The sequence below is a fragment of the Klebsiella electrica genome (assembly GCF_006711645.1).
GTDB classification, from domain to species: domain Bacteria; phylum Pseudomonadota; class Gammaproteobacteria; order Enterobacterales; family Enterobacteriaceae; genus Klebsiella; species Klebsiella electrica.
In genome coordinates this window covers 1-57,671 of record NZ_CP041247.1, presented here as the reverse complement: position 1 = coordinate 57,671, position 57,671 = coordinate 1, and the positions used below count along the sequence as shown (strand labels likewise).

The following is a 57,671-nucleotide window of genomic DNA, read 5'->3' as shown; positions in this document are numbered from 1 at the left end:
AGCGGGTTACAGCGGCGAGCAAATCCATGCCCTGCGTCGCGGCGAATATGCGGAAGATGCCCGTCTCGATGCGCTGGCGAAGTTTGTCCAGACCCTGGTGCGCACCCGCGGCACGCTCCCGGAAGCCGAGGTCAGCGCACTGCGTAACGCTGGCTTCAGCGACCAGCAGGTGATTGAGATGATCAGCGCGGTGAGCGCCATTCTGTTCACCAATATGGTGAACCGGGTGAATGATACGGTCGTCGACTTCCCGAAAGCCGATTAACCCGCCACGTCGCCTGTTTACAGCCCCAGCTTGCTCAGCCCCGGATGGTCATCGGGGCGGCGCCCCTGGGGCCAGTGGAACAGGCGATCCCGCTCGGCAATCGGCAGATCGTTAATGCAGGCGTAGCGGGTATGCATCAGGCCATGCTCATCAAACTCCCAGTTCTCATTGCCATATGAGCGAAACCAGTTGCCGCTGTCGTCACACCATTCATAGGCGAAACGCACCGCAATGCGGTTATCGTTCCACGCCCACAGCTCCTTAATCAGCCGGTAGTGCTGCTCTTTTTGCCATTTTCGCGTCAGGAAGGCGATGATTTCCGCGCGTCCATGAACAAACTCGCTGCGGTTGCGCCACCGGCTGTCGGCCGTATAGGCCAGCGCCACTTTTTGTGGGTCGCGGCTGTTCCAGCCATCTTCGGCGGCGCGAACTTTTTGCTGCGCGCTTTCTCGTGTAAACGGCGGCAGCGGCGGGCGAACGTCGGTCATGGTCATTCTCCTTTGAGGGTTAACTGTTGTTGTAGCCGCAGGTTTTCCTGCTCCAGCGCCTGGATACGCTGCTGCAGCGTCTGGCTATACTCCGCCACCTGGCGGGCGCTGTAGCGCGGCGTTATGTGCTGCGGGCAGTTCCAGTCAAACGCCTGGAGATGAAAGCGAAACAGGCGCTCCACCTGGACGTGGTCATTGTCCGGTGTGACCCGAGCCAGCAGCCCCGGATCATCGTCCTTCGCCAGCACCTCGACGGTGGCATAGATTTTCAGCCTGGCGCGGCGCGGGTAATCCATCAAAAACAGGCAGGCACGGTTGCTGCCGCGCAGGTTGCCGGTGGTGATGTACTGCCGGTTACCGCCAAAATCCGCCATCGCCAGCGTGGCGTCATCCAGCAGATGGAGAAATCCCGACGGCCCGCCGCGATGCTGGATATAGGGCCAGCCGGTTTGCGATAGCGTTGCCAGATAAAAACTGTCGCGGGTGACGATCATCTCCTCTTCGCTGGCGCCGAAACGTTCTCCCCTGCGCGGGCGATACGGCGACTGCCACAGCTTATCGCTCCCCATTTCATGTTGAACGTCCATCACATCAGGCGTGATGGCAATATCGAGAAAGTCCCCCGGCATAGCTCCTCCGAACGCGCGGTTACTGCGCTCATCATGGACTCTGCCGCCATAAATGATAATACTGCGATACTGACAATCATCTTTCCGGAAAACGGGATAATCATGGATCGCTTGAGCGCGATGGCGCTACTGGTAAAAGTGACTGAACTGGGCAGCATGTCGGCGGCGGCGCGGGCGCTGAATATGCCGTTGACCACCGTCAGCCGCCATATTGCCGAGCTGGAAAGCACGCTCGGCGTGCGCCTGCTGCTGCGCACCACCCGCAAGCTGACGCTGACCGATGCCGGTATCGATTATGTCGCCGCCGCGCGGCGCATTCTCGAAGAGGTGGACCAGGCCGAACGCCAGGCGGCGGGAGAATATCAGCAGCCGAAGGGCGAACTGACGATCGCGGCGCCGACGATGTTTGGCCGTCAGCATGTTTTACCGGTTGTGACCGCTTTTCTCGCACGTTACCCGCAAATTCGCGTCCGTTTACTGCTCAGCGATCGCAATGCCGACCTGGTCGACGAGCATATCGATCTCGCGGTGCGCATTGGTACGCTACCGGATAGCGCCATGGTTGCCACCCGTCTGGGCGAGATGCGTATCGTGACCTGCGCCCACCCGGCGCTGCTGGAGAAACACGGATCCCCGCAGTGCCCGCGTGAGCTGAGTACGCTGCCAGTCATTCGTATTGAATCACCGATGCCCTATCGCGGCTGGCGGTTTAAGGCGACGATGGCGGAAGACCGGCACGTGACGCTGCAACCGGTACTGTGTGTGACTACCCCGGAGAGCGCCGCCGACGCCGCGCGACTGGGGGCTGGCGTGGCGCGCCTGCTGCACTACCAGGCCATTGATGGCCTGACGAGCGGCGAGCTGACGCTGATACTGGAGGCGATGGAACCGGAACCTGCGCCGGTACATCTGCTGTATACCGCGCGCGGGCTGGCGCCTCTTAAGCTGCGGAAATTTCTCGATTTCGCTACTCCCATGCTGCGCCAGGCGCTGGCAGGCATCGCGGCAACCCGCTAGCTGGCGACGTCTTTCCGCCACCATCGGCAAAGGTGGTGGTGAAACGACGGTGAAAATGAGCCTCGCCATAGCCATCAGCTATCCGTTGGCCCTGTTTGTCAGCGAGTAAAAAAACCGTCCGACCCGTTAACAACGAATCAGTAATAAAATATTCCAGTTTTGTTACTGCTTCGCTTCCCGACCTGCCTGCAAATCTCTTCTTATCTGTTCAGCGTTAATCGTGATAACCTTCACATGATTGGAATAATTAATTCCTTAGAATCTGTCTCCACTGTGATTGATGAGGTTTTCGTATGAGTATCGACCTGAGCGCGCTGCTGACCGAGCGCCGCAATGCCAATAGCGCCAATATAGACACCCTGTCCACCGTCGAGATGCTGACGGTCATTAACCAGGAAGACCAGCAGGTGGCCCACGCGATCGCCCCCTACTTACCGCAAATCGCTCAGGTCGTGGATAAAGTGGCCGCGGCGTTACAAGCTGGCGGGCGCCTGATTTACATTGGCGCCGGCACCTCCGGCCGCCTGGGGATCCTCGATGCCAGCGAATGTCCGCCGACTTTCGGTACCCGCCCCGAGCAGGTGGTCGGGGTTATCGCCGGCGGCCATAAAGCCATTCTGAGCGCGGTGGAAAATGTGGAAGATAACAAAGCGCAGGGCGCTATGGATCTGCAAAATCTTAACTTCAGCAATCGCGATGTGCTGGTTGGCCTCGCCGCCAGCGGACGCACGCCGTACGTCATTGGCGCCATGGAGTATGCCCACAGCCAGAACGCCTTCGTCGCCATCGTCAGCTGTAACCCGCACGGTGAAATGGCCCGTCTGGCCGATGTAGCCATCACCCCGGTGGTGGGCCCGGAAGTGGTCACCGGTTCTACCCGCCTGAAGGCGGGAACCGCGCAAAAGCTGGTGCTGAACATGATCTCCACCGGCGCCATGATCCGCGTCGGTAAGGTGTACAGCAATCTGATGGTTGACGTTGAAGCGACCAACGCGAAGCTGATTGAGCGCCAGGTATCGATCGTGATGGAAGCCACCGACTGCGATCGCGCCCGCGCGCAGGCCGCGCTGGATGCCTGCGGTCGCCACTGTAAAACCGCCATTATCATGGTACTGGCGAATCTGAGCGCCGCAGAAGCAACATCCCTGCTGGCGAAAAATAACGGTTTTATCCGCAAAGCGCTGAGCAATACCTAAGCGCCGACAACCAGGTAGCGTGCCATGGCAAAAATAAATAAAGAGATGATAGCGCAGATCCTTACCCATGTTGGCGGGGCCGGAAACGTCGCCCTGGCGGGGAACTGCATGACCCGTCTGCGTTTAACCCTCCGTGATGAACAGCTCGCCGATAGCGCCGCCATCCGTCAGATTGAAGGGGTGATGGGGGTTATCGTCAGCGATGAGCAGTTTCAGGTGGTGCTCGGTCCCGGTAAAGCGCAAACCGCCGCGGAAATGATGAACGCACTGCTGGAAGAGGCGCCGGCCGACGCGCCGTCTCTGGCGCAGGTGGCGGCAGAGAAAAAACAGGCGCTGAAAAGCAAGCAAACCAGCGGCGTGCAGAAGTTTCTCGCCAGATTCGCCACTATTTTTACCCCGCTGATTCCCGGTTTTATCGCCGTCGGCCTGCTGCTCGGCTTCGCAACGCTGGCAGAACAGATGTTCGTGCTGGAGAATGCCCATCCCAACGTCTCGCTGGTGGCGCTGATCGGCTACATGAAAGTCTTCAGCAAGGGGATGTTCACCTTCCTGAGCATCCTGATTGGCTATAATGCGCAGAAGGCGTTTGGCGGCTCCGGAGTCAACGGCGCCATTATCGCGTCGCTGTTCGTCCTCGGCTACAACCCCGAAGCCACCAGCGGATTCTTCTCCGGGATCAGCACCTTCTTCGGTCACGGCATCGACCCGCGCGGCAACATTATCGGCGTACTGATTGCCTCGATTCTCGGCGCGTGGGTAGAAAAACAGGTCCGCCGCGTGATGCCAGCCAACCTCGATATGATTCTGACCTCGGCAGTCACTCTGCTGATTATGGGCGCGGTGACCTTTACGGTGATTATGCCCATCGGCGGCTGGCTGTTTACCGGGATGTCGTGGCTGTTCCTCCATCTCAACGGCAACCCGTTTGGCTCCGCGGTGCTCGCCGGTCTGTTCCTGCTGGCGGTAATGTTCGGCGTCCATCAGGGCTTCGTGCCGGTCTATTTTGCGCTGGTCGATGCGCAAGGATTTAACTCGCTGTTTCCGATTCTGGCGATGGCGGGAGCCGGGCAGGTCGGCGCCGCGCTGGCGCTGTACTGGCGGGCAAAGCACGGCTCGATGCTGCGGACCCAGATTAAAGGGGCGATTATTCCCGGCTTTCTCGGTATCGGCGAACCGCTGATTTACGGCGTCACTCTGCCGCGGATGAAGCCGTTTATCACCGCCTGTATCGGCGGTGCCTGCGGCGGCTTTTTCCTCGGTCTGGTCGCGTGGCTGGGCCTGCCGGTGGGGCTGAATACGGTCTTTGGCCCTTCCGGCCTCGTGGCGCTGCCGCTGATGACCTCTGCGAGCGGGATCTACGCCGGCATGGCGGTTTACGCCGCGGGCCTGGCCGTTTCCTATCTATGCGGTTTCGTCTTTACCTGGCTGTTCGGCAGTAAAAACGTCGATTTGAGCTAGCATCGAATCGACCCAGGGCCCGGCCATCGCCACCGCGCCGGGCCCCACCATTTCCTGCCCGCCTCTGCGCATCAGCTCATGCTATGATGCGCCTTTTGCGATATTTCATTCGAGGATAAGATGGGCTCCAGCAAAAAAGGGATGCTGAACGTACTGATAGCCGCGGTGCTATGGGGCAGCTCCGGCGTTTGCGCGCAGTACATTATGCAGCAAAGCCAGATGTCATCGCCGTTTCTGACCATGACGCGTCTGCTGTTCGCTGGCCTGATTCTTCTGATGCTCTCTTTTGTCCACGGCGACAAAATTTTCCGCGTCCTGCAAAAGCGCCAGGATGCCTTAAGCCTGCTGTTCTTCTCGTTGTTCGGCGCGCTGACCGTGCAGTACACCTTCCTGATGACCATCGAGAAATCGAACGCCGCGACCGCGACGGTACTCCAGTTCCTGTCGCCGACCATTATCGTCGCCTGGTTTGCGCTGGCCCGCAAAACACGTCCGGGGCCGCTGGTGCTGGCGGCCATCGGGACCTCGCTGGCAGGAACGTTCCTGCTGGTCACCCACGGCAACCCCACCACGTTGTCCATTTCGCCGTCGGCGCTGCTGTGGGGGGTGGCGTCGGCATTTGCCGCCGCGTTTTACACCACCTGGCCGTCAACGCTCATCGCCCGGTACGGCACCCTGCCGATCGTCGGCTGGAGCATGCTGCTGGGTGGGGCAATGCTGCTGCCGTTCTACGGCGGCCAGGGCGCCCACTTTGTCGTCAATGGCGGTCTGCTGCTGGCTTTCTTCTATCTGGTGGTGATCGGTACGTCGCTGACCTTCAGCCTCTATTTAAACGGGGCACAAAAAATTGGCGGCGCGAAAGCGGGGATTCTCAGCTGCGCCGAGCCGCTGAGCAGCGCGCTGCTGTCGCTCATGCTACTGGGCATCACCTTTACGCTCCCGGACTGGCTCGGTACGCTGCTGATTCTTTCCTCCGTGGTGCTGATAGCCGTGGATTCCCGACGCCGGGTTCAGTTAACGTAGAAAGCGATCATCGGCTTTTAAACAACTTAACTGCCTGATAATTTGCGTGTTTCGCATCCTGCGCATATACATATAGTTGACTGAAGCGACTTTTTGAGGAGAAGCGTCATGAAAGCGTGTTGGATATTGTGCGTGGTTACGACCCTCAGCGCGACGGCGGCCTGGGCCGAATCACCGCTGAAAAGCCTGCAGTTCGAGCAACAAAAGCAACTGGTGTTAAAAGCGGTGAAGGCAAAATGCGCCCCGCAGGCCACCCTGAGCGATACCGATTTTGCCAATAAAATCCTCGCCTCTCAGCAAAATCAGGAATATGTCCGGCAGGCCACGCTGGCGAAAGAGCGGAATAATCAGAAGGGTTATCAGGCAGCTATCGATAAAATCAGCTGCCCGAAAACATCATCGCTTTAGCGTCGCCGCCAACGCTTCCCGCCGAATGTCACCAGCGCAGCGGCGACGCTGAAGCCGTGCGCCCGACAGGGTTCAGCAGGCGCTCAGCGTTGCGGAATAATTAAATCGCCGCGCAACATGCTGTCGCTGAGCATCTGGGTTTTTTCCGTCAGCCAGCTGACGATGCGCGCCGCCATGGCGTCCATCGAATACTCAATGGCCGGAATGGTCGGAATACCGGGCAGCTGTAACGATCCAGCCAGACTGAACACCATGACTTTTTCCGGCACCGCCCGGTTGAACGCCAGCAGCTGCGGCACAATGTGCTGAGCCTGTTGCTCATCAGCAACCAGTAACGCATTGAAATTTAAGGTTGTCGCATTGTTGACCAGCTCTTGTACCGCCACCGACGGCGACGTACTGTCGAGGAATACCAGGTTGCGATTAAACGGCAGGAAATTTTTTTCCAGCGCATGTTTGTAGCCCAGCAAAACCTGGTCGGCAAAGCCGCTTCCTTCAGGATGAATTAACGCAATCTGCCGGCGCCCCTGGCTAATCAGGTAGTTACAGGCCGTTTCCGCCGCAAATGCGTGGTCAAACTGAATATTGTTCACCCCATCGCTTTCCAGGCAGTCAATCAGCGCCACATCCGGCCGGTCGATGTTTAATGGAAAGCGCGCGCCGATGATCAACACATCATCGCACAGGCCGCAGCTGAGCTCTTCGAGGGCGCTCATCACGCCAGCGCGGGTGTTGGCAAAACGCAGCAGCAGATGCTTCTGATGCAGACTCAGCTGTTTTTCCAGGGCATACAGATAGCTGGTCGTTTGATTAATATTGTCCTGGGCACAAATCACGCCGATACAGCCGGTGCTCTGGCTAAGCAGCGACTGGGCTATCATATTGGGCCGGTAGTTGAGTTCTTCTGCCGCCTGCAGTACCGCCTGACGGCTGGCCTCTTTGACTCCGCGCGAACCGCTCAACACCCGAGAGACGGTGGCTTTGGACACCCCTGCTAAACGTGATACATCATTGATTGTAGACATCATTATCCCCTGACAGAGCCCGTCCGATCCCTGTACATCCCCGGCCCTGAATCGCTTCAATTATAACCTTCGCCAGTATATCCGTTTCCATTTTCATTTGGAAACCGATTTTCCATTTCATGGAAAAACATCGCCAAACTGGCCGAAATCTGTGAGCAGAATCCAATTAATTAGCGCCATAAGGGGAAGATCTTGACAGTCATCACAGTTCTGTTTTTTATGAATGGAAACCGGTTTCCGCCTGATATCAAATCATCCACGCAATAACTTTTTACATTTTGAGGATGAGTGTCGATGTACAAGATCATGCTGTGCTGCTCTGCCGGGATGTCCACAAGTTTACTGGTCAGGAAGATGGTCGACGTGGCGAAAGAACGTAACCTGCCGGTGCAGATTGACGCCTACGGCGTTTCCGAATTTGACATGCAGTTTCCGCGCTACCAGGTAGTGCTGCTCGGTCCGCAGGTGAAATACATGTTGAAAACGTTGTCAGAAAAAGCCGCCTCCCTGAATATTCCGGTCCAGCCCATTAATACCATGGACTACGGGATGCAACGGGGAGATAACGTCCTGGATTATGCGCTGTCGCTGATTCATCCGGCGCAATAAGAGGTGTGCAAATGAGCTCTCCGTATCAGTCCATGATTGCCGTGATCGAGCAATCTATTACTCCGCTGGCAGGACGCCTTGGGCAGCAGAAGTATGTTATCGCCATTCGCGATGGCTTCACTGCCGCATTGCCGTTTATGATCATCGGCTCTTTCATGCTGGTATTTATCTTTCCTCCGTTTTCACCGGACACCACCAACGGGTTTGCCCGCGGCTGGCTGGATTTCTCGCAGCAGTACCGCGAACAGCTGATGCTGCCGTTCAATCTGAGCATGGGGGTGATGACCTTTTTTATCTCCGTCGGTATTGGCGCCAGTCTGGGGCGCCAGTTTCAAATCGACCCGGTGATGTCCGGCCTGCTGGCATTTATGGCCTTTTTACTGGTAGCGGCCCCTTATGCCGACGGTAAAATCTCAACGCAGTACCTGTCAGGCCAGGGGATCTTCACCGCGCTGATTACCGCCATTTACTCCACCCGCGTCTATGCGTGGCTGAAACAGAACAACATCACCATTCGCCTGCCAAAAGAGGTGCCCACCGGCGTCGCCCGTTCGTTCGAAATCCTGATCCCGGTACTGGTGGTGATTGGCACCCTGCATCCGCTGAATCTGTTTATTGAAGCCCAGACCGGTATGATTCTGCCGCAGGCGATTATGCACCTGCTGGAACCGCTGGTATCGGCTTCCGACTCCCTGCCCGCGATTCTGCTTTCCGTGCTGATGTGCCAGATTTTCTGGTTTGCCGGGATCCACGGCTCGCTGATTGTCACCGGGATTATGAACCCGTTCTGGATGGCGAACCTGTCGGCCAACCAGGCGGCTCTGGCAGCCGGCGCCGCACTGCCGCACGTTTATTTGCAAGGCTTCTGGGACCACTATCTGCTGATTGGCGGCGTTGGCTCGACCTTACCGCTGGCGTTCCTGCTGCTGCGTAGCCGCGTGGCGCACCTGCGTACCATCGGCAAAATGGGTATCGTGCCGAGCTTCTTCAATATTAATGAGCCAATCCTGTTTGGCGCGCCAATTATCATGAACCCGATGATGTTTATCCCGTTCGTTTTCGTTCCGATGATCAACGCCATCCTGGCCTATGGCGCAACCCGTCTTGGCTGGCTGACCCAGGTTGTCTCGCTGACGCCCTGGACCACGCCCGCTCCTGTCGGCGCCTCGTGGGCGGCTAACTGGACATTAAGTCCGGTCATCATGTGCCTTATTTGCATGACGATGTCAGCCGTTATCTACCTGCCGTTCCTGCGCGCCTATGAGCGCTCCTTAATGAAAACTGAAGTAGAAAAAGCAAAAAATACCGTACCGGTTGCCGAAACTGTCAGCCAGTAATCAGGGGAAATACCGCGGACGCTGTATTTTCCGCAAAATTTAAATAATACAATACTATTATCTTCGAATAATGCGAAAAAGGAACTTTCGCTATATTCTTTAATAAAAACCAATCACCTCAGGTAATATTATGATTATTCAAGAAGATGCGCTAATGGAAATTAGCGTAAATGCCGGTGAGGCGCGCCAGCCAATGACGTTAATTATGGTGCATGCTCAGGATCATTTAATGAATTCACTGCTGGCGCGTGAATTTTCAGAGGAATTAATTCATTTGTACCAGCGTTAATTTATATAAACCTTAAACAACTGTACCCGAAACAAACACACCCGCTGACTCTGGCGGAATGGCTATTATCTGAATATATCCGTCATATTTCAAGCTGCATGTGCGTTGGCTGCGCTCGCTTACCGAATCACTTACCAAAGTAAGCTCATCGGGATTCACTCCCTTGCCGCGTTACTCGGCCTAAGGCCTCGCCCCTTACGGGGCCAGCGCAAGCGCTGTTCAAAACGGTTAACCGTTTTGTCCTGCAACTCGAACTATTTAGGATAGATGAATTATTAAAAGCGAGATAATTATGAAAACTGTAACCATGCTGCCATTAGCAATGGCGGTCATCGCCGCGCTGTGCCCAATTTCCGTACTCGGCCAGGAGTTTACTCAGGAACAAATTGACGCCATTGTGGCGAAAGCCGTCGATAAGGCGCTGGCGGATCGCCAGGCGAAAATTGATGCCGCCGCCAATAAGAAAGTGGACGTCATGACCAACCCGCAAACTACCGCCGCATCGCCGGATATGGCGATTCCGTTCGGCCTGAAGTTTAGCGGCTACGCGCGCTACGGCGCCCAGTTCCAGACCGGCGATCAGAAGTTCGTTGGCGTCGATGGCTCCTATAACGGCGCCTCGGCCATCGGCCGTCTGGGCAACGAAGGCAACGGCGGCGAGTTCCAGATAACCAAAGCCTTTAAGAGCAGCCAGGGGGCTATCTGGGATCTCAACGTCATGTTCGACCACTGGAGCGACGAAGTTAACCTGAAAAAAGCCTACGTTGGCGTCACCAACGTGCTGGAATCCAATCCGAACGCCTACATCTGGGCCGGTCGTGACTTCCATCAACGTCCGCAACAGGGCATCAACGACTACTTCTGGATGAACCACGACGGCCAGGGCGCCGGGGTGAAAAACTTCGATATCGGCGGCGTGCAGTTCGACGTGGCGGCGGTGTCGCAGGTGAAATCCTGTAGCCCGGAAGTGATGGGGGATGAATCTAACCCCTCGCGCATTACCTGTACCGGCGGGTCTGATACCGGCGACAGCGGCCACTACGCGCTGACCTCGAAAATTCACAATATGAAAGCCGGCCCGATCGATGTCGAGGTCTATGCTAACTACGGTTTTGATTCCAAAGCGGTGGATAACGATGCCCGCCTTAACGCCTGGCAGGGCGGCCTGGTGTTGAGCCATACCAACGACAGCGGCGTGAACAAAGTGATTCTGCGCTACTCGGATAACTCAGATAACAGCGTCTATAACAAAACAGACGACCTGACGACGGTTTACGCCAGCTTCGAAGGGCTGCACAAGTTTACTCAGCAGGCGCAGGTCGAGTACCTGCTGGCCTTCCACGACTATGACAACAGCAAGGACAACACCGACAACCGGAAGAACTACGGCGCCATCGTGCGTCCGATGTACTTCTGGAACGACGTGCATTCGACCTGGCTGGAAGCGGGCTATCAGCGCGTTGACTACGATCGGGGCGGGGATAACCACGGCTGGAAACTGACGCTGTCGCAGAACATCGCCATCGGCATGGGGCCGGAGTTCCGTCCGATGCTGCGTTTCTACGTCACCGGTGGTCAGGTCGACAACAAACGCACGGCGAAGGTGAACGGCACCCAGGACAACCAGCTGGATTCGCTGAACGTCGGCGGCATGTTTGAGGCGTGGTTCTAAAATCAGCGCCCGGGTCACCGCCTGACCCGGGCGACTTGCTGGGGATTAACGCCCGTAGGTTCGCTCTCCTGCCCCGGTCAGCGTCATGCGGCCGGGGTTTTGAGCGCCCCGACTACACCCGGACTTTGACAGCCACCAGCAGGCCGGTCAACAGCATCAAGGCGCCGGAAATCACCAGCGGCGATAGCAGGCCAAGATGATCCAGCGCCACGCCACCTACCGCCGCGCCGCAGGTATTGGCCAGCTGAATGACCGCCACCTGGATCGAGCCGGCTTTTTCCGCCTGGTCGGAGAGCGAGCGGGTAATCCACGTTGACCACCCAACCGGAATCAATGCAAACGCAAAGCCCCAGATGACCACCACCGCCGACGCCACCACCTGACTTTCCCCCCATAGCACCAGCACCGTCGCGCTTGTCGCCAGGACCAGCGGAGCAGCCGTTAAGGCCGCCTTCACCGAGCGCTTGAGGATCACCGACGACAGCGAGGTGCCGATAAAGCTGGCAATGCCGAAGCTCAGCAAGACTAACGTCAGGCCATCAACATCAAAACCGGCCAGAGTCATATAGACCGGGCGGATATAGGTAAAAAAGGCAAACTGTCCGGCAAAGGCCATAAAAATGGCGCACATCCCGGCCATCACGCCGGGGCGTTTCAGCAGACTGAACATATTTTGCTGTTGATGCGGCGCTTCGCCGGGTAAAGAGGGCAGCACCTTCAACACCCACAGCGTACAGAACACGCCCATCACCGCCGCCGCATTAAAGACGTTACGCCAGCCGATAACGCCCCCCAGAAAGCTACCCAACGGCGCGGCAATAACCAGCGCAATCGACACCGCACCAAAGATAACCGACAGCGCTTTTGGCACCACCCGCGTCGGAACAAGGCGCATCGTCAGCGAGGTGGACATCGCCCAGAAGCCACCCAGCGCCAGTCCGAGACAGGCCCGGCCCAGCAGCAGCAGCGCAAAACTATTGGCGAAAGAGACCAGCAGACAGGATACCGTCAGCAGCACAGGGAAGAGGATCACCACATAGCGGCGATCGGTACTGCGAATCATCGAGGTGATAAACAGGCTGGCGAACATCGCCACAAACGCCGTGGTCGTGACCGACTGACCGGCCAGTCCTTCAGAGATCCCCAGATCCTGGGCCATTGGCGTAAGCAAACTCACCGGTAAAAACTCAACGGTAATCAGACAGGCTACGCAGAAGGCCACCGCGAAGACCGCCGACCAGTTTGGCCGCGCGAGCTCGCTGGCGTGTTGTTTGGCTTCATTCAGAGGGGTCATCAGTTACCTGCAAGGTTAAATAGCGTAAAAGCTGTGCAGTGTAACATTTTGTGTGTGACTAATTTAACGCTTTGCCAGTTCCAGGCTTAATTATTGTCGGCGCGGGGATGGCGAGCCGGTCAGACGATGGCGCGTCGTCGCATTGGCTGCGCCCTGAAAAACCTCGTAACCATTTGATTTAACTAGGTCAGTCATCCGTTCGGGCGAGCGGGATATCAATCTAATGACCATCGTTGATGGTCATTAGCACGTGCCGCGATATCAATGCAGCCAGTGCACGCCGTCTTCGGGTAAAAACAGCGCGTTATAGCGCTGCTGCAGGGTGACAATTTCGCTCAGCTCCGGGTCCAGCTCGCGCAGAAACCCTTGTGCCAGACGGATCTGCGCATCGGTAATCGGCGCAGCCAGGCGGGCTTTTTGCATCTGGCGATACCAGTAGTGCAGGTTCTGTTCACTGCTATCCACAATCCCCACCTGCCAGATCAGCAGGACCTGGGCGGCGTTTTGCAGATGTGCCTCATTGGGGCGCTCAAGGTAATGAAGGTACTCATTTCCGGCGGTTTTTCCCAGCTGATCGATCATTGACTCCAGCGGCACCGGGGTAATGGCTAACCGTTCGCTCAGGCGGCGAATAGCACGGCGTGAATCAGAGGTAAGCACCCGAAAACCGACAACAAATACAACCACCAGCGTGGCTAATCCTAACCAGATCATGCTTCCTCACAGTCTACCGCAGCCCCACTATCATAATGGGAATTTGCGCGCTGTCGACTCCCCGGCACACCATAATGTGACTTATCGCGGCGGCAGACCGCCATCATGATATCTGATATCAGAAACCTCGATCTGAATCTGCCGAAAGCGCTGGATGCCCTGCTCGATGAGCGTAGCGTCACCCATGCGGCGGCACGACTTTTTCTGACCCTGACGGTGGTCAGCGACATGGTAGCTGTGGTACTGAGTCGGCCAGGGAAGATGGCTGACGGAATGCGCATCGCCGCGCCACCGCGAGCCATGTCCGGTTTTACCAAAAGTATGGTTGGCATGAACGTAACCATCGCGATCCGGCCCAACAACAGCGAAGGGAATTACTGTTTAAGACTAATCCGCGAAAGTAAATAAACCTATTAAAAAGAAACAAAACAATCCACAAATAAGTACATAAATTCATATTATTTAACACAGCTTCTGCTGCAGCGGCTTTAATCCTCCCCAGGCAGTACACGTTTATTATAAAAGAAAAGCACAAATAGTTTAAATAAAAGGTGACAGAGTCAATTGTGATGCAATTGAACAAATAAACATCAAATCTTCAGTGTTCAATAATCTACTTAATACTCATTTTTGACCCTCATCACAAAAAAACACCTCCTCGTTGATAAAAATACCCCCGCATTCAGCACGAACTTTCACTTATTCTAAAATTCAAATTAACAGGAAACCATTATGGGAACAGTTAGCTCAGGCTCTGCTCATAAAATGGGAGTCATTGCCCTGACATTAGTGACCGCATCGAACATGATGGGATCAGGTGTATTTATGTTACCAACTAACCTGGCAGGCATTGGTTCTATCTCAATATGGGGATGGGTATTTACCATTATCGGGGTTATCGCCCTCGCATTAGTTTTTGCTAAAACCAGCCTGATTACACCGCGAACGGGAGGGATTGTTGCCTATGCCAGCGATGCTTTTGGACCATTTATCGGCTTTCAAACTACCATCTGTTATTGGATAAGTGCCTGGGTTGGTAATGTTGCCTTACTGGTTGCAGGCGTTGGATATCTAAGTTTCTTTTTCCCTGAATTAAAAAACCCAGCCTATGGCTGTATCGCCGCCATTATTATTTTGTGGGCCTTTGTGTTCCTTGCTAGTTTCGGTGCGAAGGTCGCCGGTCGGGCACAGTCCTTTACCGCAACCTGTGGCCTTATCGTTATTTTAGGTGTAGGATTGATTGGTTGGTTCTGGTTTAACCCAGAAATGTATTCCGAAGTTTATAACGCAACCGGCCGCAGTAATTCCTCGGCAATTATTTCTGCATCCTCTATTGCACTCTGGGGATTCTTAGGAATTGAGTCAGCGGTCGTCTCAACAGGGCAAGTTGAAAATCCGGAGCGCACTGTACCTCGTGCGACGGTGATGGGCCTGCTTATTGCCTCTGTGTGCTATGTCGGTAGCTGCACCGTCATAATGGGCCTCGTTCCGCATCATGTTCTGATCTCCTCGGCTGCACCATTCGCAGACGCCGCTCGCTACATGTTCGGCAATATGGCGGGTAATGTTGCCTCCGCCCTGAGTATCATTGCTTGCTTTGGTTCTATCTCAGGTTGGCTCATTTTGCAGTCAGAAGGACCACGTGCCGGTGCTCAACAAGGACTGTTTCCGAAATTTTTCTCTGACACCAATAAGCAGGATGTACCGATGAAAAGCCTTATTTTCACCGGCATTCTGATGAGCATTGTATTATTGCTTACTGCCTCACCAAACCTCGCTAAGCAGTTTGAAGTCATTATCTTAATGTCAGTATTCGCTTCTTTGCTCCCATATATGTATGCATTGATTTCCTTACCTATTATTCTTGTATCAAAGAAAATAAATCGCGGCAGCACTTTTATGTTTTACTGCACGCTGGTGGTCATTGGCATTATCTACTGTATTTTCGCCTTACTGGGATCAGGTAGCGACTCCATGTTCTGGGGAATACTCATGATGATGGTGACCATTCCTTTATTTTCTTTCGTGGCTGCAGGAAAAAGTAAAAAAGGCCAAACCATTCTCTATTTAGACAAGTAAACCCAGATATATAAATAAGAACACCAAGGAGTTTAAAATGACATTATCTATTAGCGATCAAAATAAACTTGATTCTTTCTGGTCATATTGTGTAAAAAACCAATATTTTAATATCGGATACCCTGAATCTGCAGATTTTGATTACACCATCCTTGAACGCTTCATGCGCTTCTCAATCAACAACTGTGGCGACTGGGGAGAATACTGCAACTATTTATTAAACTCATTTGATTTCGAAAAAGAGGTTATGGAGTACTTCGCTCAACTGTTCGAAATTCCGTTTGAAGAAAGCTGGGGGTATGTCACCAATGGGGGTACCGAAGGCAATATGTTTGGCTGCTATCTCGGCCGGGAGATTTTCCCCAACGGTACTTTGTACTACTCAAAAGATACTCATTACTCGGTGGCGAAAATCGTCAAACTGTTGCGTATAAAATCGACGCTTGTTGAATCGCAGTTCAATGGTGAGATGGATTACGCCGATTTAATAAAAAAAATCAAACACGACAATGAAAAACACCCCATTATTTTCGCAAATATCGGGACTACCGTTCGCGGAGCGATTGACAATATCGCAACAATTCAACAATCAATTAAAGAGTTGGGGATTGAACGCAAAGACTATTATCTCCATGCGGATGCCGCACTTAGCGGCATGATCTTACCTTTTGTTGATAATCCACAGCCGTTTAATTTCGCAGATGGCATTGATTCCATTGGTGTTTCCGGACACAAAATGATTGGTTCACCGATTCCTTGCGGCATTGTTGTTGCCAAAAAGAAAAATGTCGATCGGATCTCTGTAGAGATTGATTATATTTCTGCTCACGATAAAACCATTTCTGGCTCACGTAACGGCCACACTCCACTGATGCTGTGGGAAGCAATCCGTAGCCACTCATGGGATGAATGGCAGCGCCGCATCGAACGTAGCCTGAATATGGCGCAATATGCCGTTGACCGTTTCCAGTCCGCTGGGATTGATGCCTGGCGCAACAAAAACTCCATCACCGTCGTCTTCCCTTGCCCATCAGAGGCCGTCTGGAAGAAACACTGTCTGGCCACATCCGGCGATATTGCCCATCTCATCGCCACCGCGCATCACCTTGATTCCAGCAAAATTGATGCACTGATTGATGACGTGATAACCGACCTGAAAAAACAGGCCGCATAGTAAAAGGGCAGTGATAATCACTCACTGCCCTCCAGGACAGACGTCACCGATGCCGAGACCAATCTTTATCGGTGCGTCCTTCAGGCTCTGTTTCTACGGAGCCTTAATTCAGATTACCGCTTTGTCGATATGTTGTAACGACAAAATTGTGCCTGAGACATTAGCCGGAGAGTCATCAGGCTCCGCTGCGACTGTTTTTCATCATCCACCTAATGGGGACTGGCATGGATAAATGCTGCGCGAGAACCAATCAGATGGGCCTGCTTGCCCTGACCGTGATGACAGCATCAAATATGATGGGAAGCGGTGTCTTTATGCTACCCGCCACGCTCGCACGTATCGGTGCGATTTCCGTGTGGGGATGGGGGGTTGCCTTTTTAGCCATTACTGCACTGGCGCTCATTTTTTGCAAAATGAGCGTGTTATTTCCCCGAAATGGGGGAATTATTGCCAGCATAACGGCGAGTTTTGGCCCTTTCGTTGGCCTGCAAATGACCCTGTTTTACTGGCTTTCAACCTGGACTGGCAATTGTGCCTTGCTACTTGCCGGCGTGGGCTATCTCTCCTATTTCTTCCCCGCACTGCATAACCCCCTCTACGGCACCAGCGCTTGTATTATCTTGTTGTGGCTCTCTGTCCTGTGGGGATTAAGAGGTGCAAAGCTGGTGGGGTACGCTCAGCTGTTTACCGGTGGGTGCATGGTGGTGGCCATCCTGAGCATTGGTATGCTGGGCTGGTGGCATTTTGATGCCGGGCGTTATCAGATAAGCTGGAATGTCAGTAACCATAGCGACCTGCAGGCCATTATTAACGCCGCCATGATATCGTTATGGGGATTCCTTGGTATTGAATCGGCATCAGTCTCTTTTGGGCAGGTAAAAAATCCCCGTCGTACAGTCCCTCTGGCGACCTTACTGGGCTTAGCCATTGCAGGTTTATGCTATGCCACATCCACCAATGTCATGATGGGCATACTGCCACATGATGTTCTGGTGAATTCATCATCCCCCTTTGCCGACAGCGCTGCCGCGATGTGGGGGAAAGTCGCTGGCTCTCTGATTTCCGCTATGGTGGTTATCGCCTGTCTTGGCGCGATGCCTGGCTGGCAAATTCTCCAGACAGAAGTCCCCAGAGCCGCCGCAGAGGATGGACTTTTACCGGATTTTTTTGCACGAATAAATCGCCATGGTGTTCCGTGGGCAGGGCTCGTTTTCACTGCATCTTTGATGACCCTGCTCCTGCTGTTAACGCTGTCACCCGATTTACAAAGCCAGTTCAAAACCATTATTACCCTGGCCATCACTGCCAGCCTTCTACCCTACGCTTTTGCCGCCATCTCACTCCCGGTAATGATGGTCATCAATCGCCAGAAGAAACATACAAACTTCTATTGCTACTGCTGCCTCAGCTTCGTTGCGCTTTGTTTTATCACGTTAGCCCTTATAACAGAAAGCCCGGCGACGGTAGTATGGGGAATCGTTTTACAGCTGGCCACTCTCCCTCTTTATCTTTTCTACATTGCCAGGCGTCATCGTCAAAAAAATGACGTCTCGGAAACGCGCCCAACAAAACCATCTTTTTCTCATTTAAATAAGGAGTTGTCATGAGCAAGATCCAGGCTATACGAGGTATGAGAGACGTTCTTCCGGATGAAACCCCCATGTGGCAGTGGCTGGAAAGAAAGCTCCACCATATGGCATTTCGTTACGGATATCAGGAGATGCGGTTGCCACTGCTCGAACCCGTGACGCTGTTCGAACGGGCTGTGGGCGAAGCGACCGATATCGTCTCAAAAGAAATGTATGATTTCAAAGATAAAAGTGGTGAACATATCACTCTCAGGCCTGAAGGAACCAGCGGCTGTATGCGTGCAGTGCTGGAAAATAATATGTGCTATAACAAGTCACAGCGTTTGTGGTATCAAGGACCAATGTTTCGTTATGAGCGCCCGCAAAAAGGCCGCTTACGTCAGTTTACACAATTTGGCATAGAAGCATTCGGTATGTCCGGCGCCGACGTGGATGCCGAGCTCATTTTTATGGTCCGGGATCTCTTTGAAGATTTAAATATTACGCAGAACGTCCGCCTTGAAATAAACTCACTCGGCACCTCCGCAGAACGGCAGACGCATCGCGAAGAGCTGGTCAAATGGTTCACTCAGCATACCACTCTGCTCGACGAAGATAGCGTAAAACGCCTTGCCATTAACCCATTACGTATTCTCGACAGTAAAAATCCTGACCTTCAGAACGTTATCGAACAAGCTCCACGTCTGCTTGATTTTTTAGGTGCGGAGTCTCGTCAGCATTTTGATACCCTGCGGACGATTTTAGATAACGCCGGCATTACCTATAAAATTAACCCACGTCTGGTACGCGGCTTAGATTATTACTCTCGAACCGTCTTTGAATGGGTTACAGATGATTTAGGATCTCAGGGTACCGTTTGTGGTGGTGGACGCTACGATGGCCTCGCAGAACTGTTTAGCGGCAAGAAACTTCCCGCATGTGGTTTTGCCATCGGTATAGAACGCTTACTCTTACTGCTACAGACCGTTTATGACGGCCAGAACCCGCAATGGCAATCAGCACCTGACATCGCGATTACCTGTGAGCTAAATGATGGTGGTGTTCGCGCCCAGATGCTGGCTTGTCTGCTTCGCAGGGATCTACCTGGTTTAAACATCTTGACTGATTGCAGCGGTGCAAAATTAAAGCGGCAACATCAAAATGCGCTTAAAAGCGGTTGCCAATACATCCTTACGATTAATAATGATGAGAAACTTCGCCTTTGGAATTTGCGAAATAACAAGCAAGAATCCATGAGTATAGAGCAAGTCAAATTACAAATTTCAGAAATTAGTCACAAATAAAAAACTGAGCTATCAAACTACTCTTGTCGTTTTTTGGTAGCTCCTGTAAGATATTCAAACATGGGGATGGGAATGATTCACACCATGACAATTATAATAAAACCGTCATCCCTCATTATATTACCACCATCTAATTAAGTAATTTAACCATGCCACGAAAAAGCAGATTATTCATTGATGGTATCCCTCATCTTGTAAAACTGTCAGGGCATAACGATGAGGTTATATTTAAGGATGATGCAGACATTAGCAATCTTTATCATTGCATTGATAATGCATTAGCTATTTACAACATAAAATTGCATGCATATTCATTGTCTTTGCAAAAAATAATATTGCTGCTTTCAGCTCCAGATAAAGAAAGTCTGGGACGTTTTATGCAGCACCTTGGAAAAGGTTACACCCATGACTTCAATCACCGACATCAGCGGCATGGTACGCTGTGGGATAGTCGTTACGATTGCAGTCCTGTCGAACCCAATGCGTATTTTTTACTCGTTAAAAAATATATTGAATACCACTGCACTGATGAATTGACTCATCATAGTTCCGCCGATACACCAGAGGCTAGAATTACTCCTCATGACGAGTATTTACGCCTGGGTGAGAATTCATTACAACGGCGAAATATTTATCAACAGTTTTGTCTTGGCAACATGAGCCCGGCAATAATAACGCGTATTGAGTCTGCATTAACCCAAAATTGTCTGCTGGCTACAACCGCATACTCTAAATCGCTTGAGGAAAAACTCCAACGAAATTTACGCCCACGAAAAATAGGCCGCCCGAGAAAACATGACTACAATCCTGCAGCAACCTGGGAATGGCTAGAAAAAAAAGCAGAATATCTATTACGTCAGTATTGTTATCACGAAATACGAACGCCATTGCTAGAAAAACTTGAGGAAGATTTAACTCAGTCTTTTTGTTCTGACTCAGGTGAGCTATTATTAAATCATCAGGCATTACTTCGCGGTGATGGCACCATGGGGTGTTTACGGCTACTTTCACAGTATCAAAATTTGCAAACTGAAACGCGGGTCTGGTATCAGGGGACTATGTTTCGCCGTCAGCAACAGCAAAATATTAGCCAGTTTCATCAACTGGGTGTTGAGACCTTTGGTTATTCCGACATTGGTATTGAAATCGAACTTATCTCCCTACAATTCGATTTTTTTAAATCCCTTCAATTATTACCATTCATCGAACTCAAAGTGAATACTACTGGAAACAAGGAAGAGTTTATCCATTTTCGACACGCCCTCCAGCAATACTATCGTCCTTTCGTCGCGCTGTTGAATGCCCAACAACTTAACTGGCTCAATACCCATCCGGAACGTTTATTAACCGACAAAGACAGTTTAATGCAACGTCTTGCAGAACAAGCGCCTCAATTAGAGTCATGGATATCACCACCCTCGCGTCAGCGGTTCACTCAGCTCTGTGACATCCTGGCGGCCTTGCATATCCCGTTTACCCACGATCGCAAACTTTTTCCCGTGAATAACTACAATGATCTTATTTTTGAGTGGCACTCTGATGCTCCGCATCGCCATCAATTATTATGCCGGGGAGGACGGTATGATCATACTGCCAGCCAACTGATCGGCCACCCCGTTTCCGCCTGTGGGTTTGCTTTTATGCTGGAACCCATCATGCATCTGCTAAGCAGTACAAAAAAAGTTAACCTCCCCGGCAAGCATATTGATCTGGTGATTATTCCCTGTCAGGAAAGAGCCCGCAGCGTCGCATTAACCCTGGGCCGGCGCCTACGCCGTAGTTTTCCGCATTTAAGCATTCTGAATGATTGTTCTTCTTTGCGTCTCGCAACCAGACAAAAAAATGCCCAGCGTCAGGGGGCTCGCTTTATTTTACTTATTGATGGCAATGAGACCGAGGTGACATTCTACGACGAAGAGAGCCATTATTGGGTACAAATTTCACTCAACGATGTCGTCGCCCATTTGAGTCATTCCCTGATGATGTAATAAAAAAACCCGGCATCACTGCCGGGCAACGTTACCCATACTGATTACTCAGGCATTCTGCAAAATGGATTTCTTCTTCTCGCGGCGAATTTTACGTTCTTCAAACACCGCGACGATAGCCATCAGGCAGATACAGCCGATAGCCGCCGCATCCAGCGCCGCAAAGGTACCGGCCCAGCCGGTCAGGCCAAAGACCGGCGTGCCGTCGGCAATCATCCCCAGTCCCAGTTTGGCAAAGCTGTCGCCGATCAGGTAAGCGAAGGTGCCTTTGATGCCGTCCGCCGCGCCAATGGCCTTTTTCGGGACGAAGCCCACCGCCGCAACGCCGATCAGCAGCTGCGGGCCAAACACCAGGAAGCCTAAAGCAAACAGCGACATCAGGTAGACATACTGATTGCTGGCATGCTGGTAAACCCCGAGGGTCGCGATAATTAACGCCAGCGCGATACAGGCCACCAGCGCACGACGGCCGTTCGCCAGATCCGACAGCCAGCCCCACAGCAACGTTCCGACCAGCGCGCCCACTTCAAACAGAGTAAAGCCCTGAATCGCCACCTCTTTGGAGAGCTTCAGCTCCTGGAAGGCATAGACCGTCGACCACTGATCGATACCGATGCGCACCACATAAAGGAAAATGTTGGAGAAGCACAGCAGCCAGATGACTTTATTTTTCAGCACATACTCGACGAAAATCTGCCATTTGGTCATAGCGTTCTCTTCGGTTTCTTTGTCTTCTTCGCTGATCTCTTCGCCGAACAGCTCTTCCGCGTTGCCGAGGCCGTAGGATTCCGGCGAGTCGCTACCAAAACGCAGACCGATAAAGCCGACAATCAGCGCAATAATCGACGGGAAGATGAACATGCCGATGACGTGGCCGTCGAACAAATAGTTCGCGCCGAACAGCGCCACGCCCGCCGCGCCCGCGCCGCCGAGGTTGTGAGAGATATTCCAGAAACCGAGGAAGGTGCCGCGCTTACGACGTGGCGTCCATTTGGTAATGGTTGAATAGCTACACGAACCGCCGGTGCTCTGGAAGAAACCGCTCAGCGCATAGAAGGCGATCATCAGGAACAGACTGGTTGAGCCGGCCCCCATACTGGCGCTGAAGCCGAGCATACAGATGGCGGAAAGAATCAGCATAAACGGCAGGAACTGCTTGGTATTTTTCCCGTCCGCGTAGTAGGACACCAGCGTTTTACCCACGCCGTAGGTGATCGAGAAGCCAAGGCCAATCATCCCCAGTTGGGTCATGCTCAACCCGTAGGTGGAGATCATGTCGTTCTGGGCGATGTTAAAGTTTTTGCGGATCAGATACATCGTCAGGTAGCCGATGAAGACCACCAGATAGGACTGCATGAACGGTTTGAACCACATTTTACGCCGCACGTCGAGCGGCAGATCCAGGGTCGGCTTGCGCACCTGGTTTAGAAAAGCCAGCATAGGACACTCCGGGCTAATTTTTATACCTGCGAATGGCAGGCATTGTAAAAAGCCGCGGCGCGGCTGGCCTGAGACAGCGTCCAGGCGGAACCGGGAAAATTTCTTAGTTTTGTCCCAATCAGAGTAAAAAGGAGAGACAGGTCACGCTTCGTGAGCGGTTCTCGGCGCCTGAGCGTTTAAAAACGGCAGCAGCAGCAGCGCGGAAATCCCGGCGGCAATAGCGATGACCACGAAAAAACCGCTCCAGTGCCAGATTTCCATGACCTGCGCCAGCGGCCAGCCGGAAAGCGACGCCCCGAGATAGGCAAACAGCCCGACAAATCCGGTTGCCGCCCCCGCCGCTTCTTTGTGGGAACACTCCGCCGCCGCCATACCAATCAGCATCTGGGGGCCAAACACAAAGAAACCGGTGGTAAAGAAGCAGGCGGTCTGCATCACATAGCTGGCGAAAGGCATCAGCCATAAACTGCCGACCGAGAGCAAAATACCGGCGGCGAAAATCAGGTTCATCGGCCCTCGGTTGCCGTTGAACAGCTTATCCGACCCCCAGCCTGCCACCAGCGCGCCAATAAAACCGCCCAGCTCGAACATCGTCACCGCCGAATTGGCGGTCACCAGGTCGACGCCCAGCGTCTCCGACATATACAGGTTGCCCCAGTCGTTAATCGCCGCCCGCACCACGTAGACCAGCACGTAGCACAGCGACAGCAGCCAGATATAGGGGTTCAGCAGCACGTATTTGGTGAGGATCTCTTTGCGCGTCAGCCCCGCCCCTTCCTGCTGCTGGGCAATCTCCAGCTCGTCATGCCGCCAGTCGCCCACCGCGGGCAGCCCAACAACCTGCGGCCGGTCGCGCAGCCGCCAGCAGAGGAACAGCCCGGCGAGAATCGCCAGCGTCCCGGCAATCATCATCCCGGTTCGCCAGCCGTAGTGCAGCGCCGCCGCGCCGACCACCATCGGAATCAGCGCCCCGCCGACGTTATGCGCGGTATTCCACAGCGCCCACCAGCCGCCGCGCTCGGTACGCGAATACCAGGCCGTCAGCAGACGGGCGCACACCGGCGATCCCCAGCCCTGGAAAAAGGCGTTCAGCGCCCACAGCAGCGCAAACGCCCATAGCGAAGTGGAAAAGCCGAACAGAATATTCACTATCCCGGTAGCAATGAGTCCAAGGCCCATAAAATAGCGGGCGTTGGAGCGGTCGCTGACGATGCCGGAGAAAAACTTCGACAGCCCGTAGGTGATGTAAAACAGCGTCGCCAGCAGGCCAATATCGCTGCGGGTCAGGACGTTGCTGGCGAGAATTTCCGGCACCGCGGCGTTAAAGCTTTTGCGCGTGAAATAAAACAGGGCATAGCCCAGCCAGATGGTCAGCAGAATATGGCGCCGCCAGTAGCGGTAGCGCTCATCCAGCGCCTGCTTATCGGCGATCGGATCGGCATCGGGTGGGGATTTCAGAAAGCTCAGCATCATCACTCCTCAAACATAACGGCGCGGCAGGCTGACGCAGACCCGGGTGCCGTGCGTACAGGAGATAGTGAGCGTGCCGCCCAGCGCCGTCACCCGTTCGCGCATACCGGTCAGGCCAAAGCCCTGCTGCCCGGTCCCCGGCGGCAGCCCGCAGCCATCATCCTCAAGTACCAGCATCAGCCGCTCATCCTGCTGCCAGCCTTGCAGCGTCACCGCGCTGGCGTTGGCATGCTTAACGATGTTATTCAGCCCCTCCTGGCAGACGCGAAACAGCGTCACGCGCTGGTTTTCGCTTAAGGCGGCCTCATCGATGCGCCAGTCGAGATGGCTGATCATCCCGCTATCTTCCAGCTCCATTTCGCGCATCAGCGAACGTACCGCCTGTTCAAGGGGCAGGTCGTCGAGCTGACGCGGACGCAGGCGGCCCAGCAGGCGACGAACCGAGTCGTAAACTCCGAGCGAAAGCTGTTCAATAAGCTGGCCGCTCTGTTTCACGCCGCCGTTTTCCGGCGCCAGACGCTGCACAATCCCGGCCTGAGTGCGAATCGCGGTAATGGTCTGGCCGATGTCATCATGCAGTTCGCGCGCCACGTCCCGGCGCACGCTCTCTTCGGTTTCCAGTAGCCGCTCCGCCAGCCGCTGGTTGCGCGCCAGTTCATTTTGCAGCGACTGGTTCAGTTCGCGCAGACGCTGAATCCCGGCGCCCAACAGCAGCCCGGTCAGGCTCTGCGCCAGCAGCGAGAGCAGCAAATCCACCGGATGATCGTGCCAGGTCTGGCTGGCGATTAACGCGATAGCGTTCATCAGCGCGGCGATCAGCGCCCCCTGCCAGCCGTAATGCCAGGCGAGTGCGATGATCGGCAGCGCCAGGCAGAAAGGGGTAAAACGCGACAGTTCGGCGGGCAGTCCCAGCTGGAGCCAGAGGCTGACGCTAAACAGCAGCAGATACCAGATCAGATGCCGCCCTCGCCAGTTGATCGGCTGTGAAACCAGCGATGGCCCCAGCGGTCGCCAGACGGTACTGGTGAGATAGTGCCAGATAACCAGACAGGTCGGAGCCAGCGTCAGGCCGCCGGTTAACGTCAGCAACAGCGCGTTCAGTCCGTCGCTCCCTTCGCTCATCCACGGCAGCGATTGCAGCAGCGCGGCGGCAATCAGCGCGGCACCCTGCCGCAGCAATGTGAGCCAGTCGCGCTGGTGACGATAGCGCGAAATGAGCGCCACCGGCAGCAGCGCCAGCACGCTACCGATCATCAATATTATCGGATGCGCCAGCGCCACTTCCTGCGCCAGCCAGAAGATCAGCAGCCATTCAGCGCCCAGCAACACCGGCCAGTAGCCGCGCGGGCACTGAAGCATCAGACCCAGCCGCAGACCAAAGGGGAACAGCAGAACGGCAAGATCCGCCCGTTCGACCAGATGCAGGCTGATGCTCCACAGGCAGAACCACGCGGCGGAGAAAATGCAGAAGCAGCCGGCCACCGAAAGCAGCCGGGAGAGTAACGGTCTCATTGCCAGCTATCGAACATACGCCGCGCCAGCTCAACATCGTTGCTGACGCCCAGCTTTTCCAGCAAATTCGCGCGATGCACATGCACGGTTTTTGGCGACAATGCCAGCTCAGCGGCGATCTCTTTCACCGCCATCCCCTGCGCCAGCTTTTCCGCGACCTGCCGCTCGCGGCGGGTGAGCGGGTCCTGGCGGCCTGCCGCCAGCTTCATGGCGATATCCGGCGTCAGGTAACAGCCGCCAGCCGCCACCGTTCTGACCGCGGCGATCAGCTCATCCGGGCTACAGCGTTTGGAGAGAAAACCGCGGGCGCCAGCATTCAGCGCCTGTTCCACCAGCGCCGGGCTATCGTGGACGGAGAGCATGACGGTCGCCATGCCTTTCGGCAGTTGGCTGAGCAGCTCAAGCCCTGACATATCCGGCATCGAGATATCACAAATACAGACCTGTACACCGCGCCCAGGCAGTCCGCTCAACGCTTCACGGGCGGAACCGAATTCAGCGACCACCTGGAAATCGGCTTCCAGCCCCAGCAGCTGCGCAAATCCGGAGCGGACGATAAGATGATCGTCAATAAGGGCAATGGTGGTCATGGCGTATCCTGGCGGGTTAAAAAACGCGCTTACCTTAACGATAAGCACGTTGTTGTTCAAGCCTTGCGCAGGATTATCCGCCTCAGGCGATACCGGTGGTCACCGTGAAGCTCCGGGTTTGCTGCGGCGCCAGCGAAATCAGACTGCCATTACGCTGAGCCGCGAGGAATCCCTCAGGCCGACAGGTGGCGGGCAGCGCGAAGGCGGCAACCTGCTGATCGCCGTTATAGAGGATCCAGCGGGTAACATAATTGAACTCAGTGCTGGAGAACCGCGTAACAAACGTGGTGCCATCCGGCGCTATCATGCGAAATTCCGGGCTATCGGTGTAGCGATCCAGCTTATCGGCAAAAAAGACGATTTCCGGATCGTAATACTGAGGCTCACACAACGTGGTCAGCGAGGCTTCGCCTTGCAGGAGACGCTGATTGAACGCCAGCCACGATTCCGTCGGCTGTACATGGGCCGGTACCGACTCGCGCAGCGAGAGCGCTTCATCCGGGATATTCTGGCTGAAGGTCGCCTGCGCCACATAGGCATAGTTCATATGGCACATGTACTGCAGCGGCATGGCGACAGAGGCGAGATTGGTCACCGTCATCTGGATATCAAACAGCGCGCTGGCTCGCCGTAAGGCCACCGTCGGCCGCGCCTCATAGTGATGACCAAAGCCCATCACGTATTCGTAGCGCCCCGCCACGCGCAGGCAGTCGGCCTCCAGTTCAAGCCAGGCTTCATCCATGGCCGCGCAGGCCATTTCACCATGCAGCGGGTGGGTATCCTGCGGCGACGGACAGCCGTTCGCCAACAGTCCTGAGTGGAAAGCGAAGCAGCCGTAGGTAGCCACCACCTCCGCCGCCGGCTTCGGTTCGCTGAACATATTGCGCATGGTCAGATCGTGGCCGTCAAACTCGGCATCCCAGATCATTTGCCCCAGCCAGGGCAGAATCACCAGATAGCCGCGCGCGTTTTCTACCCGCAGCCCCTCTACGCCGCTGGCGTAGCGGAAAGCCGTTACCGTGAAGTCATCATTCGCCAGCAGCGTGCGCGGTTGCTCGCCAAAGAGCTGGCGCCATAAAGGTAAGCGTGTCGTCATCAGCATTCTCCTCAGGATACCGTCGCTTCAGTCAGCGCACGGCGGACTTTGCATTCACGCCAGAAATAGATGCCGACGTAGATGAAGCACAGCATCGGCACCAGGAAAGAGACCTGCAGCGAGTGGAACATATCGGCCACAAAGCCCTGAATCGCAGGGACGACGGCAGCGCCAATAATCGCCATCACAATCACCGCACCGGCCATCTCGGTGTGTTCGTTATCCACCGTATCAAGCGTACCGGCATAGATAGTTGCCCAGCATGGTCCGAACAGCACGCTCACCAGCACCGCCACGTAGACCGCGCTAAAGCTCGGCGCCAGCGCCACATACGCAAGGAACAGCGCGCCGATAACCGAGTAGAGAATCAGCACTTTTTCCGGCGTGAAGCGGGTCATTAAGATATTGGCGATAAACTTACCGATAAAGAAGCAGGCAAAGCTGTAGACCATAAACGTTGAGGCATCGCGCTCGTTGATATCACCCAGCTCCAGCGCAAGGCGAATGGTGAACGACCAGACGGTGACCTGCATACCGACATACAAGAACTGAGCGACAATTCCGCGACGAAAACGTGCGTTGCTGGCCAGGTAGCGCAGCGTGTCGGCCGCCGACGGGCGTTTATGGTTCGCCGTCTGCGCAACTTTACAGGTCGGGAAGCGCGTCAGCAGGAACAGCACCATGACCACCACCAGCACCATGATCATGTACTTATAAGGCTCAAGGGTGTTTTCCAGCATCAGAACTTTAAAATTATGAATCTGCTCGGCATTCATGCCGGCCATCTGTTTTTCCAGACTTTCGCCATCGGAAAAGACCAGATATTTACCCAGCAAAATACCGGCTGCCGCGCCAATCGGATAAAAAGTCTGGCTGATGTTCAGGCGCAGCGTGGCATGGCTTTTCGGGCCAATCATCGAGCTGTAGGTGTTCGCTGCCGTCTCGAGAAAGCTCAGGCCGATGGCAATCGCGAAAATCGCGGCCAGGAACATGGTGTAGGTTGCCATGTGCGATGCCGGGAAAAAGAGCGTGCAGCCGACGATATACAGCGTCAGCCCCGTGAGAATAGCGACTTTATAGCTGGTGTTTTTAATCACTAACGACGCCGGAATCGCAATTAAAAAATAACCGCCATAAAATGCACTCTGGACCAGTGCGGAGGCAAAGTTACTTAATGCAAATACGCTTTTAAACTGCGTAATTAAAATATCATTTAAGGCCGCAGCACATCCCCATAACGGGAATAAGCATGATAACAAAATAAACTGGAACAGAGGGGTTTTGTTCAGATAGCCGTCAGGCATCTGAATGATGTTTTTATCGTTCATAGTGCTACCTTTTACAGTGCAGGGTGATTATTCGTTTAACGACAGATATTCATTAAACTGCTCAATACTGGGATAAGATGATTGCGTGCCTTTCCCGGTGACGCTAAAGGCGGCAAAGAGCACGGCTTTTTTCATGGCGGATTCAACATCTCCGCTCTGGACGTAATAATGAGCAAAACAACCGATAAAGGCATCGCCTGCGCCGCTGGTATCTACCGCGCTGACTTTAAAGGCCGGGACATGCACTTCCTGAGTGCGCGTCATCCACAGCGCGCCTTTCTCACCCATGGTCACAATAATATTGTTGAGGCCCTTTTCCACGAGGCTGCGGGCGGCGATACGAATATTATCGTAAGTATCTACAGGCAGGCCGGTTAATATCTCCAGCTCGGTCTCATTGGGGACAAAGAAATCACATTTGCAGGCATAAGACATATCTAATTCACGCAGAGCTGGCGCCGGATTTAATAACACTTCAATACCGTGCTTTTTACCAAATTCGATCGCGTGGTAAACCGTCTCCAGTTGCACCTCAAGCTGCAAAATAATCAGCTGGCATTTTTTTAAATCCTCGGCGGCACGATCGATATCTTCAGGAGAGAGGAATTTGTTGGCACCCTTAATAATAAGAATGCTGTTGCTGGAGTTAGCATTCACGAAGATCGGCGCTACGCCGCTGCTGGTGCAGGGGACTTTCTCAACATAGGTGGTATTGATGCCCCAGGACTCAAGATTGCGAATTGTGTTATCCGCAAAGATATCATCTCCCACCTTGGTCAACATCAGCACTTTCGAATTGAGCTTAGCGGCCGCCACGGCCTGGTTGGCCCCTTTCCCGCCGCAGCCAATTTTGAATGCCGGTGCCTCAAGGGTTTCCCCCTCTTTCGGCATCTGGTTGGTGTAGGTGATGAGGTCCACCATGTTGGAGCCAATAACCGCGATATCCATTTTACTACCTCTCAGAAACAATCACATAACAATGATATTATCGTAACATTATCATGTTACTTTAGTACCATTTGTGACCATGATCGCGATTGCAGTATCATTTAATGTTTATTTATCAACCAGAGAAATGTGAAGAATCGTGAGATGAAGAAAAACAAACATTGAAAATAACAACACAACAAACTGAAAATAAAGAATTTATTTTAACAAAAACGAGATCAATCAGGCTTTTAATTCTGCAGTGGCCGCAGTATAGTAATGTGAATGCATAATGTTTCAGCAGGGACAAAATGTTACAAAAAGAACATTTGCCACATGAATTACGGAGAGTGTGAATGGAGACCAAGCAAAAAGAACGTATACGTCGCCTGATGGAACTGCTGAAGAAAACCGACCGCATCCATCTTAAAGACGCCGCGCGTATGCTGGAGGTCTCTGTGATGACCATTCGCCGGGATCTCAGCCAGGAAAACGACGAACCGCTGCCGCTTACGCTGCTGGGCGGCTATGTGGTGATGGTCAACAAACCCTCATCGCCTTCCGTCACGCCAGCACTGGCGACAAAAGCAGCCCATCATCGCGACGATCTGCCGATTGCCATCCTCGCCGCCGGCCTGGTCAGCGAAAACGACCTGGTCTTTTTTGATAACGGCAGCGAAATGCCGCTGGTCATTAATATGATCCCCGATGACATTATCTTTACCGGTATTTGCTATTCACATCGGGTGTTTATGGCCTTAAATGAAAAGCCCAACGCCACCGCCATCTTATGCGGAGGCACCTATCGGGCGAAGAGCGATGCCTTCTACGATACCAGTAACCCTTCAGCGCTGGATTCGCTCAATCCGCGTAAAGTGTTTATCTCCGCCAGCGGCGTTCACGAACATTTTGGCGTCAGCTGGTTTAATCCCGACGACCTCGCCACCAAACGTCAAGCGATGGATCGCGGCCTGCGGAAAATCCTGCTCGCCCGCTACGCGCTGTTCGACGATGTTGCGCCTGCCAGTATTGCGCCGCTGCCAGCCTTTGATGTGCTGATAAGCGATCGCCCGTTACCGGCAGACTATGCCGCGCACTGCCGGAACGGGTCGGTAAAAGTCATCACCCCGGACTCTGAAAGCGAATAACTTAGCGCCATCCCGCCAGACGTAGATTGTTGCAGCCCGTCTGGACATGGGCAGCGCAAAAACCGCCACGTACACGCAGTACGTGAGGATTTGGAGCACTGCCCAGAGCCAGGATGGCAAATCAAATCGCCTGACGGGACAGGCTCTTACTCAAAGAAGACGGCAATTTTATTAAACATGGAAGGATCGGACTGGTTACGCGCCACCTTCTCCACGTCTTCCAGTTTTTCAATCTGGCTGATCATCTGCCCCAGCCGCTGGTCATCGTTCACCAGGAGCCAGATGCGGCTGTGGTTGCTGTTCTGAATCGGCAAGCAAAGAATGCCTTCGACGTTAAACGCGCGGCGGGCAAACAGGCCACAGACGTGGGTCATCACCCCCGGATGGTTGCGGACGGTGAGTTCCAGAATAACGTTGTCATGAGTCTGCTGTTGCATGGTTTATTCCCCCACCATTTCTGTATTTGCCGCTCCCGGCGGAACCATCGGATAGACTTTCTCTTCCGCATCAATGCGCACATGAATCAGCGCCGGACCGGGACGATCGATGATCGCCTGCAGCGCTGCCTGCGGGTCGGCTTCGTGATTTAAATCGCAGGTTTGCAGGCCAAAGCCGGCGGCAATCTGCATAAAGTTAATCATTCCGGGATAGGTCGCGGCAAATACCCCCTGCTGATAAAACAGGCTCTGCTGCTGATAGACCAGCCCCAGCGCTTCGTTATTCATCAGGATGATTTTCACATCCAGCTGGTTTTCCGCCGCGGTGGCCATCTCCTGGATGTTCATCATCAGGCTGCCGTCGCCGGAAAAGCAGATGACTTTACGCTGTGGATTAGCCAACGCCGCTCCGACCGCTGCCGGCAGACCGAACCCCATGGTCCCCAGCCCGCCGGAAGTCAGCCATTGACGCGGGCGATTCAGCGGATACGCCTGGGCGACCCACATCTGATGCTGGCCGACGTCGGTGGTGACGATCGCCTCATCGTTAACGCAGGCAGCAACGGCGTTGATCAGGCCATAATGGGTGAGCGGGTCGCTCTCCTGCGGAATCGGGGAAGGGAACTCGCGCTGCAGATCCGCCACCAGCTGGCGCCACTCGTCGCGCGGCTGGGCGGCGACCTGCGGCGTCAGCTGCGCCAGAACGTCGGCCACATCCCCTTGAATCGCCACGTGCGGCTGCTTGATTTTACCCAGCTCGGAACGGTCGATATCGACGTGAATAATTTTCGCGTTCGGGCAGAACTGCTCGGTTTTACCAATCGCCCGGTCATCAAAACGCGCGCCTAAAACAATCAGTAAATCCGCTTCCTGCAGAATAAAGTTGGTGCTACGCGCGCCGTGCATCCCCAGCATGCCCAGCGACAGCGGGTGCGCCTTCGGCAGCATCCCCAGCGCCATCAGGGTCATGGTGGTAGGCAGGTTCGCTTTTTCCGCCAGCGCACGCACCTGCTCAGGAGCATTAATCACCCCGCCGCCCAGATAAAGTACCGGGCGTTTAGCCGCATTGATCATCGTCGCCGCATCGTGGACGCTGGCGCGGTCAAATGTCGGCGGCGCGGTGCGCGTGCCCGGCTCCGGTAACACCTCCAGCTCGATGGTCGCCGCCTGCACATCCTTAGGAATATCTATCCACACCGGGCCCGGGCGGCCGGACTGAGCAATGCGGAAAGCGTCGCTCATCACCTGCGGCAGTTCGGCAATATCGCGGACCAGGTAGTTATGTTTAGTGATGGGGATAGAGATACCGTAGGTGTCGACTTCCTGGAACGCGTCGGTCCCGATCATGGATGCCGGAACCTGGCCGGTAATGCACACCAGCGGAATCGAGTCCAGACGCGCATCGGCGATGGCGGTGATCAGGTTGGTGGCACCCGGGCCGCTACAGGCCATACAGACCGCCGGTTTGCCCTCAGTACGCGCCATCCCCTGAGCGATAAAACCCGCCCCCTGCTCGTGACGCGCCAGAACGTGGCGAATCTGCGTGCTTTGGCTTAATGCGTCATAGATGGGAAGGATTGAGCCGCCCGGGATGCCCGCAACGGTGGTGATCCCCTGGCGTTCCAGTAAATGAATAACTAACTGCGCGCCGGTAAAGCGCATTTTTTCTGCTGTTGTGCCCGAACTTGCCATGCTCCAGTCCTTTTATTTTGAGCCGACTTACCGGGCGAGTGTCGAAAAAAAACCCCGCCCGGTTTGCGCCGGCGGGGTTTGGAATCGTGTTGTTCCGGACCCTACGGCGCGTTGCCGACGACGACCACCACAGACACGACGACCACCGCGGCAGGCGCGGTTTTTAGTAGGGTCGAAGTCAGAGTGGCAGCGTTCATTAGGGACCTGTTGTGTCGAAAATTTAACTGAATTTATACAAACACAGCTGCCGCGATTAAACAACGGATTTATTTTCATCCACGAGGATTTGTGTGAAGGATCACAATTTCTGAGCGGTCGAAAAAACAAAAAACCCCGCCGGAGCGAGGTTTTTCTCAGCATTTTACGGCTGGTAACCGCAAGTACACTGTATTACGTCAACGCTGAAAGTATACGCGCGCGCAGACGTTCACGCAATTTTCACCCCGGTTTTTGCCAAAGTAGAGTATGGATGGCGAGCGCCATTTTGTCGAGAAAATACTGTTTATATATACAGTATTTGTTTATACTGAAAACGTACGCATTGTGTCATTCGGGGCCGCATGTATCACCGGCGCAATAAAGTCCTGGCTGAAACGGGTGGTGCCGTCAGCGCCTTAACCCCGAGAGAGCACACTGTGTTACGTCAACAAATACGCTAATGCCTGTCAGCCACGGCAACGTGTCCCGGCAGGCGGCGTATATCCTGGCTGGCAACAGGCGGCGGAAAGGTACGCCAGCCGGTCGTGCTCCTGTACCAGGGGAGACGCGTATGGGTGCCGTGGATATTGTTGTTCTTATCCTGAAACTCATGGTTGCCGTGTTGCAACTGCTTGATGCCGTCCTGAAACAGCTACGCTGATTCAGGTTCAAGTCGCACCTGGGAGGGGCGGGACACCGCCCCTCTACAGGCGGTTCCCATTAACCTTGTGCTGACTTACTGGAGAAAATCATGCCACCGCTGTTGATTGCCGCCACCACGCCCGACGACCCCGGGTTTATTGCTTTGCGCAGTGAAAGTCTCGCCCAACATTTCAATATGCTGCGCCGCCTGGCGGAGAACTGGCAAAGCGGCAAAAACCGCTTTAGCGCGCCTGGGGAAAAACTGCTGGGCGCCTTTGTCGCCGGGCAGCTGGTGGGGGTTTGCGGGCTGAATATTGACCCCTTCAGCCCGCAGCTGCGAGCCGGGCGCATCCGCCATTTATATATCAGCGACGCCTTCCGGCGGCAGAATATCGGCCAGCAACTGCTGGTGGCGGTCATCACCCACTCCGGCACCTGGTTTGATTTTCTCAACACGCACGCGCCGCCGTCGGCGTGGCCGTTTTATGAATCGCTTGGGTTTCGCCCGGTTTATGATGAGCCGCGGGTCACTCATCGCCTGTTCTGCTCGCTTTAAGCGCGGCTGGTCGGGTGAAAACCCCCGTGTTACAGTGCCAGGACCCGCTCACTCACCCGCACACCTGCCATGACGATAACCGTTTTCTGCGTTCTGCTGTTCGCCGCTCTGCTGCATGCCAGCTGGAATGCTATCGTCAAAGCAAGTGGAGATAAGCTGTACGCGGCGATTGGCGTGAGCGGCTCTGCCGCGCTTATCGCCCTCGCGGCCTTGCCTTTCGCACCGCAGCCCTCCCTGGCCAGCGTGCCGTATCTGGCGCTTTCCAGCGCATTGCAGGTGGTATACACCGTTCTGGTCGCCAAAACCTACCAGGTCTCCGACATGAGCCAGACCTATCCATTGATGCGCGGCACCGCGCCGCTGCTGGTGGCGGTGATTAGCGTCGCGTTCCTCGGCGACACGCTGTCGCCGCTGGCATGGACGGGGATTGGCGTAATCTGTCTGGCGATCCTCGCCATGGCCTGCAACGGCCGGACTCGCTCCGGCTACGGCATCACCCTCGCACTGATCAACGCCTGTTTTATCGCCGGCTATACGTTGGTTGATGGTACCGGCGTGCGGTTGTCGGATACGGCGCTGGGCTACACGCTGTGGTCCTTTTTGATGAACGGCTGCTGCCTGCTGAGCTGGTCGATGGTCGCTCGTCGCCAGCAAGCCAGCCGCTACCTGCGTCAGCACTGGAAAAAAGGCGCGATCGGCGGCCTGAGTACCATGGGATCATACGGTCTGGCGCTGTGGGCGATGACCCAGGCGCCGCTGGCGGTGGTGGCCGCGCTGCGAGAAACCTCGATTTTATTCGGCGCCGTCATCGCGTTCGTGCTGCTCAAAGAGAAGCTTATCGCCCTGCGAATCGTCGCCGCCTGCGGCATTGCGGCGGGGGCTATCCTGCTGCGTCTGTCCTGACGCAGAATGGCAACATTTGTTGCCGATTATTGTTTACAAAACCTGCCTGAAATTCCTCTCCAGTCATCGCCATATAGTTGTGCTGTCATTTTTATGTGGTAGATTCCTCCATCGTTTACGGGATGTTCCAGTCACATACTCTTTATTTATATCTAATCACGAAGTATTCATCGACATGAAACGGCATAAGAACTTCACTTTGTTGTTGATGCTGGTACTGCTGGTGGCCGTCGGCCAGATGGCGCAGACCATTTATATCCCGGCGATCGCCGATATGGCTATTTCGCTAAACGCCCGCGAAGGGGCCGTGCAGAGCGTCATGGCGGCTTATTTGCTGACCTATGGCGTCTCTCAGCTCTTTTATGGCCCGCTGTCCGACCGCACCGGAAGACGGCCGGTGATCCTCATCGGGATGTCTATCTTTATGCTGGCGACGCTGGTGGCTATCACCACCCACAGCCTGACGGTGCTGATTATCGCCAGCGCCATCCAGGGCATGGGAACCGGCGTCGGCGGAGTCATGGCGCGCACGCTGCCGCGCGATCTGTATGAAGGCTCCCAGCTCAGACATGCCAACAGCCTGTTAAATATGGGCATTTTGGTCAGCCCGCTGCTGGCGCCGCTGCTTGGCGGTATCCTCAATACGCTGTGGAGCTGGCGAGCATGCTACGCCTTCCTGCTGATTTTGTGCGCGGGCGTGACCTTTAGCATGGTGCGCTGGATGCCAGAAACCCGTCCGGCTGGCGCACCGCGCTCCCGGCTGGCGACCAGTTACAAAACGCTTTTCGGCAATACCGCGTTCAACTGCTATCTGCTGATGCTGATTGGCGGCCTCGCCGGAATCGCCGTATTCGAAGCCTGTTCCGGCGTGCTGATGGGCGCCGTGCTTGATCTAAGCAGCATGGCGGTGAGTATTCTGTTTATTCTGCCCATCCCGGCGGCTTTTTTCGGTGCCTGGTTTGCCGGACGCCCGCATAAACGCTTCTCAACCCTGATGTGGCAATCGGTGATTTGCTGCCTGCTGGCGGGCATCATGATGTGGATCCCAGGCCTGATGGGCGTGATGACCGTCTGGACGCTGCTGGTGCCCGCGGCACTGTTTTTCTTTGGCGCCGGCATGCTGTTCCCGCTGGCGACCAGCGGCGCGATGGAACCCTTCCCGTTCCTTGCCGGCACGGCAGGCGCGCTGGTGGGCGGCCTGCAAAACATCGGCTCCGGCGTCCTGGCCTGGCTCTCGGCGCTGATGCCGCAGACCGGTCAAAGCAGCCTCGGGTTATTGATGATGCTCATGGGCCTGCTGATTCTGCTGTGCTGGCTGCCGCTGGCTTCGCGTTTCAGCCGCCACCAGCAGCCGGTTTAGCGCCCGGCGTCTTCCCCGGATGGCGGCATATCTGCCTTACCGGGCTACCGTCCGTAGCCCCGGTTAGCGTAGCGCAACCGGGGGTCTCAGCGCACCAGGCTTTGCAGCCAGTGAATAAACGCGTCGATTTTCGGCCACTGGCGCCCCGCTAACGTCGTCACATAGTAGTGCTGGTGGCATTTCAACGTCATCTCGCCAAAGGGCGCAATCAGTTCTCCGCTCGCCAGGCGCTTTTGTACCAGCCGTTTACGCCCCATCGCCACGCCAACATGGTTCATCGCGGCAATCACCGCCAAATCTGAACGATCGAAGCCAATGCCCGACGATTGCGGCAAATTAACCCCAAAGTGCTGCGCCCAGCTAAACCATTCGTCGGTGCCGGAATCATTGCTCCAGGCCTGGCGATCGTGCAGCAGGGTGCAATGCTGCAGATTATCGGGGTTTTGCTGGAGCTGATGCTGCCGGGCATAGTCCGCCGTGCAAACCGGTACGATCGCTTCATCCATCAGATAATGGTGGGTTAATTGTGATGAAGGCAGATCGTCGAAATAGAGCGCCAGATCGATGCCCGCCCGCTGCATATTCACATTATCGTTGCCGGTGAGGACGGTAAGCGATATCGACGGATAGCGGCGGGTAAAGTCGCCGAGCGCCGGTACCAGCCAGCACTGGGCTATCGACGGGCGTGAGTAGACGGTCAGCGTGCCTGACAGTTCCTGATTTTTGATATCCAGAATCTCCTGGTTCAGACTGTCCAGCGAAGATTTCAGCGCCCAGAACACCCGCCGCCCCTCATGGGTTAACTCCACTTTCCGATGAGAGCGCACAAAGAGCTGAATACCCAGCTCTTCCTCCAGCTGATTCATCCGGTGGCTCACTGCGCTGGGAGTCAGCGATAGCTCTTCCGCCGCCAGGGCGAAAGATTCATGGCGCGCAGCGACCTCAAAGGTATACAGCTTTGACAGTTGCCAGCCGTTGAGCAGCCGGTTACCTATCTCTTTAGCGACATCCATCGTTCGATTCCCCTGATTGTTTAGCGCTGATTGTAAGAAAAATGGTTGCCCTGCGTGGGTTTAAAGATGAAAAAAAGTGACTCATGGCGCAAATAAAAGACAATTTTAGACATTAATCACCACTTTGATTCAATCTAATTCATCTGAAGCGCTATTTATATCGTTTGTCAGCCGGTGCCGTTTTTCTGTTCAATGACCCCATCTAATTCACGGGTGAGGTGGGGTATGGAGTCTCAGATTTGGGTTGTGAGCACGTTATTAATCAGCATTGTGTTGATTGTTTTGACTATCGTAAAACTGAAATTTCACCCCTTTCTGGCGCTGCTGTTAGCCAGTTTCTTCGTCGGCGCTATGATGGGGATGAGCCCGCTGGACATGGTCAACGCCATTGAAAATGGCATCGGTGGAACCCTCGGTTTCCTGGCGGCGGTGATCGGCCTCGGCACCATTCTTGGCAAAATGATGGAGATCTCAGGCGCCGCCGAACGTATCGGCCTGACGCTTCAGCGCTGCCGCTGGCTGTCGGTCGATGTGATCATGGTGCTGGTTGGCCTGATTTGCGGGATTACGCTGTTTGTCGAAGTCGGCGTGGTGCTGCTGATCCCGCTGGCCTTTTCCATCGCTAAAAAGACCCATACCTCCCTGCTGAAGCTGGCGATTCCGCTGTGCACCGCGTTAATGGCCGTGCACTGCGTCGTCCCGCCGCACCCGGCCGCGCTGTTCGTCGCCAATAAGCTGGGCGCCGATATCGGTAGCGTGATTGTCTACGGTTTGCTGGTTGGGTTGATGGCCTCGCTGGTTGGCGGCCCGCTGTTCCTGAAGCTGCTGGGCAACCGCCTGCCGTTCAAAGCGGTTCCTGTTGAGTTTGCCAATCTGGAAGTTCGTCAAGAAGAGACACTGCCGTCGCTCGGCGCTACGCTACTGACCATTTTGCTGCCGATCGCGCTGATGCTGGTAAAAACCGTTGCCGAGCTGAATATGGCTAAAACCGGCACGCTGTATATGTTGCTGGAGTTTATCGGCAACCCGATTACCGCCATGTTTATCGCCGTCTTCGTGGCCTACTACGTCCTCGGCATCCGGCAGAATATGGGGATGGCTACGCTGCTGAGCCATACCGAAAAGGGCTTTGGCTCCATTGCCAATATCCTGCTGATTATCGGCGCAGGCGGCGCGTTCAACGCGGTCCTGAAAACCAGCGGCCTGGCCGATTCACTGGCGGTGATTCTGTCCGGCATGCATATGCACCCGATTCTGCTGGCCTGGCTGGTGGCGCTGATTCTGCATGCGGCGGTCGGTTCTGCCACCGTCGCCATGATGGGGGCTACGGCCATCGTGGCGCCGATGCTGCCGCTCTACCCTAGCGTTAGCCCGGAGATCATCGCCATTGCCATTGGTTCCGGCGCAATTGGCTGCACGATCGTTACCGATTCCCTGTTCTGGCTGGTTAAACAATACTGCGGTGCGAGCCTGAGCGAGACGTTCAAATACTATACAACCGCTACATTTATCGCATCCTTACTTGCACTAGCCTGCACGTTCCTGCTTTCTTTCATCATCTGAGCGCAAAGAGACGTAATATGAAAAACGCTGACATGACCACTTTACTTGCCCGGTTCCCTCTGCTGAAGGATCTGGTTGCCCTGAAAGAAACCACCTGGTTTAACCCGGCAACCACTTCGCTGGCGGAAGGTTTACCCTACGTTGGCCTGACGGCTGACGATGTTCAGGAGGCCCGCGCCCGCCTTGAGCGTTTTGCGCCGTATCTGGCGCAGGCATTCCCGGAAACCGCCGCCACCGGGGGGATTATTGAATCCGGGCTGGTCGCTATCCCGGCAATGAAAGCACGGCTGGAGCAGGCTTTTATCCAGCCCATTTACGGCGATCTGCTGCTGAAAAAAGACAGTCATCTGCCGATTTCCGGCTCCATCAAGGCCCGCGGCGGTATTTACGAGGTGCTGACCCACGCCGAAAAGCTGGCGCTGGAAGCGGGGTTACTTGCCACCGAAGATGACTATCGCAAGCTGCTGACCCCGGAATTTAAGCAGTTCTTTAGCCAGTACAGCATCGCCGTCGGTTCCACCGGCAACCTGGGGATGTCGATTGGCATCATGAGCGCATGTATCGGTTTTAACGTCACCGTGCATATGTCTGCCGATGCCCGGGCATGGAAAAAAGCGAAGCTGCGCAGCCACGGCGTAACGGTGGTTGAATACGAACAGGATTACGGCGTCGCGGTCGAACAGGGGCGTAAAGCCGCCGAAGCGGACCCCAACTGCTTCTTTATCGATGATGAGAACTCACGCACGCTGTTCCTCGGCTACGCCGTCGCAGGCGAGCGCCTGAAAGCGCAGTTTGCCCACCAGGGACGCGTGGTCGATGCCGACCATCCGCTGTTTGTCTATCTGCCGTGCGGCGTCGGCGGCGGTCCTGGCGGGGTCGCGTTTGGTCTGAAGCTGGCTTTCGGCGACCATGTACACTGTTTCTTCGCTGAACCCACGCACTCTCCTTGCATGTTGCTCGGCGTCCATACCGGCCTGCATGATGAAATTTCGGTCCAGGATCTGGGTATTGATAATCTCACTGCCGCCGACGGCCTGGCCGTTGGTCGCGCTTCCGGGTTTGTCGGCAGGGCTATGGCGCGTCTGCTGGATGGTTTCTATACCCTCAGCGACCAGACGATGTACGACATGCTGGGCTGGCTGGCGCAAGCGGAAAATATCCGCCTGGAGCCGTCCGCGCTGGCCGGGATGGCCGGACCGCAGCGCGTTTGCGCCAGCGAGACATATCAGCAGATGCACGGCTTCACAACCCGCCAGATGGACAACGCCACGCATCTGGTCTGGGCGACCGGCGGCGGCATGGTGCCGGAAGAAGAGATGGCGCAGTACCTGGCGAAAGGGCGTTAATACCACGGGCTCAGGGGCGGGGGATACGCCGCTGGGCCCACTTTCCGTTATGTCACACTCTGCAGAAATAACGCTATCTGCCGCAGGTGCGTGGCCGCAAACATCAGCGACAGCGAAAGGACGGCGACGGCAATGAAAAACTTGTCACGTATCGCCTGCGGCTGAACAAAATCACTCTCGTCCACATCCATCAGCTTACGGCGCCGCGTGTAGCCCCAGAGCACAATAACCACTATCGCCAGGACGCCAATCGATAGCCAGAACAGCGCCCCCGCGCGATGCCAGTTATGTTTAATCGCCAGCGCCATCAGTGCCGCATAGCCCAGCAACGTGCGAAACCAGGCCAGCGATGTCCGTTCCGGCTGCAATCCCGGATCGCTTTCCCGCCGCGCCCGGCGCTTATCCGCCATACAGAACCAGGCCTATCACCACTACCACCACCATCATCAGCAACAGACTGATCGCCAGCAGCGTTCTGGTGTAGGGCAGATCCTGCTTCAGGCGCATCGCTTTTTCGTTACTCAGCCAGCGCAGGTAGCCATAAATCGCCAGGCCGCCGGCAAACAAACACAGCAGCAGCGCCAGCACTTCGCGAATCAGCGGCGTGGCAAAATCCGGCGCCAGCTGATCTAAGCCGACCCCGGCGGCAAGAAAGCCTAATGCCGTGCGGATCCACGCCAGAAAAGTGCGTTCGTTGGCCAGCGAGAAGCGGTAATCCGGCGCTTCGCCGACGCGGGAAATTTTCATCAGGGTTCCTTGTTCGTAGCGCGGACAGGCTTCAGCATAGCGTAATTTGTGACGAACAGGGGAGCAGCGAAAGAACCGGCACCCGATGGATGCCGGCTAAGGTGAGGATTAATGCAGTTCCGGCCAGTACTCTTTGTTGGCCTCAATCAGGTCGTCGAGTATCGCTTTCGCGACGGATGCGCTCGGCACGGTTTTCGACAGCGTAATCGCCTGCCACAGCTTGTGATAAGAACGATGTTCCCAGGCATCGACCACCAGTTTCTCCACCGCTACCTGCTGGCTCATCATCCCTTTCTGGAAGTTCGGAATATCGCCGACCGTCAGCGGTTCCGGCCCGTTGTGGCCCACCAGGCACGGAATTTCCACCATCGCATCGGCATCAAAATTATGGATAGCGCCATTGTTCGGTACGATCAGCAGCATGCGCTCCTGGGTGTTGAAGGCAATGGCGGTCGCCAGATCCACGATGTATGAGGCGTGCTCATCAATTTCCAGATCGCCGGCGGAAGATTGACCCGCGGCAATAATTGCCCGACAGGCGCTAAAGACATTTTTCTCGCGGTGATCCATCACCTCGTTAGCGCGGGTACGCGCCGGGTTAGAGTGCTCGACGACGTAATCCGGGAACAGGTAATACTTCAGGTAGGTATTCGGCATAGTATCCGGATCCAGCGCCTGCACATCTTTCGCTTTGGCGAAGGTATCGTTCCAGCTGGCCTCGGTATGCGGATCGTTGGAAGGCGGCACATAACCATATTTCGCCACATGTTCGCGCAGTTTCGGCATCAGATCGTTGCCCTGCAGATCTTCAATCGACGTCCACCAGCCGAAGTGGTTCAGCCCGTAATAGCGCACCCGCATCTGTTTACGATCTTTGAGGCCGACAATTTGCGCCATGCGCCCTTCAATGCCGATCGGCATATCGCAGATATTGAGGATTTTCGCATTCGGACGCAGGCGACGCGTAGCTTCCGCGACGATGGCCGCCGGGTTGGAGTAGTTCAGCATCCAGGCGTTCGGCGAATATTTTTCCATATAGTCCACCAGTTCCAGCACGCCGCCGATAGAGCGCATGCCGTAGGCGATCCCGCCAGGCCCGCAGGTTTCCTGGCCCAGCACGCCGTGGCGCAGCGGGATTTTTTCATCTTTTTCGCGCATCGGATATTTGCCAACACGGATATGCGCCATCACAAAATCCACATCGGTAAAGGCCGCCTGCGGGTCGGTGGTATAGCTGAACTCAATTTCCGGCGCCTGCTCTTTAAGAATCACTTTACACGCTTCGGCGATGGTCTCCTGACGCGCGCCGTCGTTGTCATAAAATTTCAGTGCCCGCAGCGGGAAACGGTCCTGGTTTGCTAACAACATCAATACGATACCTGGTGTGAATGTACTGCCGCCGCCTGCGATAACAACTGAGAATTTTTTCATGATACTGCCTCCGTCATGGTGGTTTGTTCGGTCTGTAGAGAATTTTTCATCAGGGATTCCAGCTGGTCGCGAACCTGGGGAACATGCAGGCCGACGATGACCTGAATCCCGTTGCCGCGACGCACCACCCCGTGAGCGCCCAGCGCTTTAAAGACGTCGTCGCTTTGTGTTTTCGCCATATCGATTAGCGTGATACGAAGTCGGGTGGCGCAATTGTTGACGCATTCGATATTGCTTGCGCCGCCCAGCGCCTGCAGAAAGCCAGCGGCCTGACCCGAGTTGGATACCGCGGCGCCCGCCGCACTTGTCTTGCCACGCGCGGCCTGGTAATCCGCCTTGCTGTAGAGTTTGATTTCACTCGCTTCGCGGCCCGGCGTCTTCAGATTGAAATGCAATATCAGGGCGCGGAAGATAACGAAGTAGATAGCGGTGAAGCACACTCCGATGCCTATCTGGATGAACATCATCGAGGCATGGTTGTGAAACATCGGGATCCAGTTTTGCGGCAGGAACTGGTCAAGCAGACCACCGCCGAAGTTACCGACGACCCCGCACATATACATCACCGTCGCCATCGTCGCCGCCAGCACCGCATGGACGGCAAACAGCAGCGGCGAGATAAACAGGAAGGTGAATTCCAGCGGTTCGGTAATCCCCACCAGCATGGCGGTCAGCGTCGCCGGAATCAGCAATCCGGCCACTTTGACGCGGTTTTCCGGCGCGGCGGTGAAATAGAGCGCCAGCGCAATCCCGACCGAGCCAAAGACCTTGGCGTTGCCGTGCAGGGCGAAACCGCCTTCCGGGAACAGGGCTTTCAGCGGTTCGGTACTCTGGCTGAACTCCTGCAGATGCTGTGCCCAGTAGACCTGGAGACCGCCTTCCACCACCGCCGGGCCAAAAATAAACGGTCCGTAGACAAAGTGATGCAGGCCGGTGGGAATCAGAATGCGCTCAAGGAAAATATAGACCCAGACCCCTAACGCCCCGGCAGAGCGTAAAAAAGCCTGCAGCGATTCAATGCCCATCTGCACCTTTGGCCACCCCAGCAGCGTTAACCATGCGCAGGGGATCATCGCCAGGAAGGCAACGATAACGACAAATGAAGAGCCCTGGAAAATACCGAGGAACACCGGCAGCGGTTTATCAAAATAGCGGTTATGCAGGGCGGTGACGATCCCGGAAATCACGATCGCGCCGATGATACTGGTATCCAGCGTTTTAATGCCGGCAATCATCGTCAGGCCGCTGCCGGCCGTGGGGTCGGCAGAAAAATCGACGCCGAAAAAATGGCCCCAGGTCATGCCCATGGCGTTGATGAAGTAGTTCCACGTCAGGAAACTCACCAGCACGGCAAGGCAAGCTCGCCCCTGCGCCTGCTTCGCGAGGCCAATCGGTAAGCCGACGGCGAAAATCAGCGGCATGTTACGAAATACCGTCCAGCCGCCTTCTTCAATAATGTGAACAATCTGAGCAAATAAGCTATCGGGTGCAGTGAGCGCTTCGCCGACAAACATCGGGTTGCGTAGCATAATGGCAATACCCACCACGATCCCGGCGAAAGGAAACAGTAAAACCGGGGTAAACATGGCGCCGCCAAAGCGTTGTATTTGACTGAGCATTTTAAAATCCTCATTTAACAACCAGTAGGGTAAGAGGCCTTATTTGTCATGAGTATCGGCCTACAGCGAGAATAGGAATTTACTCGCCCGACAACATGCGATGGCGTTGCGATCCGTGATCGCTTTCATGGTTTTAATTCCGCCAATGTTGTCTACTTTTTGAATTAAAAATAGACATCATGAATGACGCGGATTAAAACATCAGAATGAATAAATCATATCTTTATGTATTTAATCGTTTTATTTGCAATTCACATCGTTAACCGTCCCGTTTAAAAAGTGAAACAGAGGTCTACTGGTGATCTATAAATCTATCGCGGACAGATTGCGCCTGCGGCTGAATTCTTCCGATTTCAATATCGGTAGCCCGCTGCCGGGAGAGAAAAAGCTGGCAGAAGAGTTTGGCGTGGCGCGGATGACAATCCGCAAAGCTATCGAGCTGCTGATTAGCTGGGGGCTGGTGGTTCGCCGCCACGGATCCGGCACCTTTGTCGCCCGCAAAGATGTGCATCACGAGACCACTAACCTCACCGGTCTGGCGGAAGTGTTACGCAAGCAGGGTAAAGAGGTGGTGAGCGAGGTGCTGGTATTCGAAGTCATGCCGGCGCCGCCGGCCATCGCCAGCCAGCTACGGATACAGATTAATGAACGGATCTACTTCTCGCGCCGGGTGCGTTACGTGGACGGCAAACCCCTGATGCTGGAAGACAGCTATATGCCGGTCAAACTGTTCCGTAACCTGTCGCTGGCGCATATGGAAGGGTCAAAATTCGATTACATTGAGAAAGAGTGCGGGATAACCATTAGCGGTAACTATGAAAGCCTGACGCCGGTACTGGCGGACAAGCAGCTGGCCCGGTCGATGAATGTCCCGGAACAGACGCCGCTGCTGCGGATTACTTCGCTTTCCTACAGCGACAGCGGTGAGTTTCTGAACTATTCGGTGATGTTCCGCAACGCCAGTGAATACCAGGTGGACTACCATCTGCGGCGCGTCCACCTGGAGACGCCGTTAACTCATTCCCCAGAACAACACGGCCAGTAGCTGCGGCGTAATGATGCGCAAAAACATCACCAGCGGATAAACCGTGGCATACGAGAGCGCCGCGGCTCCGCTGGTGGCATGCAGGTTGTTGGCGAAAGCCAGCGCCGGAGGGTCGGTCATCGACCCGGCCAGCATGCCGCACAGGGTCAGGTAGTTCATCTTCATCAGCAGCCGCGCCAGAATGCCCGCCGTTAGCAGCGGAATCGCGGTAATAAAAATGCCGTAGGCAATCCAGCTCAGCCCGTCGCCTGCGGTCAGCGTGACGACAAAATCACCGCCGGACTTCAGCCCGACGACCGCCAGGAAGAGCACAATCCCCAGCTCACGGAGCGCAAGGTTGGCGCTCGGCGGCATAAACCAGTAGAGCTTGCCGATACTGCCGATTCGCCCGAGGATCAGCGCCATAATCAGCGGCCCACCGGCGAGCCCCAGCTTTAACGCCACCGGGAAACCGGGAACAAACAGCGGAATGGAGCCCAGTAAAACCCCGAGGCCAATGCCGATAAATACCGGCAGCATCTGTACCTGCTGCAATTTTTGCTGGGCGTTACCCAGTTCGGCGGCCACCGCATCAATGGCTTCCGGGCGGCCAACCAGGTTAAGAATATCGCCGAACTGCAGGCTGGCATGGCTGCTGGCCACCAGCTCAACCCCGGCGCGATTAAGCCGCGAGATAACCACGTCATAGCGCTGTTTAAAATGCAGGTCGCGGATCCGCTTACCCAGCACCTTCTCATTGGTGACCACCACCCGCTCAACTTTCAAATCCGTGCCGCGGGTTGAAAGCGAAGTAGCAACTTCCTTGCCGATAACCAGCTGCGCGTTGTGCAAATCCTCCGGACGCCCGACCAGGTGCAGGAGATCGCCGGTTTGAATTAAGGTCCCCGGTGCCGGCACCATCAGCAGATCGTCACGTTTGAGACGGGAGCAAATCAGCTTATCGCTGTTGAGCATCGGCACGTCCTGAATCGCCATATTGTTCAGGTTCGGGTTTTCAACCCGGACGTTAATCGTTTGCAGAACCGCGTGCCCGTTCCCGCTGCTCTCATCAAACTGCTGGGCCTCTTTTTCGACGTTAACGCGAAAGAACAGACGCATCAGCCACATGGTCAGCAAGATGCCGCAAATACCAAACGGATAGGCCATGGCATAGCTCATCCCCATCTGATCGACCACGTCAAACGGTACGCCGAGATCGCGCAGGATTTGCTGCCCGGCCCCCAGCGCCGGCGTATTCGTGACTGCGCCGGAGAAAATACCGAGCACCACCGGCAGCGGGATATCAAAGAGCTTATGCAGCACGGCGGTCACCAGCCCCCCAAGGATGACAATCAGGATGGCAAAGAGATTGAGCCGTAGCCCGGAGACGCGCAGGGAGGCGAAGAACCCCGGCCCCACCTGGATGCCGATGGTATAAACAAAGAGAATCAGGCCAAATTCCTGAATGAAATGCAGCATCGGGCTGCTAAGAGCGATACCCGCCTGGTCCACAAAGTGGCCCACAATAATGCCGCCAAACAGCACGCCGCCAATGCCAAACCCGACGCCGCGAATTTTGACATTGCCGATCCACAATCCGACTACCGCCACCAGCGCCAGAACGCTGACGGTCAATGCTATATCACTCATCGTCTGTTCCCTGTGAATAACATTATCAACACCATGGATTATGGCTTAAGCCCCCGGGCCTGTATGCAGCCTGGCGCACAATAATCGGCGGGTCATCGCAATGACGTATCGACCATGAGACCAGGTTTTCAGGTAAAAAAAAGCCCCGAAAATCGGGGCCTTGTATGCGAAGTCAGCTTAGCTGTCGAGCGCAGGACGCTCGCTGATGGCGATACGCTGCGGGATAACCGCTTCCGGTTCGTTGCGGGTTAAATCAATGTGCAGCAACCCGTTATTGAATGTGGCACCGGAGACTTCCATATTTTCTGCCAGGGTGAAGCTCAGGCTAAAGGCCTGGCTGACTAACCCCTGGTGCAGCCATTTCGTTTCTTTGTCGGCCTGCTGCGGCGTACCTTTCACGCTCAGGCGCGTCCCTTCCAGCTGAATATCCAGATCTTCCTGACGGAAACCGGCCAGCGCAAGGGTAATGCGATAGTGGTTATCGTCGCTTTTTTCAATGTTATACGGCGGGAAGCTCTGGCTTTCGCTGGTGGTTTGCAGTGCATTGGCCAGTTTGTCAAAACCGATCCATTGACGCAGCAGTGGGGATAAATCGTCGTTACGCATAATGTATTTCTCCTTCTATGAAGCGAGTTGATCTCTGCAAATCCGGTGGATTCGCATCTGCTCCCTGACGGCAAGCAAGTTTGCAAGCGGGCCGCGTGGCGACCCGGATAAAATTAGTTAATTTCGATACGGCGCGGTTTGTCCGCTTGCGGAATCACGCGTTCCAGATCGATATACAGCAGGCCGTTGACCAGGTTTGCGCCGCGGATATGGATATTTTCCGCCAACTGGAATTTGCGCTCAAAGTTGCGTTCCGCAATGCCCTGATAGAGATAGGTACGTTCTTTCTGCTCGGCTGCATGGGCGCCTTTGACGACCAGCAAATTATCCTGCGCGGTGATCTCCAGTTCGCTCTCGGCAAAACCGGCCACGGCAATAGCGATGCGGTAATGGTTTTCATCTACCAGCTCGACGTTATACGGAGGGTAGCCGCCATTACTCTGGCTCTGATTGTTTTCTAACAGATTAAAAAGGCGGTCAAAACCAATTGCAGAACGATACAGCGGAGAAAGATCGAAATTACGCATAATAAAAAGCTCCTGAAGTCAGCGAGAATTTATGACCTTCCATCATGGACAGGTCGTTATTACCCGGAATACCCCGCAGGCGTATCTTCATCGGGTCACATTGCTAAAATGTGGCTCATTCCGTCATTTTCAAGCGCGAAAAACCTTTTTTTTTTGCAGTTTCCTGCCGATTGCTTAGACTGGGTGGAAAGCACAAAAAGCAAAATACGATGCCTGCCACAGTGCGGTGCAATAACGCCAGGCATTCATGGAATGGCTCGATATAACCGATATGAAGGTTATCTCAATGCCCGAAACGACGATGGAAAAATGATGAAAAGCGGTCTGTTAAAGCTAATCCTGTTCAGCGGGATGGTAAGTTTGGGCGGTTGCTCCAGCGTGATGTCACATACCGGCGGAAAGGAAGGAACCTATCCGGGAACTCGCGCCAGCGCGGAAATGCTGGGTAACAGTGATGCCAACTGGGGAACAAAATCCCTGGTCGCACTCGATATGCCCTTCACCGCGGTGATGGACACGCTGCTGCTGCCGTGGGATATGTTCCGTACCGACAGCTCGATAAAATCGCGCGTCGAGAAAAGTGAGAAAAGCTCGCTGGCGACCAACGCCGTGATTCCACCGGCGGCCATGCCAGCGCCCTGATTTAAACCCCGACGCCGGTTATCCACAGCTGGCGATAGCCATTCACATCTTGCATCCAGGCAAGGTGTTTCCCGTCCGGAGAAAACACCACAGCATCCGCCGAAGGCGGGTTTTCATGATCGGCAGTCAAAAATATAATTTCACCGCTCCGGGCATGACAGATAGCCATGCGGTTATCCAGCACAAATCCCAGCCACTCCCCTGACGGGTGCCAGTTAAACGCCGATTGAATATCGTTAACATTGTGAGTCAGCTGCCGCAGATCGCGCCCCTGGGGGGAAATCAGCCATAGCTGCACCACACCCGCCTCGTCGCGCATCAGGAAGGCAATCTGCGTCGCCTGCGGGTTGGCCCGTACCCAGTGCCGCGGCGTATTGACCAGCCCCGGATAGCGTCGATGGTGAGTGAATGTTAAACGCCGCTGCATGACTCCGGCCGGCGGTGCTGGCATGGTGGTCTCCGTACCGGCCAGCGGCGCCTCGCCCTGTTGCTTCCAGCCCTGCTCGCTCTGCGGCAACGCCACAATAAACAGCTCAGGGATTCTGGCGCCATTGCTCGACAGCGTATCGCCGATAAATGCCAGCGCATGGTTCCCCACCCAACCCTCTTCGTATGCGCGGTTTATCTCATCGCTGCCCGGCACCGGCGTCGGCGTTGTCCGGCTGACCAGAACGCTCCAGTGGCTGCCGCCATATTCACGCGGATGCTGCCCGTCCGGCGTGACCGGGCCATAAGGGGTCGCAACGCCGACGTTTCGCAGGTCAAGGGAGGCCGCGCGTTGGTGCAGGACATGATCGTTATAGGTAAAGCTGACGAACTGCCCGTTTGGGCTATAAACATGAACATGACTGCCGCCGCGCAGCGCGCCCGGCGTATACGGCGCGGTGATATCCATCGCATCAAGGTTGTGCGCCACACCCTGGTATGTCACCACGCCGCGACGATGGTGGAAATCATACTGCCAGTTTTCATCCGGGTGTTCCGGACCGTGTATAAAGACATATTTATCCATCGCAGGATGAACGGTCACCACGCCGACATGAGCCCCGTGTTGCGCAGCATAGAGAATTTCGACGGCCCCGGTTTGCACATTGACCCGTTCAATCGTCTTCCCGGTAAAGGAGGCGCCCGACGGACGGACGTCAAAGGCCAGCCACTGGCTGTCCGCAGTCCAGGTTTGCGTATTGGTTAGCTGATGATGGCGGGGAGCAAAGGTGACTTGTTTCATAGAGATACCCTGATGCGCAACGTTCGCATCAGGGTATAGCATCGGACAGAATTAACCTACACGTTTAACATCGCCCACCGGCAGGATACAGGACAGCGCGCCCGGCATTGCGACCGCGGCGATAAAGGGAAAACGGATGTGCGGATCGGCGTACGATGAGGCAAAACACGGCCTGAGGGGTTCATGTTATGCATCATCAAGGCGGAGTCAGGCCCGAGAACACCGGGCCTGAAGAGCAGGTCAGGATAAAACGTACTTCTCAATCGCCCAGGCCACACCATCTTCAAGGTTCGATTTGGTAATAAAGTTAGCGGCTTCCTTCACCGTCGGAATCGCGTTATCCATCGCCACGCCAACGCCGGCAAACTCAATCATCGCAATGTCGTTTTCCTGATCGCCAATCGCCATGATCTCGTCCTGCCTGATATTCAGCGCATCGGCCAGGGACTTCACGCCGGTCCCTTTATTGACGCGTTTATCGAGGATTTCGAGGAAGTACGGCGCACTTTTCAGCACGGTGTACTTCTCTTTGACTTCCGCTGGAATACGGGCGATAGCCTGGTCAAGGATGACCGGCTCATCGATCATCATCACCTTCAGCAGCTGGATATTCGGGTCCATATTTTCGGCTTCGCAGAAAACCAGCGGAATCGTCGCCACGTAGGACTCATGCACCGTGTAGTAGCTCACATCGCGGTTAGCGGTATACAGCGTATTACGATCGAGAGCATGGAAGTGAGAGCCGACATCGCGGGAAAGCTGTTCGAGATAGCGGTAGTCATCATAGCTCAGCGCGGTTTGCGCCACGGTGCTGCCGTCGCTTGCTTTCTGCACTAATGCGCCGTTGTAGGTGATGCAGTAGTCTCCCGGCTGCTCCATGTGCAGCTCTTTCAGATAGCTGTGCACACCGGCATACGGACGGCCGGTGGTGAGCACGACGTTGACGCCGCGCGCGCGCGCCGCAGCAATCGCGGTTTTAACCGCAGGAGAGATGGTATGGTCCGGCAGCAGCAGCGTACCGTCCATATCAATTGCAATCAGTTTAATAGCCATGAGATCCCCAGGTAAGATGAGTCCTGGGCCATGCTAACGCGATTCCGCTCAAAAAACAGCAACAGAAGCAGGGGAAAACGAGGATAGGATCGCAATAAGGGATTCCTCTTTTAGACCCGAGGAATCCCCGCATAGTGACGCCAGGCGCCCTGTCCGGGCAACATATTCCGCAGCCCCGGCCAGCATCGCGCCACCGGGGAGCAGCGGATGAGTTTAGATATCGATATTCGCCGCTTTCAGGGCGTTTTCTTCGATAAAGGCGCGGCGCGGTTCTACGGCATCGCCCATCAGGGTGGTGAACAGCTGATCGGCAGCAATCGCATCCTTCACCGTCACGCGCAGCATACGACGGCTGTCCGGATCCATGGTGGTTTCCCACAGCTGATCCGGGTTCATCTCGCCCAGCCCTTTATAGCGCTGGATAGCGAGGCCACGACGGGACTCTTTCACCAGCCAGTCCAGCGCCTGCTCGAAGCTGGCTACCGGCTGACGGCGTTCGCCACGTTCGATAAACGCGTCATCTTCGATAAGCCCACGCAGTTTCTCGCCCAGCGTGCAAATACGACGATACTCACCGCCGGTGACAAACTCGTGATCCAGCGGATAGTCGGTGTCCACGCCGTGGGTACGCACGCGGATAACCGGTTCGAACAGATGCAGCCCGGCATTTTCGTGAACATCGAATTTCCACAGGCTGCCGTGCTGCTCTTTCTCATTGAGATCGGTCACCAGCGCATTCACCCAGCGGGTTACGGTCTGCTCATCAGACAGATCGGCTTCGTTCAACGTCGGTTGGTAAACCAGCTCTTTCAGCAGCGCTTTCGGGAAGCGACGTTCCATGCGAACAATCATTTTCTGCGTCGCATTGAACTCAGCAACCAGTTTCTCTAACGATTCGCCCGCCAGGGCCGGAGCGCTGGCGTTGGTGTGCAGCGTTGCGCCATCCAGGGCTATCGAGATCTGGTATTGATCCATCGCTTCATCGTCTTTGATGTACTGTTCCTGCTTGCCTTTCTTCACTTTGTACAGCGGCGGCTGTGCAATGTAGACATGGCCACGTTCAACAATTTCCGGCATCTGACGGTAGAAGAAGGTCAACAGCAGGGTACGAATGTGCGAGCCGTCGACATCCGCATCGGTCATGATGATGATGCTGTGATAACGCAGTTTATCCGGGTTGTACTCGTCGCGCCCGATGCCGCAGCCAAGCGCGGTAATCAGCGTCGCCACTTCCTGAGAAGAGAGCATTTTATCGAAGCGGGCTTTCTCGACGTTGAGGATTTTACCCTTCAGCGGCAGGATTGCCTGGTTCTTACGGTTACGGCCCTGTTTCGCAGAACCGCCCGCCGAGTCCCCTTCCACGAGGTACAGTTCGGAGAGCGCCGGGTCGCGTTCCTGGCAGTCTGCCAGTTTGCCCGGCAGGCCAGCCAGGTCCAGCGCGCCTTTACGGCGGGTCATTTCACGCGCGCGACGCGCGGCTTCACGCGCACGGGCCGCATCAATGATTTTACCGACCACGATTTTGGCGTCAGACGGGTTTTCCAGCAGATATTCATTCAGCAGTTCGTTCATCTGCTGCTCTACCGCCGATTTCACCTCAGAAGAGACCAGCTTGTCTTTGGTCTGTGAGGAGAACTTGGGATCCGGAACCTTCACGGAAACTACGGCAATCAGACCTTCACGCGCATCGTCACCGGTGGCGCTGACCTTCGCTTTTTTGCTGTAGCCTTCTTTATCCATGTAGGCGTTCAGGGTACGGGTCATCGCCGCACGGAAACCGGCCAGGTGCGTACCGCCGTCGCGCTGGGGAATGTTGTTGGTAAAGCAGTAGATGTTTTCCTGGAAACCATCGTTCCACTGCAGTGCGACTTCCACGCCAATACCGTCTTTTTCGGTGGAGAAGTAGAAGATATTCGGGTGGATCGGCGTTTTGTTCTTGTTGAGATACTCAACGAACGCCTTGATGCCGCCTTCGTAGTGGAAATGGTCTTCTTTGCCGTCACGCTTGTCGCGCAGGCGGATAGACACCCCGGAGTTGAGGAATGACAGCTCACGCAGGCGTTTTGCCAGGATTTCGTATTCGAATTCGATGACGTTAGTGAAGGTTTCATAGCTCGGCCAGAAACGCACCATGGTACCGGTTTTTTCGGTATCACCGGTTACGGCCAGCGGCGCCTGCGGTACGCCGTGGGCGTAGAGCTGGCGGTGAATCTTGTTGTCGCGCTGAATCACCAGCTCCAGTTTCTGTGACAGGGCGTTAACCACCGAGACGCCCACGCCGTGCAGACCACCGGAGACTTTATAGGAGTTATCATCAAATTTACCGCCTGCGTGCAGCACGGTCATGATGACTTCCGCTGCCGATACGCCCTCTTCCGGGTGAATGCCGGTCGGAATACCGCGGCCATCGTCCTGTACGGAGACGGAGTTATCGCTATGGATAGTGACAACGATGTCTTTACAGTAACCTGCGAGCGCTTCGTCGATAGCGTTATCCACAACCTCGAATACCATGTGGTGCAGACCGGTGCCGTCATCCGTGTCGCCGATATACATACCCGGGCGCTTACGCACCGCATCCAGCCCTTTCAGGACTTTGATACTGGAGGAGTCATAAGAATTCGACATCAACGTTTCTCGCTCATTTAAACTTAAGTTAATCCGTTATTTTACCCTTTTCCACGGTGAACATCTTCGAATTTTTGTCCGACATGTCCATTACGTGCTCAGCGCTGATTGCGCTGACGAAAACCTGCGACTGCGTGGCTTTTAAGCGGCTGGCAAGCAGCCCACGCCGCGCGTCATCAAGTTCCGAGGCAAAATCATCTATCAGATACAGACAGCGTCTCCCGCTTTCGCGGGTTAAAAACTCCCCCTGCGCCAGTCGTAGCGCGCACATCAGGAGTTTAAGCTGCCCGCGTGACAAAGTATCTTCGACCGGCGCGCCATCGGCACGAATGCGGAAATCCGCTTTGTGCGGGCCGTGGGCGGTGTAGGTCAGCATGCGGTCACGCTCGAAGTTTCTCTCCAGCACTTCGGAATAATCCGTTTCTTTCTCCCAGCCGCGCTGGAAGGAGAAGGTCAGAGAGAACTCAGGTAAAAACTGTTTACAGGTATCCGCCATGTCTTCGACGATAGCGGCGCTATATTCGGCACGCCAGCGGCTGATTTGTTCCGCCAGCGGAATCAGTTCCAGATCCCAGGGGCGTATCTGCGCATAGCGGCTGACCTGGCGCAGCGCGGCATTACGCTGCTTCAACAGGCGCTTCAGATTGCTCCAGGCGGTAAAGAATCCGGCTTCATTGTGAAAGCATCCCCAGTCGAGGAACGCTCTCCTGTATTTGGGGCCGCCGTTGAGTAATGTAAACCCCTCCGGCGTAATCAGCTGCATCGGCATCAGGTGCGCCAGCTCCGCCACTTTGTGGCCATCGGTGCCGTCAATACGCACCTTGCTGTCGCCCTGCTTATCTTTGGTCAGGCCGATGGCGGTCTCACGCTCTTCGCCCTGCAGACGCCCGTGCAGCACAAACGACTCCTGCTCGTGGCGAATCACCCGGCCAATTTGTAGGCTGCGAAACGCCCGACCGTGGCCGAGCGTATAAATGGCCTCCAGCACGCTGGTTTTGCCGCTGCCGTTAGCGCCAACCAGGAAATTAAAGCCGGGGGATAAAGCGAGATCCGCATCTTCAATATTGCGGAAGTCTTTGATTAGCAGGCGCGTTAGTGACATATCCGGAGTTCTTCAGGCCAGGGCGTAATCGGCGCAGCCAGTTTCAACGCGGACTGCGCACAGACCCTGGAGCGTACACGAAGTACGTGACAGGGGCGAGCACAGCCCAGGTTGAAAATGGCAAGTAAGATAGCCCGATATTCTTTACAAGCGCATAGGCATGACAACGTAGGCGGCCGATTGTGACGCCGCATCCTCAATCTGCACGCTCGACACCGAATCGGTCAGCAAAATACGCACATTTTCGCACTTCAGCGCATTAAGCACATCCAGCACGTAGCTGACGTTAAAGCCGATTTCCATCTCGCTGCCGGAGTAAGAAACGTCGAGAATCTCTTCCGCTTCTTCCTGTTCCGGGTTATTGGCGGTGATTTTCAGCTGATTTTCGCTGACGTACAGACGCACGCCGCGGAATTTTTCGTTCGACAGAATCGCCGCGCGGGCAAAGGCCTGCTTGAGAATATCGCAGCCCGCATCCAGATGTTTATCCGGGTTCTTCGGCAATACCCGGCGATAATCAGGGAAACGGCCGTCAACCAGCTTCGATGTGAAGATAAAATCACCGACATGGGCGCGAATATTGTTGCTGCCAATCTGCACGCGCAGCGGCGTATCGCCGCCATCAAGCATGCGCATCAGCTCAATCACCCCTTTACGCGGCACGATCACCGAGTGGTTCGGCAATGATTCACCCAGCGGCATTGAACAGACCGCCAGACGGTGGCCGTCGGTAGCCACGGTACGCAGTTCGTCACCTTCGGTTTCAAACAGCATGCCGTTTAAGTAATAACGCACATCCTGATGGGCCATCGAAAACTGGGTGGCTTCAATCAGGCGCTTCATGGTCGCCTGCGGCAGGGTCAATTCGACTTCACTCTGCCAGTCATCAAGATTCGGGAAATCGGCAGCGGGCAGGGTCGACAGCGAAAAACGGCTGCGCCCGGAACGCACCAGCATCCGATCGCCTTCCAGCTGAACGGCAATCTCCGCGCCTTCGGGCAGGCCGCGGCAAATATCAAAGAATTTTCGCGCCGGAACGGTCGTTGCACCCGCCTCATGCGGATGAATCAGCGCAACGCGCGCCACCATTTCCATTTCGAGGTCCGTACCGGTCAGCGACAGCGCGCCATCCGAGACCTGAAGCAGCAGGTTACCGAGAATGGGCAGCGTCGGACGACCCCCTAAGGGACCGCTCACCTGTTGCAGCGGCTTTAATAAATGTTCACGTTCTACGGTAAATTTCATAGCGTCACGAGGATAATGTTCTGATTAAATTGGAAAAGTCTTCTTTAATATCGTGGCTTTCTTCACGCAGCTGCTCAATTTTACGACAGGCGTGCAGCACGGTGGTATGGTCGCGACCGCCAAACGCATCGCCGATTTCCGGCAAACTGTGGTTGGTCAGCTCTTTCGCCAGCGCCATCGCCATCTGGCGTGGACGCGCCACCGAACGGGAGCGGCGTTTCGACAACAGGTCCGCTACCTTAATCTTGTAATATTCCGCCACCGTCTTCTGAATATTGTCGATGGTGACCAGTTTTTCCTGCAGCGCCAGCAGATCGCGCAGCGCTTCGCGCACGAAATCGATGGTGATCGCCCGGCCGGTAAAGTTGGCATTGGCAATAACGCGGTTCAGCGCCCCTTCCAGCTCACGTACGTTAGAGCGTAGACGCTTGGCGATAAAGAATGCCACTTCTCCCGGCAGACGAATGTCGTTTTCGTCGGCTTTTTTCATCAGGATCGCCACGCGGGTTTCCAGCTCAGGCGGCTCGATCGCCACCGTCAGCCCCCAGCCAAAGCGGGATTTCAGACGATCCTCAACACCATTGATCTCTTTCGGATAGCGATCCGAGGTGAGAATGATCTGCTGATTACCTTCCAGCAGGGCATTAAAGGTGTGGAAAAACTCTTCCTGCGAGCGCTCTTTATTGGCAAAGAACTGAATATCATCGATCAGCAGGGCGTCGACGGAGCGGTAGTAGCGTTTAAACTCTTCAATGGCGTTGTTCTGTAAGGCTTTAACCATATCCTGAACAAAACGCTCCGAGTGCATATAGACCACTTTGGCGTTGGGTTTGCGCGCCACAATGCCGTTACCGACCGCGTGCAACAAGTGGGTTTTACCCAGACCGGTACCGCCATAAAGGAATAAAGGGTTATAGGCGCCGCCTGGATTATCGGCAACCTGACGCGCCGCCGCGCGAGCCAGTTGGTTAGATTTACCTTCAACGAAATTGTCGAAGGTGTGCTTAACGTTAACGTTAGAGCGGTAGGTCGGCTCCGCCGGCGCCGGGACGTTATCCCAGCCGGGACGCACGATCGTTGGCGCGACGCGCGCCGTCTGAACCTGCGCTGCCGGTGTGGCGGTCGCAACATGCGTATTTATCGCGCCGCGTTGCGCCTGCACTGCCGGGCGGGTCCCGACTTCAAATCGCAGCTGTGGGGCATCAGCACCGCAAAAATCATTGAGGAGTCCATTGATATTATTGAGGTATTTATCCCTTACCCAATCGAGCACAAAACGGTTTGGCGCATACAGTGCCAACGTGTTATCGCTCAATTCCGCCTGCAACGGGCGTATCCACATACTAAATTCTGTGGCTGGTAACTCATCCTGCAATCGGGCAAGACACTGCTGCCAAAGCGAAAGTGACAC

Annotated in this window: 51 protein-coding genes, 3 pseudogenes and 1 other annotated feature (1 of these 55 running past the window's edge); of the genes and pseudogenes, 25 read left to right on the top strand and 29 right to left on the bottom strand. The window is 55.1% G+C overall.

Annotated elements, in window-relative coordinates:
- Positions 1–265, top strand: the 3' portion of a protein-coding gene (locus tag Electrica_RS00270; RefSeq protein WP_141962987.1) for a carboxymuconolactone decarboxylase family protein. 272 nt of this gene lie to the left of the window's left edge; 265 of the gene's 537 nt are visible here — the last part of the coding sequence; the start codon falls outside the window, past its left edge; its stop codon occupies positions 263–265.
- Positions 266–282: 17 nt separating this feature from the next.
- On the opposite strand, the gene Electrica_RS00265 is transcribed toward Electrica_RS00270, so the two are convergent.
- Together Electrica_RS00265 and Electrica_RS00260 are read right to left on the bottom strand one after the other, a co-directional pair.
- Complete coding sequence (locus Electrica_RS00265; RefSeq protein ID WP_141962985.1) at positions 283–753, bottom strand: nuclear transport factor 2 family protein; 471 nt, start codon at positions 751–753, stop codon at positions 283–285.
- Positions 754–755: 2 nt separating this feature from the next.
- On the bottom strand, positions 756–1,382 hold the full coding sequence (locus tag Electrica_RS00260; protein ID WP_141962983.1) for a pyridoxamine 5'-phosphate oxidase family protein: 627 nt from the start codon (positions 1,380–1,382) through the stop codon (positions 756–758).
- Between the two features lie 102 nt (positions 1,383–1,484).
- Between Electrica_RS00260 and Electrica_RS00255 the strand changes: the two genes are divergently transcribed.
- From Electrica_RS00255 to Electrica_RS00235, 5 genes are all read left to right on the top strand, one after another.
- Complete coding sequence (locus Electrica_RS00255) at positions 1,485–2,399, top strand: LysR family transcriptional regulator (protein WP_141962981.1); 915 nt, start codon at positions 1,485–1,487, stop codon at positions 2,397–2,399.
- A gap of 293 nt (positions 2,400–2,692) precedes the next feature.
- Positions 2,693–3,595, top strand: a complete 903-nt coding sequence (gene murQ / locus Electrica_RS00250) for an N-acetylmuramic acid 6-phosphate etherase (RefSeq protein ID WP_131049295.1) — start codon at positions 2,693–2,695, stop codon at positions 3,593–3,595.
- A gap of 24 nt (positions 3,596–3,619) precedes the next feature.
- Positions 3,620–5,053 carry a PTS N-acetylmuramic acid transporter subunit IIBC gene (gene murP / locus Electrica_RS00245; RefSeq protein ID WP_141962979.1) on the top strand — a complete coding sequence of 478 codons (1,434 nt, stop codon included), beginning with the start codon at positions 3,620–3,622 and terminating at the stop codon, positions 5,051–5,053.
- A gap of 120 nt (positions 5,054–5,173) precedes the next feature.
- On the top strand, positions 5,174–6,076 hold the full coding sequence (locus tag Electrica_RS00240; protein ID WP_160704167.1) for an EamA family transporter: 903 nt from the start codon (positions 5,174–5,176) through the stop codon (positions 6,074–6,076).
- 108 nt (positions 6,077–6,184) lie between these two features.
- Positions 6,185–6,484 (top strand): YicS family protein, encoded by a 300-nt coding sequence (locus tag Electrica_RS00235; protein WP_100686376.1) that lies wholly within the window; start codon positions 6,185–6,187, stop codon positions 6,482–6,484.
- 83 nt (positions 6,485–6,567) lie between these two features.
- Here the strand turns inward: Electrica_RS00235 and Electrica_RS00230 are convergent, their stop codons facing one another.
- A complete protein-coding gene (locus Electrica_RS00230; protein WP_131049293.1) occupies positions 6,568–7,509 on the bottom strand; it encodes a LacI family DNA-binding transcriptional regulator in 942 nt (313 codons plus the stop codon).
- Between the two features lie 294 nt (positions 7,510–7,803).
- Between Electrica_RS00230 and Electrica_RS00225 the strand changes: the two genes are divergently transcribed.
- The 4 genes and pseudogenes from Electrica_RS00225 (at position 7,804) to Electrica_RS00210 (ending at position 11,416) form a co-directional block, all read left to right on the top strand.
- Positions 7,804–8,118 carry a PTS sugar transporter subunit IIB gene (locus Electrica_RS00225; protein WP_100686374.1) on the top strand — a complete coding sequence of 105 codons (315 nt, stop codon included), beginning with the start codon at positions 7,804–7,806 and terminating at the stop codon, positions 8,116–8,118.
- Between the two features lie 11 nt (positions 8,119–8,129).
- Positions 8,130–9,455: a PTS sugar transporter subunit IIC gene (locus tag Electrica_RS00220; protein WP_131049292.1), complete on the top strand. Its 1,326-nt coding sequence runs from the start codon at positions 8,130–8,132 to the stop codon at positions 9,453–9,455.
- 160 nt (positions 9,456–9,615) lie between these two features.
- Positions 9,616–9,744, top strand: a pseudogene (locus tag Electrica_RS00215) (PTS lactose/cellobiose transporter subunit IIA); the annotation flags it as partial.
- Between the two features lie 292 nt (positions 9,745–10,036).
- Complete coding sequence (locus Electrica_RS00210; protein WP_141962975.1) at positions 10,037–11,416, top strand: carbohydrate porin; 1,380 nt, start codon at positions 10,037–10,039, stop codon at positions 11,414–11,416.
- A 112-nt stretch (positions 11,417–11,528) separates the two neighbouring features.
- Here the strand turns inward: Electrica_RS00210 and nepI are convergent, their stop codons facing one another.
- Both nepI and Electrica_RS00200 read right to left on the bottom strand, forming a co-directional pair.
- Positions 11,529–12,710: a purine ribonucleoside efflux pump NepI gene (nepI, locus tag Electrica_RS00205; RefSeq protein WP_141962972.1), complete on the bottom strand. Its 1,182-nt coding sequence runs from the start codon at positions 12,708–12,710 to the stop codon at positions 11,529–11,531.
- Positions 12,711–12,971: 261 nt separating this feature from the next.
- Positions 12,972–13,424: a DUF1198 family protein gene (locus Electrica_RS00200; protein ID WP_141962970.1), complete on the bottom strand. Its 453-nt coding sequence runs from the start codon at positions 13,422–13,424 to the stop codon at positions 12,972–12,974.
- A 105-nt stretch (positions 13,425–13,529) separates the two neighbouring features.
- Between Electrica_RS00200 and Electrica_RS00195 the strand changes: the two are divergent.
- The 6 genes and pseudogenes from Electrica_RS00195 to Electrica_RS00170 all read left to right on the top strand — a co-directional run.
- Positions 13,530–13,658: pseudogene (locus Electrica_RS00195) on the top strand (LysR family transcriptional regulator); the annotation flags it as partial.
- Between the two features lie 498 nt (positions 13,659–14,156).
- A complete protein-coding gene (gene hdcC / locus Electrica_RS00190; protein WP_141962968.1) occupies positions 14,157–15,503 on the top strand; it encodes a histidine-histamine antiporter in 1,347 nt (448 codons plus the stop codon).
- A 37-nt stretch (positions 15,504–15,540) separates the two neighbouring features.
- Positions 15,541–16,677, top strand: a complete 1,137-nt coding sequence (locus Electrica_RS00185) for a histidine decarboxylase (protein WP_141962966.1) — start codon at positions 15,541–15,543, stop codon at positions 16,675–16,677.
- A 224-nt stretch (positions 16,678–16,901) separates the two neighbouring features.
- On the top strand, positions 16,902–18,284 hold the full coding sequence (locus Electrica_RS00180) for an amino acid permease (protein ID WP_228267382.1): 1,383 nt from the start codon (positions 16,902–16,904) through the stop codon (positions 18,282–18,284).
- The gene (hisS, locus tag Electrica_RS00175; protein ID WP_141962964.1) at positions 18,281–19,549 is read left to right on the top strand and encodes a histidine--tRNA ligase; all 1,269 of its coding nucleotides are present in this window, start codon (positions 18,281–18,283) and stop codon (positions 19,547–19,549) included. Before Electrica_RS00180 ends, hisS begins: the two co-directional genes overlap by 4 nt.
- A gap of 149 nt (positions 19,550–19,698) precedes the next feature.
- Positions 19,699–21,537 carry an ATP phosphoribosyltransferase regulatory subunit gene (locus Electrica_RS00170; RefSeq protein ID WP_141962962.1) on the top strand — a complete coding sequence of 613 codons (1,839 nt, stop codon included), beginning with the start codon at positions 19,699–19,701 and terminating at the stop codon, positions 21,535–21,537.
- 48 nt (positions 21,538–21,585) lie between these two features.
- Here the strand turns inward: Electrica_RS00170 and uhpT are convergent, their stop codons facing one another.
- The 7 genes from uhpT to rbsK all read right to left on the bottom strand — a co-directional run bounded on the left by uhpT (position 21,586) and on the right by rbsK (position 29,921).
- Positions 21,586–22,977 carry a hexose-6-phosphate:phosphate antiporter gene (uhpT, locus tag Electrica_RS00165; RefSeq protein WP_141962961.1) on the bottom strand — a complete coding sequence of 464 codons (1,392 nt, stop codon included), beginning with the start codon at positions 22,975–22,977 and terminating at the stop codon, positions 21,586–21,588.
- A gap of 141 nt (positions 22,978–23,118) precedes the next feature.
- The gene (gene uhpC / locus Electrica_RS00160) at positions 23,119–24,447 is read right to left on the bottom strand and encodes an MFS transporter (protein ID WP_100684621.1); all 1,329 of its coding nucleotides are present in this window, start codon (positions 24,445–24,447) and stop codon (positions 23,119–23,121) included.
- 9 nt (positions 24,448–24,456) lie between these two features.
- Positions 24,457–25,938: a signal transduction histidine-protein kinase/phosphatase UhpB gene (gene uhpB, locus Electrica_RS00155; protein WP_167686259.1), complete on the bottom strand. Its 1,482-nt coding sequence runs from the start codon at positions 25,936–25,938 to the stop codon at positions 24,457–24,459.
- Between the two features lie 17 nt (positions 25,939–25,955).
- The gene (uhpA, locus tag Electrica_RS00150; RefSeq protein WP_141962957.1) at positions 25,956–26,549 is read right to left on the bottom strand and encodes a transcriptional regulator UhpA; all 594 of its coding nucleotides are present in this window, start codon (positions 26,547–26,549) and stop codon (positions 25,956–25,958) included.
- 82 nt (positions 26,550–26,631) lie between these two features.
- The gene (locus tag Electrica_RS00145) at positions 26,632–27,645 is read right to left on the bottom strand and encodes an aldose 1-epimerase family protein (protein WP_141962955.1); all 1,014 of its coding nucleotides are present in this window, start codon (positions 27,643–27,645) and stop codon (positions 26,632–26,634) included.
- 11 nt (positions 27,646–27,656) lie between these two features.
- A complete protein-coding gene (fucP, locus tag Electrica_RS00140; protein WP_141962953.1) occupies positions 27,657–28,973 on the bottom strand; it encodes an L-fucose:H+ symporter permease in 1,317 nt (438 codons plus the stop codon).
- Positions 28,974–29,000: 27 nt separating this feature from the next.
- Positions 29,001–29,921, bottom strand: a complete 921-nt coding sequence (gene rbsK / locus Electrica_RS00135; RefSeq protein ID WP_100684616.1) for a ribokinase — start codon at positions 29,919–29,921, stop codon at positions 29,001–29,003.
- A gap of 335 nt (positions 29,922–30,256) precedes the next feature.
- Here rbsK and Electrica_RS00130 point away from each other — a divergent pair, with 335 nt between their 5' ends.
- A complete protein-coding gene (locus Electrica_RS00130) occupies positions 30,257–31,048 on the top strand; it encodes a DeoR family transcriptional regulator (RefSeq protein ID WP_131050161.1) in 792 nt (263 codons plus the stop codon).
- Positions 31,049–31,194: 146 nt separating this feature from the next.
- Here Electrica_RS00130 and ilvN read toward each other — a convergent pair whose 3' ends face one another.
- From ilvN to ivbL, 3 genes are all read right to left on the bottom strand, one after another.
- Complete coding sequence (ilvN, locus tag Electrica_RS00125; RefSeq protein WP_004869110.1) at positions 31,195–31,485, bottom strand: acetolactate synthase small subunit; 291 nt, start codon at positions 31,483–31,485, stop codon at positions 31,195–31,197.
- Between the two features lie 3 nt (positions 31,486–31,488).
- On the bottom strand, positions 31,489–33,177 hold the full coding sequence (gene ilvB / locus Electrica_RS00120; protein ID WP_141962951.1) for an acetolactate synthase large subunit: 1,689 nt from the start codon (positions 33,175–33,177) through the stop codon (positions 31,489–31,491).
- A 101-nt stretch (positions 33,178–33,278) separates the two neighbouring features.
- Complete coding sequence (ivbL, locus tag Electrica_RS00115; protein ID WP_100684613.1) at positions 33,279–33,374, bottom strand: ilvB operon leader peptide IvbL; 96 nt, start codon at positions 33,372–33,374, stop codon at positions 33,279–33,281.
- Between the two features lie 544 nt (positions 33,375–33,918).
- Here ivbL and tisB point away from each other — a divergent pair.
- The 4 genes and pseudogenes from tisB to emrD all read left to right on the top strand — a co-directional run.
- Positions 33,919–34,036, top strand: a pseudogene (gene tisB / locus Electrica_RS00110) (type I toxin-antitoxin system toxin TisB); the annotation flags it as partial.
- A 90-nt stretch (positions 34,037–34,126) separates the two neighbouring features.
- Positions 34,127–34,573 (top strand): GNAT family N-acetyltransferase, encoded by a 447-nt coding sequence (locus Electrica_RS00105; RefSeq protein WP_100684612.1) that lies wholly within the window; start codon positions 34,127–34,129, stop codon positions 34,571–34,573.
- Between the two features lie 69 nt (positions 34,574–34,642).
- On the top strand, positions 34,643–35,476 hold the full coding sequence (locus Electrica_RS00100) for a DMT family transporter (protein ID WP_100684611.1): 834 nt from the start codon (positions 34,643–34,645) through the stop codon (positions 35,474–35,476).
- A gap of 175 nt (positions 35,477–35,651) precedes the next feature.
- Positions 35,652–36,836, top strand: coding sequence for a multidrug efflux MFS transporter EmrD (gene emrD / locus Electrica_RS00095; RefSeq protein ID WP_100684610.1), 1,185 nt, complete (start codon positions 35,652–35,654; stop codon positions 36,834–36,836).
- An 86-nt stretch (positions 36,837–36,922) separates the two neighbouring features.
- Here emrD and dsdC read toward each other — a convergent pair whose 3' ends face one another.
- Positions 36,923–37,849: a DNA-binding transcriptional regulator DsdC gene (dsdC, locus tag Electrica_RS00090; RefSeq protein WP_100684609.1), complete on the bottom strand. Its 927-nt coding sequence runs from the start codon at positions 37,847–37,849 to the stop codon at positions 36,923–36,925.
- Between the two features lie 225 nt (positions 37,850–38,074).
- Here dsdC and dsdX point away from each other — a divergent pair, with 225 nt between their 5' ends.
- Both dsdX and dsdA read left to right on the top strand, forming a co-directional pair.
- Positions 38,075–39,412, top strand: coding sequence for a D-serine transporter DsdX (gene dsdX, locus Electrica_RS00085; RefSeq protein ID WP_141962949.1), 1,338 nt, complete (start codon positions 38,075–38,077; stop codon positions 39,410–39,412).
- A gap of 17 nt (positions 39,413–39,429) precedes the next feature.
- Complete coding sequence (gene dsdA, locus Electrica_RS00080; protein ID WP_141962947.1) at positions 39,430–40,758, top strand: D-serine ammonia-lyase; 1,329 nt, start codon at positions 39,430–39,432, stop codon at positions 40,756–40,758.
- Between the two features lie 47 nt (positions 40,759–40,805).
- Here dsdA and Electrica_RS00075 read toward each other — a convergent pair whose 3' ends face one another.
- From Electrica_RS00075 to Electrica_RS00060, 4 genes are all read right to left on the bottom strand, one after another.
- Positions 40,806–41,168 (bottom strand): DUF202 domain-containing protein, encoded by a 363-nt coding sequence (locus Electrica_RS00075; RefSeq protein ID WP_141962945.1) that lies wholly within the window; start codon positions 41,166–41,168, stop codon positions 40,806–40,808.
- Positions 41,158–41,505, bottom strand: coding sequence for a YidH family protein (locus Electrica_RS00070; protein ID WP_131050156.1), 348 nt, complete (start codon positions 41,503–41,505; stop codon positions 41,158–41,160). The genes Electrica_RS00075 and Electrica_RS00070 overlap by 11 nt, the downstream gene beginning before the upstream one ends.
- 108 nt (positions 41,506–41,613) lie before the next feature.
- The gene (locus Electrica_RS00065) at positions 41,614–42,936 is read right to left on the bottom strand and encodes a 6-phospho-alpha-glucosidase (protein ID WP_141962943.1); all 1,323 of its coding nucleotides are present in this window, start codon (positions 42,934–42,936) and stop codon (positions 41,614–41,616) included.
- The gene (locus tag Electrica_RS00060; RefSeq protein WP_141962941.1) at positions 42,933–44,555 is read right to left on the bottom strand and encodes an alpha-glucoside-specific PTS transporter subunit IIBC; all 1,623 of its coding nucleotides are present in this window, start codon (positions 44,553–44,555) and stop codon (positions 42,933–42,935) included. The genes Electrica_RS00065 and Electrica_RS00060 overlap by 4 nt, the downstream gene beginning before the upstream one ends.
- Before the next feature lie 298 nt (positions 44,556–44,853).
- On the opposite strand from Electrica_RS00060, the gene Electrica_RS00055 reads away from it, so the two are divergent.
- Positions 44,854–45,600 (top strand): GntR family transcriptional regulator, encoded by a 747-nt coding sequence (locus Electrica_RS00055; protein WP_100684602.1) that lies wholly within the window; start codon positions 44,854–44,856, stop codon positions 45,598–45,600.
- On the opposite strand, the gene Electrica_RS00050 is transcribed toward Electrica_RS00055, so the two are convergent.
- From Electrica_RS00050 to ibpA, 3 genes are all read right to left on the bottom strand, one after another.
- Complete coding sequence (locus Electrica_RS00050) at positions 45,568–47,229, bottom strand: putative transporter (protein ID WP_100684601.1); 1,662 nt, start codon at positions 47,227–47,229, stop codon at positions 45,568–45,570. The genes Electrica_RS00055 and Electrica_RS00050 overlap by 33 nt on opposite strands.
- A gap of 177 nt (positions 47,230–47,406) precedes the next feature.
- The gene (gene ibpB, locus Electrica_RS00045; RefSeq protein ID WP_141962940.1) at positions 47,407–47,835 is read right to left on the bottom strand and encodes a small heat shock chaperone IbpB; all 429 of its coding nucleotides are present in this window, start codon (positions 47,833–47,835) and stop codon (positions 47,407–47,409) included.
- Between the two features lie 113 nt (positions 47,836–47,948).
- Complete coding sequence (gene ibpA, locus Electrica_RS00040) at positions 47,949–48,362, bottom strand: small heat shock chaperone IbpA (protein ID WP_131050152.1); 414 nt, start codon at positions 48,360–48,362, stop codon at positions 47,949–47,951.
- Positions 48,356–48,429, bottom strand: a sequence feature (ROSE (Repression Of Heat Shock gene Expression) occurs in the 5'-region of heat shock genes and acts as an RNA thermometer to modulate expression.). Its footprint overlaps the gene before it by 7 nt.
- Positions 48,430–48,671: 242 nt before the next feature.
- On the opposite strand from ibpA, the gene Electrica_RS00035 reads away from it, so the two are divergent.
- A complete protein-coding gene (locus tag Electrica_RS00035) occupies positions 48,672–49,004 on the top strand; it encodes a YceK/YidQ family lipoprotein (RefSeq protein ID WP_131050170.1) in 333 nt (110 codons plus the stop codon).
- A gap of 1 nt (position 49,005) precedes the next feature.
- Here Electrica_RS00035 and Electrica_RS00030 read toward each other — a convergent pair whose 3' ends face one another.
- The 6 genes from Electrica_RS00030 to dnaA all read right to left on the bottom strand — a co-directional run bounded on the left by Electrica_RS00030 (position 49,006) and on the right by dnaA (position 57,671).
- On the bottom strand, positions 49,006–50,232 hold the full coding sequence (locus Electrica_RS00030) for a DUF3748 domain-containing protein (protein WP_141962938.1): 1,227 nt from the start codon (positions 50,230–50,232) through the stop codon (positions 49,006–49,008).
- A gap of 240 nt (positions 50,233–50,472) precedes the next feature.
- Positions 50,473–51,285: a sugar-phosphatase gene (yidA, locus tag Electrica_RS00025; RefSeq protein WP_131050150.1), complete on the bottom strand. Its 813-nt coding sequence runs from the start codon at positions 51,283–51,285 to the stop codon at positions 50,473–50,475.
- A gap of 213 nt (positions 51,286–51,498) precedes the next feature.
- On the bottom strand, positions 51,499–53,913 hold the full coding sequence (gene gyrB / locus Electrica_RS00020) for a DNA topoisomerase (ATP-hydrolyzing) subunit B (protein ID WP_100684596.1): 2,415 nt from the start codon (positions 53,911–53,913) through the stop codon (positions 51,499–51,501).
- A gap of 28 nt (positions 53,914–53,941) precedes the next feature.
- Positions 53,942–55,015 carry a DNA replication/repair protein RecF gene (gene recF, locus Electrica_RS00015; RefSeq protein WP_141962936.1) on the bottom strand — a complete coding sequence of 358 codons (1,074 nt, stop codon included), beginning with the start codon at positions 55,013–55,015 and terminating at the stop codon, positions 53,942–53,944.
- Between the two features lie 144 nt (positions 55,016–55,159).
- Complete coding sequence (gene dnaN / locus Electrica_RS00010) at positions 55,160–56,260, bottom strand: DNA polymerase III subunit beta (protein ID WP_100684593.1); 1,101 nt, start codon at positions 56,258–56,260, stop codon at positions 55,160–55,162.
- A gap of 4 nt (positions 56,261–56,264) precedes the next feature.
- On the bottom strand, positions 56,265–57,671 hold the full coding sequence (dnaA, locus tag Electrica_RS00005; RefSeq protein WP_100684592.1) for a chromosomal replication initiator protein DnaA: 1,407 nt from the start codon (positions 57,669–57,671) through the stop codon (positions 56,265–56,267).

Excerpts from the sequence above, each read along its gene's own strand:
- Electrica_RS00265 (WP_141962985.1), bottom strand. The coding sequence starts at position 753 with ATGACCGACGTTCGCCCGCCGCTGCCGCCGTTTACACGAGAAAGCGCG.
- Electrica_RS00260 (WP_141962983.1), bottom strand. The coding sequence starts at position 1,382 with ATGCCGGGGGACTTTCTCGATATTGCCATCACGCCTGATGTGATGGAC.
- Electrica_RS00255 (WP_141962981.1), top strand. The coding sequence starts at position 1,485 with ATGGATCGCTTGAGCGCGATGGCGCTACTGGTAAAAGTGACTGAACTG.
- murQ (WP_131049295.1), top strand. The coding sequence starts at position 2,693 with ATGAGTATCGACCTGAGCGCGCTGCTGACCGAGCGCCGCAATGCCAAT.
- murP (WP_141962979.1), top strand. The coding sequence starts at position 3,620 with ATGGCAAAAATAAATAAAGAGATGATAGCGCAGATCCTTACCCATGTT.
- Electrica_RS00240 (WP_160704167.1), top strand. The coding sequence starts at position 5,174 with ATGGGCTCCAGCAAAAAAGGGATGCTGAACGTACTGATAGCCGCGGTG.
- Electrica_RS00235 (WP_100686376.1), top strand. The coding sequence starts at position 6,185 with ATGAAAGCGTGTTGGATATTGTGCGTGGTTACGACCCTCAGCGCGACG.
- Electrica_RS00230 (WP_131049293.1), bottom strand. The coding sequence starts at position 7,509 with ATGTCTACAATCAATGATGTATCACGTTTAGCAGGGGTGTCCAAAGCC.
- Electrica_RS00225 (WP_100686374.1), top strand. The coding sequence starts at position 7,804 with ATGTACAAGATCATGCTGTGCTGCTCTGCCGGGATGTCCACAAGTTTA.
- Electrica_RS00220 (WP_131049292.1), top strand. The coding sequence starts at position 8,130 with ATGAGCTCTCCGTATCAGTCCATGATTGCCGTGATCGAGCAATCTATT.
- Electrica_RS00210 (WP_141962975.1), top strand. The coding sequence starts at position 10,037 with ATGAAAACTGTAACCATGCTGCCATTAGCAATGGCGGTCATCGCCGCG.
- nepI (WP_141962972.1), bottom strand. The coding sequence starts at position 12,710 with ATGACCCCTCTGAATGAAGCCAAACAACACGCCAGCGAGCTCGCGCGG.
- Electrica_RS00200 (WP_141962970.1), bottom strand. The coding sequence starts at position 13,424 with ATGATCTGGTTAGGATTAGCCACGCTGGTGGTTGTATTTGTTGTCGGT.
- hdcC (WP_141962968.1), top strand. The coding sequence starts at position 14,157 with ATGGGAACAGTTAGCTCAGGCTCTGCTCATAAAATGGGAGTCATTGCC.
- Electrica_RS00185 (WP_141962966.1), top strand. The coding sequence starts at position 15,541 with ATGACATTATCTATTAGCGATCAAAATAAACTTGATTCTTTCTGGTCA.
- Electrica_RS00180 (WP_228267382.1), top strand. The coding sequence starts at position 16,902 with ATGGATAAATGCTGCGCGAGAACCAATCAGATGGGCCTGCTTGCCCTG.
- hisS (WP_141962964.1), top strand. The coding sequence starts at position 18,281 with ATGAGCAAGATCCAGGCTATACGAGGTATGAGAGACGTTCTTCCGGAT.
- Electrica_RS00170 (WP_141962962.1), top strand. The coding sequence starts at position 19,699 with ATGCCACGAAAAAGCAGATTATTCATTGATGGTATCCCTCATCTTGTA.
- uhpT (WP_141962961.1), bottom strand. The coding sequence starts at position 22,977 with ATGCTGGCTTTTCTAAACCAGGTGCGCAAGCCGACCCTGGATCTGCCG.
- uhpC (WP_100684621.1), bottom strand. The coding sequence starts at position 24,447 with ATGCTGAGCTTTCTGAAATCCCCACCCGATGCCGATCCGATCGCCGAT.
- uhpA (WP_141962957.1), bottom strand. The coding sequence starts at position 26,549 with ATGACCACCATTGCCCTTATTGACGATCATCTTATCGTCCGCTCCGGA.
- Electrica_RS00145 (WP_141962955.1), bottom strand. The coding sequence starts at position 27,645 with ATGACGACACGCTTACCTTTATGGCGCCAGCTCTTTGGCGAGCAACCG.
- fucP (WP_141962953.1), bottom strand. The coding sequence starts at position 28,973 with ATGAACGATAAAAACATCATTCAGATGCCTGACGGCTATCTGAACAAA.
- rbsK (WP_100684616.1), bottom strand. The coding sequence starts at position 29,921 with ATGGATATCGCGGTTATTGGCTCCAACATGGTGGACCTCATCACCTAC.
- Electrica_RS00130 (WP_131050161.1), top strand. The coding sequence starts at position 30,257 with ATGGAGACCAAGCAAAAAGAACGTATACGTCGCCTGATGGAACTGCTG.
- ilvN (WP_004869110.1), bottom strand. The coding sequence starts at position 31,485 with ATGCAACAGCAGACTCATGACAACGTTATTCTGGAACTCACCGTCCGC.
- ilvB (WP_141962951.1), bottom strand. The coding sequence starts at position 33,177 with ATGGCAAGTTCGGGCACAACAGCAGAAAAAATGCGCTTTACCGGCGCG.
- ivbL (WP_100684613.1), bottom strand. The coding sequence starts at position 33,374 with ATGAACGCTGCCACTCTGACTTCGACCCTACTAAAAACCGCGCCTGCC.
- Electrica_RS00105 (WP_100684612.1), top strand. The coding sequence starts at position 34,127 with ATGCCACCGCTGTTGATTGCCGCCACCACGCCCGACGACCCCGGGTTT.
- Electrica_RS00100 (WP_100684611.1), top strand. The coding sequence starts at position 34,643 with ATGACGATAACCGTTTTCTGCGTTCTGCTGTTCGCCGCTCTGCTGCAT.
- emrD (WP_100684610.1), top strand. The coding sequence starts at position 35,652 with ATGAAACGGCATAAGAACTTCACTTTGTTGTTGATGCTGGTACTGCTG.
- dsdC (WP_100684609.1), bottom strand. The coding sequence starts at position 37,849 with ATGGATGTCGCTAAAGAGATAGGTAACCGGCTGCTCAACGGCTGGCAA.
- dsdX (WP_141962949.1), top strand. The coding sequence starts at position 38,075 with ATGGAGTCTCAGATTTGGGTTGTGAGCACGTTATTAATCAGCATTGTG.
- dsdA (WP_141962947.1), top strand. The coding sequence starts at position 39,430 with ATGAAAAACGCTGACATGACCACTTTACTTGCCCGGTTCCCTCTGCTG.
- Electrica_RS00075 (WP_141962945.1), bottom strand. The coding sequence starts at position 41,168 with ATGGCGGATAAGCGCCGGGCGCGGCGGGAAAGCGATCCGGGATTGCAG.
- Electrica_RS00070 (WP_131050156.1), bottom strand. The coding sequence starts at position 41,505 with ATGAAAATTTCCCGCGTCGGCGAAGCGCCGGATTACCGCTTCTCGCTG.
- Electrica_RS00065 (WP_141962943.1), bottom strand. The coding sequence starts at position 42,936 with ATGAAAAAATTCTCAGTTGTTATCGCAGGCGGCGGCAGTACATTCACA.
- Electrica_RS00060 (WP_141962941.1), bottom strand. The coding sequence starts at position 44,555 with ATGCTCAGTCAAATACAACGCTTTGGCGGCGCCATGTTTACCCCGGTT.
- Electrica_RS00050 (WP_100684601.1), bottom strand. The coding sequence starts at position 47,229 with ATGAGTGATATAGCATTGACCGTCAGCGTTCTGGCGCTGGTGGCGGTA.
- ibpB (WP_141962940.1), bottom strand. The coding sequence starts at position 47,835 with ATGCGTAACGACGATTTATCCCCACTGCTGCGTCAATGGATCGGTTTT.
- ibpA (WP_131050152.1), bottom strand. The coding sequence starts at position 48,362 with ATGCGTAATTTCGATCTTTCTCCGCTGTATCGTTCTGCAATTGGTTTT.
- Electrica_RS00035 (WP_131050170.1), top strand. The coding sequence starts at position 48,672 with ATGATGAAAAGCGGTCTGTTAAAGCTAATCCTGTTCAGCGGGATGGTA.
- Electrica_RS00030 (WP_141962938.1), bottom strand. The coding sequence starts at position 50,232 with ATGAAACAAGTCACCTTTGCTCCCCGCCATCATCAGCTAACCAATACG.
- yidA (WP_131050150.1), bottom strand. The coding sequence starts at position 51,285 with ATGGCTATTAAACTGATTGCAATTGATATGGACGGTACGCTGCTGCTG.
- gyrB (WP_100684596.1), bottom strand. The coding sequence starts at position 53,913 with ATGTCGAATTCTTATGACTCCTCCAGTATCAAAGTCCTGAAAGGGCTG.
- recF (WP_141962936.1), bottom strand. The coding sequence starts at position 55,015 with ATGTCACTAACGCGCCTGCTAATCAAAGACTTCCGCAATATTGAAGAT.
- dnaN (WP_100684593.1), bottom strand. The coding sequence starts at position 56,260 with ATGAAATTTACCGTAGAACGTGAACATTTATTAAAGCCGCTGCAACAG.